General features: G+C 57.6%; 61 protein-coding genes (2 of these 61 running past the window's edge). 34 read left to right on the forward strand and 27 right to left on the reverse strand.

The features are described 5' to 3' along the window. The 3 genes from AC2TAD_RS12595 to AC2TAD_RS12605 all read right to left on the reverse strand — a co-directional run. Positions 1–582 carry the 5' portion of a quaternary amine ABC transporter ATP-binding protein gene (locus AC2TAD_RS12595; protein ID WP_170356140.1) on the reverse strand. 456 nt of this gene lie to the left of the window's left edge, so only the first 582 of its 1,038 coding nucleotides appear in the window; the start codon lies at positions 580–582; its stop codon lies beyond the left edge, outside the window. Positions 583–666: 84 nt separating this feature from the next. Next, the gene (locus tag AC2TAD_RS12600; RefSeq protein ID WP_170356139.1) at positions 667–1,617 is read right to left on the reverse strand and encodes an ABC transporter substrate-binding protein; all 951 of its coding nucleotides are present in this window, start codon (positions 1,615–1,617) and stop codon (positions 667–669) included. Positions 1,618–1,849: 232 nt separating this feature from the next. Continuing rightward, positions 1,850–2,227, reverse strand: coding sequence for a winged helix-turn-helix transcriptional regulator (locus AC2TAD_RS12605; RefSeq protein ID WP_170356138.1), 378 nt, complete (start codon positions 2,225–2,227; stop codon positions 1,850–1,852). A gap of 113 nt (positions 2,228–2,340) precedes the next feature. Here AC2TAD_RS12605 and AC2TAD_RS12610 point away from each other — a divergent pair, with 113 nt between their 5' ends. Together AC2TAD_RS12610 and AC2TAD_RS12615 are read left to right on the forward strand one after the other, a co-directional pair. Then, positions 2,341–2,949 carry an NAD(P)H-dependent oxidoreductase gene (locus AC2TAD_RS12610; RefSeq protein ID WP_170755048.1) on the forward strand — a complete coding sequence of 203 codons (609 nt, stop codon included), beginning with the start codon at positions 2,341–2,343 and terminating at the stop codon, positions 2,947–2,949. Continuing rightward, positions 2,936–3,652: a glutathione S-transferase family protein gene (locus tag AC2TAD_RS12615; protein WP_480868040.1), complete on the forward strand. Its 717-nt coding sequence runs from the start codon at positions 2,936–2,938 to the stop codon at positions 3,650–3,652. The genes AC2TAD_RS12610 and AC2TAD_RS12615 overlap by 14 nt, the downstream gene beginning before the upstream one ends. Positions 3,653–3,657: 5 nt before the next feature. Here the strand turns inward: AC2TAD_RS12615 and AC2TAD_RS12620 are convergent, their stop codons facing one another. Further along, on the reverse strand, positions 3,658–4,527 hold the full coding sequence (locus AC2TAD_RS12620; RefSeq protein WP_480868042.1) for a LysR family transcriptional regulator: 870 nt from the start codon (positions 4,525–4,527) through the stop codon (positions 3,658–3,660). A 100-nt stretch (positions 4,528–4,627) separates the two neighbouring features. Between AC2TAD_RS12620 and AC2TAD_RS12625 the strand changes: the two genes are divergently transcribed. Genes AC2TAD_RS12625 through AC2TAD_RS12645 form a run of 5 tightly spaced genes read left to right on the forward strand, consistent with a single transcriptional unit; the run spans position 4,628 to position 10,341 of the window. Beyond that, positions 4,628–6,073, forward strand: coding sequence for an aldehyde dehydrogenase family protein (locus AC2TAD_RS12625; protein WP_480868044.1), 1,446 nt, complete (start codon positions 4,628–4,630; stop codon positions 6,071–6,073). Beyond that, positions 6,073–7,047, forward strand: a complete 975-nt coding sequence (locus AC2TAD_RS12630) for a membrane dipeptidase (protein ID WP_480868045.1) — start codon at positions 6,073–6,075, stop codon at positions 7,045–7,047. Before AC2TAD_RS12625 ends, AC2TAD_RS12630 begins: the two co-directional genes overlap by 1 nt. Beyond that, positions 7,044–8,729, forward strand: a complete 1,686-nt coding sequence (locus AC2TAD_RS12635; protein WP_480868046.1) for a hypothetical protein — start codon at positions 7,044–7,046, stop codon at positions 8,727–8,729. The genes AC2TAD_RS12630 and AC2TAD_RS12635 overlap by 4 nt, the downstream gene beginning before the upstream one ends. Further along, positions 8,726–9,316 carry a DUF3726 domain-containing protein gene (locus AC2TAD_RS12640; protein ID WP_480868048.1) on the forward strand — a complete coding sequence of 197 codons (591 nt, stop codon included), beginning with the start codon at positions 8,726–8,728 and terminating at the stop codon, positions 9,314–9,316. Before AC2TAD_RS12635 ends, AC2TAD_RS12640 begins: the two co-directional genes overlap by 4 nt. Positions 9,317–9,327: 11 nt before the next feature. Then, complete coding sequence (locus tag AC2TAD_RS12645; protein ID WP_480868049.1) at positions 9,328–10,341, forward strand: Ldh family oxidoreductase; 1,014 nt, start codon at positions 9,328–9,330, stop codon at positions 10,339–10,341. 19 nt (positions 10,342–10,360) lie between these two features. Here AC2TAD_RS12645 and AC2TAD_RS12650 read toward each other — a convergent pair whose 3' ends face one another. Together AC2TAD_RS12650 and AC2TAD_RS12655 are read right to left on the reverse strand one after the other, a co-directional pair. Further along, the gene (locus AC2TAD_RS12650; RefSeq protein ID WP_480868051.1) at positions 10,361–12,250 is read right to left on the reverse strand and encodes a hypothetical protein; all 1,890 of its coding nucleotides are present in this window, start codon (positions 12,248–12,250) and stop codon (positions 10,361–10,363) included. 104 nt (positions 12,251–12,354) lie between these two features. Then, positions 12,355–13,425: a glycosyltransferase gene (locus AC2TAD_RS12655; RefSeq protein WP_480868052.1), complete on the reverse strand. Its 1,071-nt coding sequence runs from the start codon at positions 13,423–13,425 to the stop codon at positions 12,355–12,357. 165 nt (positions 13,426–13,590) lie between these two features. Between AC2TAD_RS12655 and AC2TAD_RS12660 the strand changes: the two genes are divergently transcribed. After that, the gene (locus AC2TAD_RS12660; protein ID WP_353391630.1) at positions 13,591–14,289 is read left to right on the forward strand and encodes a class I SAM-dependent methyltransferase; all 699 of its coding nucleotides are present in this window, start codon (positions 13,591–13,593) and stop codon (positions 14,287–14,289) included. Positions 14,290–14,630: 341 nt separating this feature from the next. On the opposite strand, the gene AC2TAD_RS12665 is transcribed toward AC2TAD_RS12660, so the two are convergent. From AC2TAD_RS12665 to AC2TAD_RS12680, 4 genes are all read right to left on the reverse strand, one after another. Then, a complete protein-coding gene (locus tag AC2TAD_RS12665) occupies positions 14,631–14,981 on the reverse strand; it encodes a hypothetical protein (protein WP_170755031.1) in 351 nt (116 codons plus the stop codon). 54 nt (positions 14,982–15,035) lie between these two features. Next, entirely contained in the window at positions 15,036–18,491 is a 3,456-nt protein-coding gene (locus AC2TAD_RS12670) for a chromosome segregation SMC family protein (protein WP_480868055.1), read from the reverse strand. Positions 18,492–18,631: 140 nt separating this feature from the next. Then, on the reverse strand, positions 18,632–19,039 hold the full coding sequence (locus AC2TAD_RS12675; protein ID WP_480868057.1) for a hypothetical protein: 408 nt from the start codon (positions 19,037–19,039) through the stop codon (positions 18,632–18,634). Positions 19,040–19,080: 41 nt separating this feature from the next. After that, positions 19,081–20,274 carry an aminotransferase-like domain-containing protein gene (locus tag AC2TAD_RS12680; protein ID WP_480868058.1) on the reverse strand — a complete coding sequence of 398 codons (1,194 nt, stop codon included), beginning with the start codon at positions 20,272–20,274 and terminating at the stop codon, positions 19,081–19,083. A 146-nt stretch (positions 20,275–20,420) separates the two neighbouring features. Between AC2TAD_RS12680 and AC2TAD_RS12685 the strand changes: the two genes are divergently transcribed. Further along, entirely contained in the window at positions 20,421–21,185 is a 765-nt protein-coding gene (locus tag AC2TAD_RS12685) for an FCD domain-containing protein (RefSeq protein WP_480868060.1), read from the forward strand. A gap of 35 nt (positions 21,186–21,220) precedes the next feature. On the opposite strand, the gene AC2TAD_RS12690 is transcribed toward AC2TAD_RS12685, so the two are convergent. The 7 genes from AC2TAD_RS12690 to AC2TAD_RS12720 form a co-directional block, all read right to left on the reverse strand. Then, a complete protein-coding gene (locus AC2TAD_RS12690; RefSeq protein ID WP_480868061.1) occupies positions 21,221–22,081 on the reverse strand; it encodes a glycosyltransferase family 2 protein in 861 nt (286 codons plus the stop codon). Between the two features lie 82 nt (positions 22,082–22,163). Further along, the gene (locus tag AC2TAD_RS12695; protein WP_480868062.1) at positions 22,164–22,979 is read right to left on the reverse strand and encodes a hypothetical protein; all 816 of its coding nucleotides are present in this window, start codon (positions 22,977–22,979) and stop codon (positions 22,164–22,166) included. A 91-nt stretch (positions 22,980–23,070) separates the two neighbouring features. Next, positions 23,071–23,631 (reverse strand): F0F1 ATP synthase subunit B, encoded by a 561-nt coding sequence (locus AC2TAD_RS12700; protein ID WP_480868064.1) that lies wholly within the window; start codon positions 23,629–23,631, stop codon positions 23,071–23,073. A gap of 5 nt (positions 23,632–23,636) precedes the next feature. Beyond that, positions 23,637–24,188, reverse strand: coding sequence for a F0F1 ATP synthase subunit B' (locus AC2TAD_RS12705; RefSeq protein ID WP_480868066.1), 552 nt, complete (start codon positions 24,186–24,188; stop codon positions 23,637–23,639). Between the two features lie 86 nt (positions 24,189–24,274). Next, entirely contained in the window at positions 24,275–24,499 is a 225-nt protein-coding gene (locus AC2TAD_RS12710) for a F0F1 ATP synthase subunit C (RefSeq protein ID WP_005981269.1), read from the reverse strand. A gap of 69 nt (positions 24,500–24,568) precedes the next feature. Continuing rightward, a complete protein-coding gene (locus AC2TAD_RS12715) occupies positions 24,569–25,327 on the reverse strand; it encodes a F0F1 ATP synthase subunit A (protein WP_170356118.1) in 759 nt (252 codons plus the stop codon). Positions 25,328–25,329: 2 nt separating this feature from the next. Next, positions 25,330–25,662: an AtpZ/AtpI family protein gene (locus AC2TAD_RS12720; RefSeq protein WP_480868068.1), complete on the reverse strand. Its 333-nt coding sequence runs from the start codon at positions 25,660–25,662 to the stop codon at positions 25,330–25,332. A 231-nt stretch (positions 25,663–25,893) separates the two neighbouring features. On the opposite strand from AC2TAD_RS12720, the gene AC2TAD_RS12725 reads away from it, so the two are divergent. Then, positions 25,894–26,229: an ArsR/SmtB family transcription factor gene (locus AC2TAD_RS12725; protein WP_170755014.1), complete on the forward strand. Its 336-nt coding sequence runs from the start codon at positions 25,894–25,896 to the stop codon at positions 26,227–26,229. A gap of 136 nt (positions 26,230–26,365) precedes the next feature. Here AC2TAD_RS12725 and AC2TAD_RS12730 read toward each other — a convergent pair whose 3' ends face one another. Together AC2TAD_RS12730 and AC2TAD_RS12735 are read right to left on the reverse strand one after the other, a co-directional pair. Then, complete coding sequence (locus AC2TAD_RS12730) at positions 26,366–27,286, reverse strand: DMT family transporter (RefSeq protein ID WP_480868070.1); 921 nt, start codon at positions 27,284–27,286, stop codon at positions 26,366–26,368. Further along, on the reverse strand, positions 27,283–28,161 hold the full coding sequence (locus tag AC2TAD_RS12735) for a LysR family transcriptional regulator (protein ID WP_480868072.1): 879 nt from the start codon (positions 28,159–28,161) through the stop codon (positions 27,283–27,285). The genes AC2TAD_RS12730 and AC2TAD_RS12735 overlap by 4 nt, the downstream gene beginning before the upstream one ends. A 118-nt stretch (positions 28,162–28,279) precedes the next feature. Between AC2TAD_RS12735 and AC2TAD_RS12740 the strand changes: the two genes are divergently transcribed. Both AC2TAD_RS12740 and AC2TAD_RS12745 read left to right on the forward strand, forming a co-directional pair. Next, entirely contained in the window at positions 28,280–28,861 is a 582-nt protein-coding gene (locus tag AC2TAD_RS12740) for an FMN-dependent NADH-azoreductase (protein WP_170755007.1), read from the forward strand. Positions 28,862–28,927: 66 nt separating this feature from the next. Continuing rightward, a complete protein-coding gene (locus AC2TAD_RS12745) occupies positions 28,928–29,668 on the forward strand; it encodes an aspartate/glutamate racemase family protein (RefSeq protein WP_480868074.1) in 741 nt (246 codons plus the stop codon). Here AC2TAD_RS12745 and AC2TAD_RS12750 read toward each other — a convergent pair whose 3' ends face one another. Then, entirely contained in the window at positions 29,669–30,199 is a 531-nt protein-coding gene (locus AC2TAD_RS12750) for a prolyl-tRNA synthetase associated domain-containing protein (RefSeq protein WP_170755003.1), read from the reverse strand. It abuts the gene before it with no gap. 87 nt (positions 30,200–30,286) lie between these two features. On the opposite strand from AC2TAD_RS12750, the gene AC2TAD_RS12755 reads away from it, so the two are divergent. The 10 genes from AC2TAD_RS12755 (at position 30,287) to trmD (ending at position 36,732) form a co-directional block, all read left to right on the forward strand. Further along, complete coding sequence (locus tag AC2TAD_RS12755) at positions 30,287–30,805, forward strand: hypothetical protein (RefSeq protein WP_480868078.1); 519 nt, start codon at positions 30,287–30,289, stop codon at positions 30,803–30,805. Between the two features lie 208 nt (positions 30,806–31,013). Beyond that, a complete protein-coding gene (gene ffh / locus AC2TAD_RS12760; protein ID WP_170754999.1) occupies positions 31,014–32,522 on the forward strand; it encodes a signal recognition particle protein in 1,509 nt (502 codons plus the stop codon). Further along, entirely contained in the window at positions 32,519–33,073 is a 555-nt protein-coding gene (locus AC2TAD_RS12765) for a GNAT family N-acetyltransferase (protein ID WP_480868079.1), read from the forward strand. The genes ffh and AC2TAD_RS12765 overlap by 4 nt, the downstream gene beginning before the upstream one ends. After that, complete coding sequence (locus tag AC2TAD_RS12770; RefSeq protein ID WP_170356107.1) at positions 33,070–33,366, forward strand: chorismate mutase; 297 nt, start codon at positions 33,070–33,072, stop codon at positions 33,364–33,366. Before AC2TAD_RS12765 ends, AC2TAD_RS12770 begins: the two co-directional genes overlap by 4 nt. Positions 33,367–33,432: 66 nt before the next feature. Then, positions 33,433–33,822, forward strand: a complete 390-nt coding sequence (rpsP, locus tag AC2TAD_RS12775; protein ID WP_170356106.1) for a 30S ribosomal protein S16 — start codon at positions 33,433–33,435, stop codon at positions 33,820–33,822. Positions 33,823–33,834: 12 nt separating this feature from the next. Beyond that, positions 33,835–34,470, forward strand: coding sequence for a 5,6-dimethylbenzimidazole synthase (bluB, locus tag AC2TAD_RS12780; RefSeq protein ID WP_480868081.1), 636 nt, complete (start codon positions 33,835–33,837; stop codon positions 34,468–34,470). Between the two features lie 4 nt (positions 34,471–34,474). Then, positions 34,475–34,621, forward strand: a complete 147-nt coding sequence (locus AC2TAD_RS12785; RefSeq protein WP_480868083.1) for a hypothetical protein — start codon at positions 34,475–34,477, stop codon at positions 34,619–34,621. Then, a complete protein-coding gene (gene rimM / locus AC2TAD_RS12790) occupies positions 34,614–35,117 on the forward strand; it encodes a ribosome maturation factor RimM (protein WP_170754989.1) in 504 nt (167 codons plus the stop codon). Before AC2TAD_RS12785 ends, rimM begins: the two co-directional genes overlap by 8 nt. Beyond that, positions 35,117–35,932, forward strand: coding sequence for a hypothetical protein (locus tag AC2TAD_RS12795; RefSeq protein ID WP_480868085.1), 816 nt, complete (start codon positions 35,117–35,119; stop codon positions 35,930–35,932). Before rimM ends, AC2TAD_RS12795 begins: the two co-directional genes overlap by 1 nt. Then, the gene (gene trmD, locus AC2TAD_RS12800) at positions 35,929–36,732 is read left to right on the forward strand and encodes a tRNA (guanosine(37)-N1)-methyltransferase TrmD (protein ID WP_170754985.1); all 804 of its coding nucleotides are present in this window, start codon (positions 35,929–35,931) and stop codon (positions 36,730–36,732) included. Before AC2TAD_RS12795 ends, trmD begins: the two co-directional genes overlap by 4 nt. On the opposite strand, the gene AC2TAD_RS12805 is transcribed toward trmD, so the two are convergent. Beyond that, positions 36,729–37,526 carry a glycoside hydrolase family 25 protein gene (locus AC2TAD_RS12805; RefSeq protein WP_170356100.1) on the reverse strand — a complete coding sequence of 266 codons (798 nt, stop codon included), beginning with the start codon at positions 37,524–37,526 and terminating at the stop codon, positions 36,729–36,731. The two genes, trmD and AC2TAD_RS12805, sit on opposite strands and share 4 nt — an antisense overlap. Positions 37,527–37,893: 367 nt before the next feature. Here AC2TAD_RS12805 and rplS point away from each other — a divergent pair, with 367 nt between their 5' ends. Together rplS and rpmE are read left to right on the forward strand one after the other, a co-directional pair. After that, complete coding sequence (gene rplS / locus AC2TAD_RS12810) at positions 37,894–38,277, forward strand: 50S ribosomal protein L19 (protein WP_170328369.1); 384 nt, start codon at positions 37,894–37,896, stop codon at positions 38,275–38,277. An 11-nt stretch (positions 38,278–38,288) separates the two neighbouring features. Next, positions 38,289–38,510: a 50S ribosomal protein L31 gene (gene rpmE / locus AC2TAD_RS12815; RefSeq protein ID WP_170356099.1), complete on the forward strand. Its 222-nt coding sequence runs from the start codon at positions 38,289–38,291 to the stop codon at positions 38,508–38,510. 79 nt (positions 38,511–38,589) lie between these two features. Here the strand turns inward: rpmE and AC2TAD_RS12820 are convergent, their stop codons facing one another. The 3 genes from AC2TAD_RS12820 to AC2TAD_RS12830 all read right to left on the reverse strand — a co-directional run bounded on the left by AC2TAD_RS12820 (position 38,590) and on the right by AC2TAD_RS12830 (position 41,639). Further along, positions 38,590–39,021: a hypothetical protein gene (locus AC2TAD_RS12820; RefSeq protein WP_480868087.1), complete on the reverse strand. Its 432-nt coding sequence runs from the start codon at positions 39,019–39,021 to the stop codon at positions 38,590–38,592. A 77-nt stretch (positions 39,022–39,098) separates the two neighbouring features. Next, entirely contained in the window at positions 39,099–40,676 is a 1,578-nt protein-coding gene (locus tag AC2TAD_RS12825; RefSeq protein ID WP_170756529.1) for an MFS transporter, read from the reverse strand. A 75-nt stretch (positions 40,677–40,751) separates the two neighbouring features. After that, a complete protein-coding gene (locus AC2TAD_RS12830; protein ID WP_480868089.1) occupies positions 40,752–41,639 on the reverse strand; it encodes an AEC family transporter in 888 nt (295 codons plus the stop codon). A 201-nt stretch (positions 41,640–41,840) separates the two neighbouring features. Here AC2TAD_RS12830 and AC2TAD_RS12835 point away from each other — a divergent pair, with 201 nt between their 5' ends. Beyond that, positions 41,841–42,650, forward strand: a complete 810-nt coding sequence (locus tag AC2TAD_RS12835; protein WP_480868091.1) for a division plane positioning ATPase MipZ — start codon at positions 41,841–41,843, stop codon at positions 42,648–42,650. 294 nt (positions 42,651–42,944) lie between these two features. Further along, the gene (locus tag AC2TAD_RS12840; protein WP_480868093.1) at positions 42,945–43,727 is read left to right on the forward strand and encodes a lysophospholipid acyltransferase family protein; all 783 of its coding nucleotides are present in this window, start codon (positions 42,945–42,947) and stop codon (positions 43,725–43,727) included. A 127-nt stretch (positions 43,728–43,854) separates the two neighbouring features. On the opposite strand, the gene AC2TAD_RS12845 is transcribed toward AC2TAD_RS12840, so the two are convergent. Both AC2TAD_RS12845 and AC2TAD_RS12850 read right to left on the reverse strand, forming a co-directional pair. Next, the gene (locus AC2TAD_RS12845) at positions 43,855–45,090 is read right to left on the reverse strand and encodes an adenylate/guanylate cyclase domain-containing protein (protein WP_480868094.1); all 1,236 of its coding nucleotides are present in this window, start codon (positions 45,088–45,090) and stop codon (positions 43,855–43,857) included. Between the two features lie 63 nt (positions 45,091–45,153). Next, positions 45,154–45,606 carry a MarR family winged helix-turn-helix transcriptional regulator gene (locus AC2TAD_RS12850; protein WP_480868096.1) on the reverse strand — a complete coding sequence of 151 codons (453 nt, stop codon included), beginning with the start codon at positions 45,604–45,606 and terminating at the stop codon, positions 45,154–45,156. Positions 45,607–45,664: 58 nt separating this feature from the next. On the opposite strand from AC2TAD_RS12850, the gene hmgA reads away from it, so the two are divergent. The 7 genes from hmgA to AC2TAD_RS12885 all read left to right on the forward strand — a co-directional run bounded on the left by hmgA (position 45,665) and on the right by AC2TAD_RS12885 (position 52,489). Further along, positions 45,665–47,020 (forward strand): homogentisate 1,2-dioxygenase, encoded by a 1,356-nt coding sequence (gene hmgA, locus AC2TAD_RS12855; RefSeq protein ID WP_480868097.1) that lies wholly within the window; start codon positions 45,665–45,667, stop codon positions 47,018–47,020. 233 nt (positions 47,021–47,253) lie between these two features. Then, on the forward strand, positions 47,254–48,510 hold the full coding sequence (gene fahA, locus AC2TAD_RS12860; protein ID WP_480868098.1) for a fumarylacetoacetase: 1,257 nt from the start codon (positions 47,254–47,256) through the stop codon (positions 48,508–48,510). A 10-nt stretch (positions 48,511–48,520) separates the two neighbouring features. Then, positions 48,521–49,471: an MBL fold metallo-hydrolase gene (locus tag AC2TAD_RS12865; protein ID WP_480868100.1), complete on the forward strand. Its 951-nt coding sequence runs from the start codon at positions 48,521–48,523 to the stop codon at positions 49,469–49,471. Positions 49,472–49,597: 126 nt separating this feature from the next. Continuing rightward, a complete protein-coding gene (locus tag AC2TAD_RS12870; protein WP_480868102.1) occupies positions 49,598–51,208 on the forward strand; it encodes an FAD-dependent oxidoreductase in 1,611 nt (536 codons plus the stop codon). Between the two features lie 5 nt (positions 51,209–51,213). Then, entirely contained in the window at positions 51,214–51,417 is a 204-nt protein-coding gene (locus AC2TAD_RS12875) for a DUF2783 domain-containing protein (protein ID WP_480868104.1), read from the forward strand. A 12-nt stretch (positions 51,418–51,429) separates the two neighbouring features. Continuing rightward, complete coding sequence (maiA, locus tag AC2TAD_RS12880) at positions 51,430–52,065, forward strand: maleylacetoacetate isomerase (RefSeq protein ID WP_480868106.1); 636 nt, start codon at positions 51,430–51,432, stop codon at positions 52,063–52,065. 82 nt (positions 52,066–52,147) lie between these two features. Continuing rightward, entirely contained in the window at positions 52,148–52,489 is a 342-nt protein-coding gene (locus AC2TAD_RS12885) for a DOPA 4,5-dioxygenase family protein (protein WP_480868108.1), read from the forward strand. Here AC2TAD_RS12885 and AC2TAD_RS12890 read toward each other — a convergent pair. After that, positions 52,486–54,114: an acyl-CoA synthetase gene (locus tag AC2TAD_RS12890; protein WP_170724724.1), complete on the reverse strand. Its 1,629-nt coding sequence runs from the start codon at positions 54,112–54,114 to the stop codon at positions 52,486–52,488. The two genes, AC2TAD_RS12885 and AC2TAD_RS12890, sit on opposite strands and share 4 nt — an antisense overlap. 217 nt (positions 54,115–54,331) lie before the next feature. Here AC2TAD_RS12890 and AC2TAD_RS12895 point away from each other — a divergent pair, with 217 nt between their 5' ends. Beyond that, positions 54,332–54,627, forward strand: the 5' end (the start) of a protein-coding gene (locus tag AC2TAD_RS12895) for an aminotransferase family protein (protein WP_480868111.1). It continues 1,096 nt past the right edge of the window; 296 of the gene's 1,392 nt are visible here — the first part of the coding sequence; the start codon lies at positions 54,332–54,334; its stop codon lies off the right edge, out of view.

The raw sequence follows: 54,627 nt of genomic DNA on the forward strand, positions 1-54,627 counted from the left end.
GAACGGCTCATCCATCAACAGAATCTCGGGGTCTGAAGCCAGCGCGCGGGCGATGCCAACACGTTGCTGCATCCCGCCCGACAGTTCTTTGGGCAAGCGATCCTCATAGCCTGTCAGGTCTACCAGACCCAGCGCGTGGTCGGACACCGCCCAACGCTTGGATTTCGACACCTTCCGAATCTCTAGCGGGTAAGCCACGTTATCGCGGACCGAGCGGTGCGGCATCAGCGCCATATGCTGAAACACCATCCCGATCTGCTGGGCGCGAATGCGACGCAATTCGGATTCCGAGATTTTTGAGACATCCTGCCCCATGATCTCGATCTTACCCGCAGTCGGTTCGATCAGCCGGTTCACATGTCGAACCAGAGTGGATTTGCCGGACCCTGACAGGCCCATGATGCAGAAAATTTCGCCACGCGGCACCTCGAAGGTTGCGCCCTGCACACCTACGACACAGTTAAAGCGTTCAAGCACCTCGGGTTTTCCAATACCCTCGCTGCGCACAGCCGCCATGGCCTCTTCAGCGCGCGCGCCAAAGATTTTCCAGACATTTTCAAGTTTTACGACAGGTTCGTCCATTTGCCCCTCATATGCGGGGTTTTCCCCAATCTATATGCAAAGGGCCGCCGCGAACTGGTCGCGACGACCCCCTGGGAATGCGTCTTAGTTGGTCAGCCAGTTCAGAACGGTATCCTCGTTGTTGGCCACCCATTCGCGGGCAAAGTCTGCTGCTTCCACATTGTCCACAGCCAGGGCCTTGCCCATCGCGCTCAGGTCGTCACCCTGCATTTGGTAGTTGCGGAACAGAGCGGCCACCTCGGGGTAGGCGTCTTCCAGCTCCTTGGCGTAGTGAAGGTGCAGCGTGGCGCCGTTCCAGGCCGAGGATGCCTCGGATTTATCCAGCCAGTCGGGATCATCTGTGGGCTGCACGATGGTCCAGGTCGCCGGATCATGAGCGGGCTCTTCCAGAACGGTCAGGTCCTGTGTCACAAAGATGTAGTGCGGGCTGTAGCAGAAGCCGATCCACGGATCGCCGGCCTTGGCGGCGTTGGCCAGATTCGCATAGGCGATGGTTTCTTCGTACTCGGTCAGATCGAAAATCTGATCATAGCCATAGGACTTGGCCCGGATTTTTTCGACCACGGTAGAGGCCCAGCCCGGCGCACCGATCCAAACCTCGGGCGTTCCGTTGCCGTCAGTGTCAAAGATTGCCATCTTGTCCGGATCACTCAGATCGTCGATGGACTTGATGTCATATTTTTCAGCTGTCGCCGTGGGCACACACATGCCCTGCTCGGCCTGAACTGGGTTTTCGTTCATAACCACGGTGCCGTTATCTTTGACATAGGTGTCGTGCAGGTTCTGCTGGTTCGGCATCCAAACCTCGGGGTGGACATGCATCGCGCCAGAATCCATCGCCTCGAACACGATCGGGTTGGTGCCGTTCTGAAGCTCTACGTCCAAGCCCAGGTTTTCTTCGATCACAACTTCAAGGATATGCGCCGTGGCGTTCACCGATGCCCAGTTTGGCACACCGATCACGATATCTGCGGCAAGCGCGGGACCTGCGGCAAGAGCTGCTGCACTTCCCATAAGTGTGGTGAGTTTCTTCATCTGATATCTCCATGTTGGGCGTTCGCGATGCTGTTCTGTCGGCAAATGCCGGTCCCGCACCTTACAAACAGTCTCGGGAAGCTCTAACTCCCCGGATTTTTTGGCCAGCGGCTCGACGCGCCGGATTGGCCAGAAAAGTGAAGCATGGTGACACAACACCCATCAAGCCCTACGGAGGACAAATACATGTATTTGATATCATCGTATATTAGTTTCGAAAATTTCCGAACTATTAACCGATGTCTGAAACGACGGCCGCAGGCAAAGTCTCGCTCCACTTGCTCAAATCGTCCAGAATGCCCAGCGCGCTGCGGCCAAGCTCGGTGACAGAGTATTCGACCGAAACGGGAGATGTCTGTAGCACGTGTCGCTTCACTAAACCTTGTGCCTCAAGCTGACGCAAACGCTCGGTGATCATCTTTTTGCTGGCACCTGCAATCATGCGGGACAAGTCATTGAATCGCACGGGCCCGTCTTTCAGGTGCCATAGGATCGAACCCGTCCACTTACCGCCGATGATCCGCATCCCGCGCTCGACCGAGCAAGGCTCGAGGCAGGCTTCTGCCACTTGTTTTCGCCCCCGATTATCCTGACTGACCTTTGCACGCATGGCATATCCCTTATGAAAAAGAAGGTTACTAAAAGTATACTGGTTGCTTTTTATCTCCGCCACCCCCAACTGCTTCGACACGACATTCCCAAGATTGGAAAAAGGGCATAGACATGAGCAATATCCTGATCCTCAACGGCACACAGCCTTATGAAGCGGCCCCCGGTGCTCTGAACGCCAGCCTGACCGAACAAGCCAGCACCCAGTTGCGCACGCTGGGCCATGATGTCCGGGTGACTACGGTCGCCGAAGGCTATGATGTCGATACAGAAGTCGCGAACCACTTGTGGGCGGACACTGTCATCATGCAATTCCCGGTGAACTGGATGGGCGTGCCGTGGGTCTTCAAGAAATACATGGACGAGGTCTATACCTCGGCCATGGATGGACGGTTTGCGCATGGCGATGGGCGCACCAGTGACGCCCCTAAGTCCAACTACGGTATGGGCGGCGTTTTGCACGACAAAAGCTATATGCTGTCAGTCACGTTCAACGCCCCGGTCGAAGCGTTCGACAACCCGACCGAGCCCTTCTTTGCCGGCGATACCGTAGATGACCTGCTGAAACCGCTGCACCTAACGGCGAAATTCATGGCGATGAAGCCTCTGCCAACTTTTGCCGCGTTTGATGTTATGAAGAACCCGACGATCGAGGCAGATTTTGCCCGATTCCAGACGCATCTGATTTCTACATTCGCCGAGGCAGACGATGTCGCAGCCTGATATTCACCTGTACACCGCAGGAACGATGAACGGTTATAAACCGGTCATTTTTCTGGAAGAGGCCGGAATTCCTTACAACCTCACCCATATCAACTTTTCCAAACAAGAACAAAAAGCGCCAGATTATCTGGCGCTGAATCCCAACGGTAAAATACCGACGATTTATGACCGGTCCGAGGGGCGCGCCATATTCGAAAGCGGCGCGATCCTGTGGCACCTGGCCGAAAAATACGGAAAGTTCCTGCCGGAAGACCCGATCAAACGATCCGAAGTCATGCAATGGGTTTTCTTTCAGGTCGGTCATATCGGGCCCATGATGGGACAGGCGATGTATTTCCAACATATCGCCGCCCCCAATGGGCACGACGAACCGTTCTCCATCCGCCGTTATGTTGATGAAAGCCGCCGCCTGCTAGAGGTTATGGACACACGGCTTGAAGGGCGCGACTGGATCGCCGCAGATGAATACACCATTGCCGATATGATGCTTTACCCGTGGGCGCGGGCCTATGTCTGGGCACGGGTCAAGGTGGACGATCTACCTCATCTGAACGCCTGGTTCGAACGCATCGACGCCCGGCCCGCCGTTCAGAAAGCGTTGACCATTCCCAAGGCAAACCCCCAATTCTGGGACTCAAGCGCCGATGCGTCGGCCTTTGCCAAAGAAAACGCCGCGCGGTTTGCGGGCGACGTCAAAAAATAGAAGCCCTAAGCATCATATGCGAGAATGAGGTGCTCTGCGGCCTCGGTCAGTTCGGGAAAGCGTGACCGTTCTTTGACGTACAAAAAGACCTGCCTTTGATCCGGCAGGTCTTTTATCTCGCGAAAGGCGGTGGCTTCGGGAATGAACTCTGCCACCGTTTGAGGCAAGACCGTCGCCCAATTGCCCGTCCTGACCATCGTAATCAAAGAATGTGTGTTGCGGATCGTGATGTCAGCCTGATCAATCGCTTGGTGAAACTGCGGTGACGTGATCAGGTCGCACAGGCTGTTTCGAATGAACGGCACGGTCACCAGATCGGCAATACACGGGGGTTCAACCTGCCGGATCAGCGGGTGATCGGCAGCACAGACCAGCCCGAACCGGTCTTGTAACAAGGGCTTGGTATGAAAACCGTTCAGCGCGTGATGCCCCGAGGCAATTCCGATATCCGCCTTCCCTTCGACCAATGCATCCAGGACCTGCTGCGTGTCAGTGTCCCGCAGATCAACCTTCGCCCCAGGAAAGCGTTGTATCAGGTGCCTCAGAACACGCGGAAACACCAGCGCGGCGACTGATGGCACCGATGCGATTCGCAGCAACCCCTGCTCGGCCGAAGCTACGGCTTCAATGTCACCTACGGCTTGATCGAACTGACGCACCTGCCTCAACGCAAGCTCAAAAACTTGCTCTCCCAAAGGGGAAAGACGATTCTTGCGTTCGCCTTCGAACAGTTTGCGACCCAAATGGCCTTCAAGTTGCTTAAGTGTCATGGAAACGGCTGACTGAGTTCGCCCCAATCGGTCCGCAGCCTCGGTCAAGTTTCCGGATTGAACCACGGTACAAAAACATCGCAGGGTTTCGATCTTAATCGCCATACTTCAAATTCCCTGAAGCTTTCTTCACCTGTTTGAATTTGACTGATGGTAAACGAAAAAGCCATGCTTTGTGTAACTCTTGTTATCTCTGAGGCGTGGTGTGACCAAACTGAACTTGATCGCTGGCGAATGGCTGGTGGGTGAATCCGAAATTGAGAACCGCAACCCGTCGGATCTGACCGATCTTGTCGACATGTTCGCCCAAGCCAGCGTGGACCAGTTAGACGCAACGCTAGCGCACGCGCGCATTGCGCAGGCAGAGTGGGCAACGTATCTGCCTGAACGCAAGCAAGCTGTTCTGAACGCCATCGGCAACGAGCTGATGGCCCGCGCCGAGGAGTTGGGCACGCTGCTGTCGCGTGAGGAAGGCAAACCGCTGGCCGAAGGTAAAGGCGAGGTCTATCGCGCGGGACAGTTCTTTACCTATTACGCAGCCGAGTGTCTGCGTCAGATCGGTGAGAATGCCGACTCTGTCCGCCCCGGCGTTGAGATTGACGTACGGCGCGAACCCGTGGGCGTCGTCGCCATCATCAGCCCATGGAACTTTCCCACCGCGACCGCCTCATGGAAAATCGCACCGGCGCTGTGCTACGGCAACGCGGTGGTGTGGAAACCTGCGAACATCACCCCTGCATCGGCTGTAGCTTTAACCGAGATCATTGAACGGCAGGATATCCCCAAGGGCCTGTTCAGTTTGGTGATGGGATCGGGGCGCAGCATCGGTCAGCGTTTGGTGGAAAGCCCCAAGGTGAACGCGATTTCATTCACCGGATCGGTGCCGGTGGGCAAAGGGATTGCGGCAGCGGCCATCCAGAACCTGACCAAGGTACAGATGGAGATGGGGTCCAAGAACGCGCTGGCCGTCATGGACGACGCCGATCTTGATCTGGCGGTGACGCTGGCGCTGGGTGGCGCGTTTGGAGGCACCGGGCAGAAATGCACTGCCTCGTCGCGGCTGGTTGTTCATGCGGGCGTCCATGATGCGTTCGTCGAGAAACTGGTCGCCGGTGCGCAAGCGATGAAAGTCGGTCACGCGCTGGAGGATGGCACCCAGATGGGGCCGGTCGTCAGCGAGCAGCAGTTGCAGGAAAACCTCGCCTATGTCGATCTGGGCAAGTCTGAGGGCGCCGAATTGGCCTGTGGCGGCGCGCGGCTGGAGATGCCTCATGACGGATTCTACATGTCGCCTGGGGTGTTCCTGAACACCACCAACGACATGCGCATCAACCGCGAAGAAATGTTCGCGCCGCTGACCAGCGTAATCAAGGTTGGCAGCTATGATGAGGCGCTGAGCGTCGTCAACGACACCAATTTCGGCCTGACTTCGGGAATCGTGACCCAAAGCCTCGCCCGCGCCACGCATTTCCGCCGAAATGCTCGCACTGGCGTGGTCACCGTGAACTTGCCGACAGCGGGCACCGACTATCACGTGCCCTTCGGCGGACGCGGCGACAGCTCTTACGGCCCGCGCGAGCAGGGTAAGGCGGCAGCTGAGTTCTACACCACCGTCAAAACCGCCTATATCAGCGCCGGCACGCCGGTCTGATGCGCATCGACGGGCTGCAATATGCCAACTGGTCGGAAAAGATTTTCCGGCAACTGCGCGAAGGTGGCGTGGACGCGATCCACGTCACCATCTCTTATCATGAGAACTTCCGCGAAACCGTCTTGAACTTTGAAAAGTGGAACCGCTGGTTCGAGCAATTCCCCGACCTGATCATTAAAGGCCGTTGGGCCAGCGATATTGACCGGGCGCGCGAAACCGGGCGGACGGCGGTGTTTTTCGGCTTTCAGAACCCCTCGCCCATCGAAGACGATATCGGTCTTGTCGAAATCCTGCACGATCTGGGCGCCCGGTTCATGCAGTTGACCTATAATAACCAATCCTTGCTGGCCACCGGCTGCTATGAGGCCGAAGATACCGGCGTCACCCGCATGGGCAAGCAGGTGATCAAGGAGATGAACCGCGTCGGCCTTGTCGTGGATATGAGTCACTCGGCTGACCGGTCCACAATCGAGGCCGCCGAACTGTCCGAGCGTCCCATCGCCATCACTCACGCCAATCCGCACGACTGGTCGCCTGCGCTGCGCAACAAGCGCGATGCGGTGATCCGCGCGGTGACGGACCATGGCGGGATGCTCGGCTTTTCGGTCTATCCGCATCATCTGAAAGACAAATCAGCCTGCACGCTGGATAGCTTCTGCGAGATGATCGCCTGCGCCGCCGACAAATACGGCGTCCAACATCTGGGGATCGGCACTGACCTGTGTCAGGACCAACCCGACAGCGTGGTCGAGTGGATGCGCGTCGGGCGCTGGACGAAAGAAATCGACTATGGCGAAGGCTCGGCCTCGGCCCCCGGATTTCCACCCATGCCCAGCTGGTTTCAGGACAACCGCGATTTTGGGAATATCGAATCCGGACTACGTTCTGTGGGTATGAACGAAGATGAGGTTTCAGGTATCATGGGCGGCAACTGGTATCGTTTCTTTGCTGAAAACTTCGGACCACGCGCATGACCAATCTGCAGCGCGATATTGCACGCCGAGACCCCGCGCAGGTCATGCGACTTTCGCGATTGGGGTCACTGCACCAATGTCGCCTTAGCTTCATGCGGCAATTGACCCGGCGGATGGCCCGCGAGAACTGGCGTTTTACCCGGCCCGTTTTTGACATCGACACGAACGGGGTGGGTCATGCTGTCTATACCGCGCATGGCCCTGACCGCGCTTATTCGCTGGTGGCTTTCGCTCACGATCTGCCACCCGAGCAACGCTCCGACCGCGTGATAGCCGAGGCTTGGGACGCCACATTTACCCTGTTCGATGGCATCCCTACGACCGAAGACATCGAACGTCTTTCCCAAAACGTCCCCCTGCAAGAGGCCGGTCGGATCAGCGAAAACGAGTTGTCTCTGTCTCGCGCCAACCGTTCGGTCCGGCTTTGGGCGCATGTGGTCGACGCTCTGTCAGCAGGCAAACAGCCGGACCCCGAGCAGATCTATAAGGTGGGCTACCTGATGCGCACCACGGCCGTATATGGCTCGGGCAAGTTCGGGGCGGCTGATCGTGAGACAACCGCCGACCGCCCGGAACTAAGCGCGCCTTTCCAGACCGAGATGCTTTCGGTCTATCTGACTCGCACCTTCGTGCGCGATCTGGTGCAGCACATGGCGCAGGCCAAAGGGGGCGATGAAACAGCCAGTCTGGATCCGGCGATTGCGCAGTGGCTGGGCATCGGCAATTCGACCGGTCTGGGAATGGCGCCGTTCATCATTAATCACCCCGTTCTGTTCAACAACTGGATCATGGTTCGCGAAGAAGCCATCGCGCGGGTGCGGTCCGTGCCACACGCCACACCGGACCGCATGGCGCAGTTCCGCGCGATTTTCGAACGCAGCAAGCTTTCGGTGTCGTGGTGGCGCTCGGATCATCCGGTTCAAATCGACAAACTGGCCGCGCTCAGAACTGATCTCGACATGCTAACCGCCGAGCTGGCCAAGCGCGACCTGACCGAACACCACCCATGGGACGCCCTGATCCGCTGGTCCGAGGATCATCTGAGTGAAGAGGGGCAAGAATTGCTGGCCTCGCTAATTCTGGAACCTTACGGCGATTTGGTCGACGGTCTAGTGGATTGCATGGCCGACAGCAACGCAGGCGCGCAGATGATCGACGGCAGTATGAGCGTCGCACAGGTGCGCGCGCTGATCCGGCAGAGTTTTGACTGGGCGCTTGATCTTGATTGGCAGGCACAAGCCAACTGCGCCCGCGCGTGGTACGTGTCCGAAGAAAAGCTGGAACCCCGCCTTGGCGAACGTTTCGAAGAACCAATCGCGGAGTACGAACAACCTCTGGCCCCTGCACGGGACGCGGCCGCTGCTTATCGCGCCCTTGAGGATTGGGCGGACACAGACAAGATTGCCGCGTTTCTCCTGCACCATCCGGAACATCGCCACACCATAAGACGCGCGCAGATCGGTCGCGTCGCCCCGTATGGAGAAATCCGCGACAACACAATCAGTGCAAACGTGTTGCCCATCGACATGCTAAGGGCAAAACTATCATTCTTTGGAGCAACACAGTTCGACCCGCGCTCGGACCGGTGGGTTCGCATCTGCATGTATTCGGGCGCGCCCTACCCGGACGAACTGAACACAGAAAACGCAGATCTTTGGGTTTACCCCGAGGCGCTACAATGAACCTGTCACTGAACGAGGTCGAAGCCACTGCCAAACGGGCAATGCGCGGTGTCGGACATAGCTGGGGTCCCGCGGAAGAGGCCGCCAAGGCTACTCGCTGGCTTTGTGCTCAGGGCATGGACGGGATCGGGGCGTTAGCAAAACTGGCGAAACTACAAAGCGCGCAACCAAGTTTGCCCGTAGCTGAGTGCCCAATTGCCGCAGGAGCACACCTTTCGGACCAAGCTGCTGAGTTGCGCAAAGAAGACATCACGTTGCAGGACATTGTCTTCCCGGTTTTACTTTTGCCTTTCGCAGCCAACGTGGCGCGGTTTTTGGATACCCCCGTTTCCGTGACAATGGATAAGACACAGTTTGTGACCGATGGGTTTGCCCTCACCACGGCCTTTTCGGTCCCCGAACAGGCAAGCCAGATCACAATAAAGCGGGGCGGGATAATGATCCAAACCCATCCTCAGTGCACACGTGCCACGCCCGACCCTGCAGACTGGTCCGAGCTGAATCGCCTTGCCCACTTCACCTATGCCCCCGCAACCGAGGACTCCCGCCTGCGCGGGGCCGGAGCGGGTCTGTCTGACAACGATTGATGAGACCCAAAATGACCGAGACCCGCACCCTGACATTGACCCAGATCGAAGATCTGGCTTTTCGCGCCCTCGTTGCCGCTGGTACGACCGAAGCAAATGCGCGCCCCTTGGCGGTTGCAACTGCTGCAACCGAAGCAGACGGCGTCTCTAGCCACGGGCTTGCCTACATCCCGATCTACTGCGAGCATGTTCAATGCGGGAAAGTCGACGGTGCCGCCCAACCGGTGCTGTCACGCCCACGTTCGGGTGTTGTGAACGTGGACGCCGCGACGGGATTTGCGCATCCCGCAATTGATTTGGGGTTCGAGGCGCTGCTGCCTGCCGCCCGCGAACAGGGAATAGCGGCGCTCGCCATTCGCAACAGCTACAATTGCGGTGTTCTGGGATATCACACCTTCCGGATTGCACAGGCTGGTCTGGTCGGGTTGGGCTTCACCAACGCGCCGGCCTCGATCGCTCCGTCCGGGGGATCAAAACCTGTGGTCGGGACTAATCCGTTCTCGATCGCGGCTCCGGGCGCGAACGGGCAACCTTCGCTGGTGATCGACCAAAGCGCCAGCACCATTGCGAAAAGCGAAGTCATGAAACACGCCCGAGAAGACAAACCGATCCCGGTAGGCTGGGCGCTGGACGCAGACGGCAATCCAACAACAGACCCGGCAGTTGGATTGAAAGGGTCGATGGCACCGTCCGGAGGTTATAAGGGTGTCGGCGTCGCCCTATTGACCGAGGTTTTGGCTGCCGCGCTTACGGGTGCCACTCTTGGCCTTAACGCATCTCCGTTTTCAGGTACTGTTGGCGGACCACCCAAAACCGGGCAGTTTTTCATTGCCATTGATCCAGCGGCTACGTCGCAAGGCGCATTTGCCTCTGGTCTTGGCGAATTGGTTGACGCGATCCGATCCCAGGACGGCGCTCACCTTCCAGGAGACGGCCGAGCCGCCAACCGCGCCACGGCGCAGGCAAATGGCGTAGCTGTCAGCACAGCAACTTTGGACAAGGTCGAAGCGGTTCTAGGAGTTTGAAAATGGCCACCGGGCAGTGCTAGCGCACGCCATAGACAGTCATCGTAGAAGATTCCGGCGTTCGGATCAGTTCCAGAAAGTCTGGGACACTTCCCGATTTTAAATCCAGGCTGAATCCCGAATACCCAATTCGAGACAACCCTAACAATACCGAGTCATGGCCACATGTCACAACGTAGGTCACGCCATGTTCTTCAATTATTTCTTTCGCCGTTTCGGCATCCTTGGCAATCGAAAGTCGGGTTTGTGCCAGTATTCCCGAACCGTTTCGATGATATGGCGCCGCCAAAACTCTATGGGGGGTGTTGACCAGAACGTTGGTTCCAAAGTCCCAACTGACCGCGACCGTACCTTTCGGCAATCCGGCTAGCGCAGCGACCGATTCCTGCGTCCAGCATTCGCCCAAAGCAACGTTCCCACCGTATTCAGGTACTGATGCATAGTCAGTGGTCGGAAAAAGTCGGACATAAACCGAAAAACCGTACCCCCAAACCCCCGGCAAGATCGCAAGCAAAGGAATCCATATCAATACAAGAGAAAACTCGCCAAAACGGCGTCGTAAGACACAACGCGCTTGGGTAACACATTTCACCAACGGGAACACCGAAAGTACCAACAGGCCAAGAGAACCACGAATCTGATACACAGTAATCGCCAAGGCTACGCCGAGCAGGATAGAAAATGATATCCACTCTGTGCGCCTAGCCCGATCCGCCCTGATTTGGAATAAACTGGCGAGCAGACCAAAGAACCCTGCGACGTAATACACGATATAGACATCGTTATACCCAGCGACACCGTTGATAATATCGAGCAGGCCGCCTGTTTCTGAGACATGGTCCAGCCAAAATATTTTTAGGTCTGGGTCAAGCCCATCCAACGGGTTTTGTGTGCACGCCGGAAAAAACGCGATTGACACTAAACCAACAGCTGCGAAGGCAAAAGCAAGACGCAACACCCTTTGCCATGCACGTTCGGGTGTTTTTAAGGCAAGAATGAAGAGAGTACCGCTGCTTAGAATGACAGGGGCTGCAAGGTCGCGCGACAACGCATCACAAAACCCGCCCGCATAAGCCGCGGCAGGAGCTGACAGCAGGAAAATCACGCACATGCCCAAGCCAATTCCCGCACATATGTACATGACCTGCCTTTGTCGGGATTTACCGTGGTAGACCCAAGCACCGGCAATGCAAAAACATATCACGGCTAGCAGAGGAAGGTTTTCGATACCAATGGCTAGGCTGACCGAAATCGCAATGCCGCCAGCAATCAAACGCCTGATACTTCCAAATGGCGAAACCATCGCCAGAAGGGCAGTCAGCAATAGAACCATCTGGACGTTGTGGTGGTCGATACTTCCCGGCTGGAACCTGCCATCGAAGCCGATGATGATACTGAACAAAACGGCAGTATAAAAAAGCGCGGAACCACCAGCCAAAGCAAACATGATCTTTGCGGATACCAACATAGCCGCCGCAAGTGTGACAAGTGGCCAGATGAGCAAAGCGAGGTACTCAGCATAGGCGCGATCAAAAAAAACTTCGAAAAGTAAAATCAATCCGGCAATTGGCAAGTCGACCAAGCGCGACCAATGCATAAGCGTACCGCCATCAACCCCAAGACGGTATTGCACCAAATCAAACCATCCCTGCCCTGCCAAAAAATCGCGCACTATGACAAGACGCATGGCGGCATCGTTGTCTAGATCCAGCAACAACTCTGTAGCTTCGGGCGCACGCAATATCTGCCGCACCGCAACGAGTGAAAAAAACACTACAAATGCGATTACACCTGAGGCGTCAGTTGCTTTTTGTTTTTCGTGCATATCCTCACCTGTTCGGATCATCGAACAAGGATAGGCGGTATTTGACGCGCTATCACCTAGGTCAATGTCATTTGGTCTTGCCATCAGTTTTTCCGCTTACAGGATGACGGCTCAACAAATTGATACTAAACTATTATCTCCAGAATTCCCCCTGACACCTGCCGCCATTTCAGCATTGGCGTTCAATTTCATTGCCCCGCGTTTGATCTTGTTTCGGTAACGTCCGACCACGTCGAGGCAGAAGAATTCCAAGGTGGCGGATAGCTAAGGTAAGCAATGCGTCGCGCTTCCCTCCTCCCCCGCGCAACAGTGTCAAGAAGCACAGCGCAAACAAAGGATAAAACTGCGATCACGAAACCTGAAAGCGCCGTAAACAGTGACGGGATTCGTTCAACAAGGCCAGTCTCCAGAAACTCCCGGAAGACCGAGGCAAAAACCACCAGAGACGGCAGAAATGCACACGCTGCGATCACTGAAAAGAACTGCATAGGCTTTTCTTCCTTCAGCATCAGCCCGATCATTCGCAGGATCCTAAAACCGTCGGCAACAGAGGATAGTTTGGAGTTCGAACCCTCCATGCGAGCCCGATAGGGAGTGTCCATCTCATCAATCGGAAGCCTGAGTTGCAACGCAAAAACCGTTAATTCGGTTTCGATGTCGAAACCACGGGAATGAGCAGGAAAAGTCTTTGCAAAGCGGCGACTGAACACGCGGTATCCTGAAAGCAAATCTCCGACCTTACATTTGAATAACCATTCAACCAAACCTGTTAAAACTCGATTTCCGAACCGATGTCCTGGACGGTAGGCCGCTTGCTCTGTACTGCTCCGATTTCCGGTGATCATGTCAAAATTCCCGGACACGAGCCGCTCTATCAGGGCCGGTGCGCTGGCCGCGTCATAGGTGGCATCGCCATCAGCCATGACATAAACGTCCGCGTCAATGTCGGCCAACATCCGGCGGACAACGCTACCTTTCCCCGGGCTGGCCTCAAACCCTACAACAGCGCCTGCTTCTCTGGCCACCTGCGCTGTGTTGTCAGTAGAATTATTGTCAAAGACATAAATGGTAGCATCTGGCAAAGCATCCTGAAATGCTGTCACTGTCGGACCGATCGCCACACTTTCATTGTAACTTGGCAATATCACCGCCACTCGCAAGCTGGCAGTTAGAGTCCTTTCCGGTTCTACAGTTTTCAAAACAACAAGTCCCGTGTCCAAATGCGGTTGCAGGTTGGGCCTGGCAATGCTGTTCAGCAAGACGTTTGCCGCTAGCAGGCTCCCGTCGCGGAAGAATGTTGCCTAATCGCAGCAAATGCATTCGATCGCTTCCTCTTCTGTCAATGAAGATCGCCAGCCTCTGGACCCACTTCGGATCGGACGTATAACGGATGTGGTAATTGACCAAACCCAAGCCGAAACCCAATGCGACGAGAAACAACCAACAAACTGCGCTTCGTTCTCGAGGACATCCTTCCCGCGTTTGTTCGAGACTCCGCTTTGTTCCGCATTTTGGCCGAGTTAGCCTGGGGAAAGCACATATCGCGGCTTGCCGATTTCCGTAGTCGCGCCCCTTTTCTGACCAATGATGAGTACGAAGCACTCTACCGCGAACATCCAAGGGTTCATGACGAGACTGACTGCTCTGACAAGTGTATCAACAAGATTGCACAAGAACTGGTCGAAGGATCAATCTGCGATGTCGGATGTGGCACCGGTGCGCTACTGACCAGACTGGCTGAGCGTCGCCCCGGCCTGACCCGTAAGGTTGGCGTAGATTTCGTTGTAGATGATGCCGCCGCATTGGAAGGTATCGAAGGCATTTCAGCTCGCATCGAGGAATTGCCTTTTGAGGACGGTGAATTCGACAACGTGGTTTGCACGCATGTGATCGAACATATTCTGGATTACCGCGCAGCAATTGCCGAACTACGTCGCATCACTCGTAAGAGACTGATTATCATCGTTCCGCGCGAACGAGAATACCTGTATACTTTCAATCCACACTTCAATTTCTTCGCTTACCCACATTCGTTTCTACGCGCGATGATCCCGGTTCCGGATGACTTTGTTTGTATTGATATCGGACGCGACATTTACTACCGCGAAGATATAACCAGTTAAGAAAAACGGTTAGTTCTCGCAAAGCCTGTTGAGTAGAACAACGCGGGAAATGCCAATTCAACACACAGCGCGCATCATATCCACACCTGAAACCCACCCAAATATGCTGAAAAGCATAACGCTCAGCTGAAAGCGTGGTTTGGAGCTGCAATGCGCGGAAACCTGAGCCTCAGACAGCGGTTCGTTCAACAAGCACTAACGACTTGGAAAAAAGTCCCTGCGCTTCGGGTCAACCGATACCTATGATGGGATTTCCTTCAGACCGAGTATCCGCCAAGGGCGTCTTGTTCGTTTTTTTTCGTGGCCGAAAGGCATGTGTACAGGGATACACCCGATCCGGTTCATTCCGGCCGGACCGGATATCGATCCCCTTTTTCGTCAATCAGGATCAGCCGGTCGCCGCTGCGCACGTACAGATCGCAACGACCGAACCCATTGCGGTAAGCGATGCAGACGCTGCCGTCCTCGGCGATGGAATAGGTGCCAAAGGCGGCGTCTCCGCTGGCGTAGGTGTAGGAATATGCGCCTCCAGCCGAAAATTTGGCCTGCCCGTCATCAAAGAAGGTCAGCGTGCGTCCAGCCAAGGCATCCAGTTCTTCGGGCGACAGGGGGACGTCTCCGGGTTTGGTGGGCCATTCGGCGGCAAGGGCGGGGCCAGCACTAAGCAAGGCGAGGATCAAAAAGCGCGTCATAAAGTCAGTCTAGACCGAACTGCTCTGCAACAGGCATAACGTTGCAGTGACAGATCAGGCGACCATCTGTTCGGCCTTTTTCAGGTCGACCGAAACCAGCTGGCTAACGCCCTGTTCCTGCATGGTCACACCGAAAAGCCGGTCCATCCGTGCCATCGTCACCGCGTGGTGGGTGATGATCAGGAACCGCGTGTCGGTCTGGCGGCACATCTCATCCAGCAGGTCGCAGAAACGCGTCACGTTAGCATCGTCCAGAGGCGCATCGACCTCGTCCAGCACACAGATCGGTGCAGGGTTGGCAAGGAACACACCAAAGATCAGCGCGGTTGCAGTAAGAGTCTGTTCACCGCCCGAGAGCAGGCTGAGCGTCGAGAGTTTCTTGCCCGGTGGCTGGCACATAATCTCAAGCCCCGCATCCAGCGGATCGTCGCTTTCAACCATGACCAGATTGGCCTCACCGCCGCCGAACAGGTGTTTGAACAGCATGGCAAAGTTCGAGTTTACCTGTTCAAACGCGGTCAGTAGACGCTCGCGACCTTCACGGTTGAGACTGGCGATGCCGCTGCGCAGGGCTTTGATCGCCTCTTCCAGATCGGCCTTTTCGCTGTTCAGCGTGTCGAATTCTTCCTGGACTTCTTTGCTGTCCTCTTCGGCCCGCAGGTTCACTGCCCCCATCGCGTCGCGCTGGCGTTTGTGGCGGTTAACCTCGGCCTCCAGCGCGTCGGCGGCGGGCATCTGGTCGGGGTTCACGTCCAGCTGATTCAACAACTGGTTTGGCGTCAGCTGCTGATCCTCGGCGATGCGTTCCGCAGCGGCGGTCACGCTTTCCTTGGCGGCGTCACAGCGCGCCTCGGCGGCGGCCCGGCTTTCGCGCGCTTCCGAGGCCAGACGTTCCGCATCACGTTCGGCCATCACCCATTCGCGCTGCTGAGCCTCGGCTTGAGCCAGCTTGTCAGCAGCCTCTGCCCGGCGCGCTTCGGCAGCTTCGATCAATTCGTTCAGTTCCTCGCGCGCCTCAGCGATTTCGCCGGGGGCGGCCATCGCGTCGGTCAGCTCCTCCTCAGAGCTTTCCTTGCGCTCAGCCAGTTCCGAGATGCGTTTTTCCGCCGTCTCCAACCGGTGCTTCCAACCGCTGAGGTCTTTCTTGACCTCCTGGCTGCGACGGGTCCGTGCTTCGCCCTCGCGGCGCAATTCGTCATGGGTCGAGCGGTGGGTCAGCATGGTGATCCGCGCGGCCTCGACCGTTTGTTTGATGTCTTCGACCTGCGCACGGGCGCTGTCCAGATCGCCCAATCCGGCCAGCGCGCCCTCGGCCTCGCGCAGTTGGGCGCGTGCGGACATGGCGTCTTCCTTGTGGCGATCCACGGCCAGCGTCAGGGTTTCCAGCTTGCCCTGCGCCAGATTGCGATCCGCCTCAGCCCGGCTGAGTTGCCGTGCGGTTTCCGCCATGCGCTGGTCGGCGGCACGGCGTGCCTCACGCGCGCGGCGGTCAGCTTCAGTCACGTCGGCCAGTTGCTGTGACAGCGCCTCATGCGCCGCCCGCGCGCCATCGGCCTGCGCCTCGGTCCGGGCCAGTTCCTGTTTCAGCGCTTCCAGCTTGTTCAGCTGTTCCAACCGCAGCGCGGCTGCACTCGGCGCGTCCTCGGCCCAGGCGCGGAACCCGTCCCAGCGCCACAGATCGCCCGAGCGCGACACCAGCCGCTGACCGGGTTTCAACGCCGCCTGCAGCCGTGCGCCTTGGTCCCCGTCAACCAATCCGATCTGCGCGATCCGACGGCTGAGGCGATCTGGGCCCGACACATGCAGCGCCAAAGGTTCAGCTCCTTCAGGCAAGGGCTGATCCGCGTCGTACTCCGCGACCTCCACCCAGCCCGACGGCCCGTCACCGTCGACCAAAGGCGCGCGCAGATCATCCGCCAGCGCGGCACCCAGCGCCTTTTCATAGCCCGGAGCAACGCGCAGCAGGTCCATCACCTGCCCCCCCTCAGCGGTGTCACGTTCAACCAGCTTGGCCAAAGCGGTGGTCTCAGCCCGAATGGCCCCCAACTCACCCTCTGCCTCGGACCGTTGCGCGCGGGCTTCAGCCTCACGCGCTTGCGTCTCGCCACGCAGCTCATCGACTGCGGCCAGCGCTTCTTCCGCGGCCTCGGCGGCCTCGCGGGCTTCTTCTTCATCCTCTTGCGCGGCCTCGAACGCCTCGGCCGCGCGAGTCAACGCCTCACGCGCCTCATTCACGGCACCGCGCGCCTTTTCTTCTTCGCCCTCGGACCGGGCCAGCGTTTTGCGGCTGTCCTCGACCAAACGTTGCGCCGATTGGTGACGGGCGACAAGACGGGCCATATCCTCGGTCTGTTGCGAGAGGTGATCCTCGCGGTCCTGCAGCACCGAGGCCGCCTCGCGCGCGATTTCCGCCGCCTCGGCCACCTTGTCATCGTGACCTTCAGCCGCCTTGGCCAGCTCGCGGGCTTCCCATTCCAGACGTTCGATCATCTGGCCCGCGTCACGGTTCAAACCGCTTTCACGCTCGATATCATTGCCAAGTTGTTGAATACGGTTGGTCAGGGTTTCAATCGTCTGACGCGCGCGGGTTTCCTGATCTGAAAGCTGGTCGCGCTGCACTTGCTGACGTTGCAACACGGCCGCAGCGATGGCCTCTTCCTCGCGCAGGGGCGGCAGGGTTTCTTCGATCTCGGTGCGTTTGGCAGCGGCGGCGCGCGCCTCGGCCTCGGCGCGCGAGGCCTCAGTAATCCGGTCGCGCAGCTTTTCCTCGGCCTGTTGACGGGCCATGTCGGCCTCTTTCCAGCGTCGGTACAGCAGCATCCCTTCGGCTTGCCGCAGCTGTTCACCAATCTCGCGATAGCGCGCAGCCTGACGGGCCTGACGCGCCAATTGCGCCAGCTGCGTGCCCAACTGTTCCAACACGTCATCAACGCGAGTCAGGTTGGATTCCGTGCCCTTCAGCTTCAGCTCGGCTTCATGCCGACGTTGATAGAGACCCGAGATCCCGGCGGCCTCTTCCAGAATACGCCGCCGCGCTCGGGGTTTGGCGTTGATCAGCTCGGCGATCCGGTTCTGCCCTACCAGCGCGGGCGAATGCGCCCCCGTTGAGGCATCCGCGAACAGCATCTGAACATCGCGCGCCCGCACATCCTTGCCGTTGGTCTTGTAGGCGCTGCCCACATCGCGGGTGATCCGGCGGATGATCTCCAACTGATCGGTGTCATTGAACCCCGAAGGCGCCAGCCGTTCCGAGTTGTCCATGGTCAGGACCACCTCGGCAAAGTTGCGCGCGGGTCGCGTGGCCGCCCCCGCGAAAATCACATCCTCCATCGCGCCGCCGCGCATGGATTTGGGGCGGTTCTCCCCCATCACCCAGCGCAGCGCCTCTAACAGGTTGGACTTGCCGCAACCATTCGGTCCCACCACACCGGTCAGTCCGTCCGCGATAATCAGATCGGTCGGATCGACAAAGCTTTTGAAGCCGGTGAGTTTGAGTTTGCTAAAACGCAAAGGCAATGAGTCCCGTGATTCCTATACGCTGGAAGTCTGCGCAACGGATTGGGGTCGAGTCAACGAACTTGCGCAGGATATGGGATATCAGCCCGAGTTATCCACAATATCTTGGCGAAATACGCAGGAATTCGCGTATGTCAGTAGGCAGTACACTCGAACACCTGATAACCGTAGCCATCGCCGATGTGATCGAAAATACCTGTGTCCACGCATTCGTAGTTCGGGATGGCCACCGCAGTCTGCAGCAAGCGCTCACCCGCCTCTCGGTCGCAACCCAACACCCCAATCGTCACAGCGGCATCGCCTAGCACATCCAGAATTGGGCACCCCGACACCTGTGCCATCGCCTGAGCAGCGCGACCACGGATCGGCCCGAGCCGCGGGGCGTATTGAATGTTCACCCGCACTGCTTCGGCCAGATCATCACGCACGCGCACATCAAAGACGCTACCATTCACCGCCACACGCGTCGCGGGCACATCGCGGAAATGAGGCGTGCCCGCCGAACATGCAGCCAGGACCAGCAGGGCGAAGTATCGGATCATGTTCTCTATGGTGAGGTGGAATGGTTAACAAACCCTTTCCACTAGTGGCGCAGAACCTGACCCAGACGTTTAATACCCTCTCGTATCGTGGCCTCGTCCGAATTGGAAAAACTCAACCGGATTGTATTCCGACCCGAGCCATCAGGAAAAAATGCGCGCCCAGGTACAAAAGCCAGCTGTACCGTTTCCAACGACCGTGACAAAAGATCGGCTCCGTCATGTGCTTGAGGCAAGGTCAACCAGACGAACATTCCGCCTTCGGGCTTGGTCCATTGCACCCCTTCGGGCATTTCCTGCCGCAAAGTGTCCAGCATCGCATCGCGCCGCCGGCGATACGTTGCCCGCACACGCAAGATGTGCGTGTCGAAACAAGCACGTGCTACTTCGTTGATCGACATCTGATTGATCGTTGGCGAATGCAGATCAGCCGCCTGTTTGACCAAAACCAACTGCGAAATGACCTCTCGCGAAGCAACAACCCAACCCACGCGCAAACCGGGCGACAGTGTCTTCGAAAAACTGCCGCAATAGACTGTCCGGCACGCCTCGATCGTTCCCTTTCGGGCAAGCTCCAAGGCAAGAATCGGCGGAATGTCTTCGCCGTCATAGCGCAAGGCCTGATACGCGCCATCCTCGATCACTGCGATATTCAGGTCCTCAGCAAGATCAAGCAGTGACTCACGTGTAGCGCGGTCAACAGTTTCACCCGTCGGGTTTGCGAAATCCGGGGACAAATAAGCGAATTTGATCTTTCCATCACCGGACGCAGCTGCATATTCAGCCGCCCGGCGGTTCGCCTTCAAGTCCAACCGATCAAAACAGGGCTCATATGCGTCGAATGCGTTGATTGCGCCCAAATAGGTCGGCCAGCCAACCAAAGCTGTATCTCCGGGGGACAGGTAAAGTTTTCCTAAAAAATCCAGCGCTTGCTGCGAACCCGAGGTGATCAGCATGTTTTCCGCGGAACATTCGATTCCGATCTGCTGCATATGTCCGACAAGCCATTCACGAAGGGGAAGATATCCTTCGCTGACCGAATATTGGAGCGCATGAGGCCCATCTCCAAGGCACGATTGGAACGCATTGGCAAAGGCATCTGCAGGAAACAAAGCCGGGTCGGGAATACCCCCGGCAAACGAGATAATCCCTGGCTGATCCAGCAGCTTCAGCAATTCACGAATCTCTGAGGCTTTCATCCGTGAGGCCCTGGTCGCAAACAAATCTGGCGTTGACATAAGGCTCCTCCGCTTAGAGGCAGCGTAATAGATAATGAATTAATGTCAATATTGCTGACCTAGTAATGTTATGTCCTTTCTAGGCATTCTTGAACCGGGCCTGAATCCGTGGTCATATGATTTGACCAATCTGGAAAAGTGTCCCGATGCCCTTTCAAAAAATTCAGACCGAAAAGCTATCGATCGCGGTGGTTCGACAGATCGAACTGCTAATCCTTCGGGGCATCCTGCGTCCGGGTGAACGACTTCCTGCCGAGCGTGAAATGGCCGAGCGACTGGGCGTGTCGCGGCCGTCGCTGCGGGATGCGATTTCGGAACTGCAAGAACAAGGGTTGCTGACGGCCAAAGCAGGCTCGGGCATATACGTCGCCGAGGTCTTGGGCTCGGCGTTTTCCCCTGCTCTGATCCGACTGTTCGGCAGCCATGAAGAGGCTGTTTTCGATTATCTCTCATTCCGACGGGATATGGAGGGCTTGGCAGCTGAGCGCGCAGCGAGAATGGGTTCTGAAAGCGACTTGAAAGTCGTCCAGACGATCTTTGAAAAGATGGAGGCCGCCCATGCCCGCAATGCGCCGGAAGATGAAGCTAATCTGGACGCCCAATTCCACATGGCCATCATCGAGGCCAGCCACAACGTCGTGATGCTGCATATGATGCGGTCGATGTTCGATCTGTTGCGACAGGGCGTCTTTTACAACCGCCAAATGATGTTCAATCAGCGCACAACCCGAGAAGCCATCTTGGACCAGCATCGAGCGATCAATACCGCGCTACAGGCGCGTGACCCAGAAGGTGTCCGCAAAGCCGTCCAGAGACACTTGAATTTCGTTCAGCAATGCACACAGGATCACCAAAAAGCCCTACGAAACGAAGAAATCGCAAGGCAACGGCTGGATCACGAAACACGCTGACCTGGTACGCGGCACCGCCTGAGTTTCAGCAATGGTCACAGCTTGCGAATAACTCGTGCAAACCTGTGCTTCCAAAGACTCAAGCTCTTTATCGGTTTTGGATCGCAATTGATCAGTCCCGGGAAACTGCTATCAGCTTCGGACCAACTCCGCAGCTTGGTAGGCGCGGCCAGAACGGATTTCGTAACGGCGTCAGGGCTATCTGCACTCTGCTTTTCGTTGGCTATTACAGCCAGCATTTCTGCATGATAGGCGTCTATTGCTTCTGAACGTTGGCCTGTGCGGAACCGAAACGCACCGATCTTGTCGTGAACGGGGATCAGTTCAGCGTAGCGTGAGAACCGCAGCCAAAGTTCGCCATCCACAGCCAAGGACAGGCGCTCGTCAAGTTGTCCTCCGGCTTTGTCCCAAAGGCTGCGTCGCCAAAATGTCGACTCCTGCTGCACCCACTGATAGTCGCCCGCAAGAAACCGTTGATACGAAATTGGTCTTGGGCGTCGAGAGGCCAAGATACGCCCTGCCTCGTCTATCGTCGTGAGCTTGCCCGTCACCCAGTCCAACTTTGACTTTAGCGCAAAAAGAGACCCAACAAGTCCGAGACCTCCCTGCATTAGGACATCATCGGAATTGATCCACCCCATGACCTCGCCAGTGGCGAGAGCAAACCCCTTGTTGACCGCGTTGGCTTGCCCGGTATCTGGCTCGGATATGATATGTGTGAATGCGCCGCGATATCTTTCGACAATATCAAGCGACCCGTCTGTGCTTCCCCCATCCGACAAGATCAGCTCAAGATTGGGGTAAGACTGGCTGACAATTGACGTAATGGTCTGCTCGAGAAATTCGGCGCAGTTCAGGTTTGGAACGACCAGACTTATCTTGGGCATATTCGTCATGCGTAATCCTACCACCCAAGACCAAGCTGCATTGGTGCAGCAAAAGGGTTTCTGTGCGACTGCATCATTTCTGACAAGCCGATCATTGCAACAGCTTCTTTGGAATGCGCTTTCCGCTGCCGGGGCCCATATGCTCGGTTTGTGCCAAAGTTAAAAGACCGGGGTCAATAAAAAGACGTTTTCCCGCGCTGCGCATCGATTGATGCAGAGTCGTATGCTCGCAGGTGATTTGACCGGTCTCATCCCGTGGCTGGTACGTCGCACCGCGCAAAGCTTCGGTCTTATACAAGCCCAACCCACCGAAAGCACTCTCCACCTCAATCAGAGGCGCGTCGGTTGGTATTGAGTATTGACGATTATAGATGATTTTCCGCTGCATCCGTCGCCACCAGACACTGCGAAACATCCGTGGTCGCGTTAGCGCCGTAAGCTCTCGCCACGGGTCTTGGTCGCTCCAGCCCGCACATCGCAATGCGTAAAGGTCATAATATGCAGGCAATGAGTTGGCAAACACGGCGTCCCATTGTGGCACCCGACGCGCTGCCGCGTTCAACACCTGATTTGGTTCCATTTGCGTATTGGGTCCGTCCATATCAAGAACCAGTGTCAAAGGATGGACCGGATTGGTGGCAAGAAGATGTTCAAGAACTGCATTTCTGGCGACGGCAATACGCTCGACGCGTTCATCGAACAGGTTCGACATACTGTCCAGAATGAGCACATCTACTCCCGCGTTCTGAGCCGCGTAGTCTTGTAGGATGTCGTCGGTATTGTCTTTATTATCGTTGGTCGCGATGATCACGCGACTGCTCTCAAGGTGCGCCCGCAGCTGTTCGATGCGCAAGAGCGTTGCGGTCAGGGAATCTCCACCATTTCGAACAATGCCGAGAATGTTCATCAAAATTCCAGCAATTCAGGCGAGGGGTCTTTCAAAGCGCCTTGACCCGAAAGCGGGCTTTCGGGTCAAGGTTTCGAATTATGTTAAACGGTCAGTGCAGCTTTTCGCCTACATCCGCGATGGCCGCGTCGATCAGCTTGTTGGCCTGCGTAGCCGTCATCTGCTTTGCCAGAACCGCGTTGGCTGCGGAAACAGCAACGGTGATGGCCTGATCGCGCACCTCTTTCACGGCAGAAGCCTCCGCCGATGCGATCTGGTCCTGTGCTGCCACCAAACGACGAGCAATGGACTTCTCCAGATCGACCTTGGCTTGTTCAGCTGCCAGTACAGCATCGTCCTTGGCTGCTGCCACGATGGCATCCGCCTGAGACTGCACTTCGCGCTGCTTGCGCTCATACGAGGCCAGCAAGCTGCGCGCTTCTTCGTGCAGCGCGCGGGCTTCGTCCAGTTCGGACTTGATGCCTTCGGCCCGCTTGTCCAGCGCGCCACCGATCATGCCGGGCACCTTGAAGTAGAACAGAACCGCGATGAACACGATGAAGCCCAGCAGGACCACAAAGTCGGTGTTGCCAAGCGAGAAGAACGGGCCACTTGCGGCCAGCGCAGGGCTAGCAGCGCCGAAAGTCAGGATAAGGGCAAGAGTATTCCGCATGTCACTTATCCTTTCATCTGCGCGTCTACGGCACCGTCGATGGCTTTGGCATCCGCCTCGCCACCCAGTGCTGTGACCAGTTCAGCTGCCGTATCCTTGGCAACCACTTGAATGCTTTCCAGCGCACCGGCACGGATGTCGGCAATTGCCTTTTCCGATTCAGCCGCCTTTGCAGCGATTTCCGCATCCGCTTTGGCAATCGCGTCATCCAGACCAGACTGGATTTCGGCGCGGGCTTCCGCTGCGATACGCTGTGCCTCAGAACGGGCATCGGCCAGCGCCTTGTTATAGGCCTCTTCAGCCTCGACCGCCTTGGCCTTCAGATCTTCGGCCGCAGCCAGGTCATTTGTAATGGTCCCCTGACGCTCAGCCAGGATTGCCGCGATGCGGGGCAGAGCCACGCGGGACAGGACCAGAAAGATGACGACCAGCGTGATGACCAGCCAGAAAATCTGGTTGGGGAACCAATCAAAGCAGAGCTGCGGCATCCCGATGGCCGACCCATACGAGTCAACACAGGTGCCTGCTACTTCTTTGGCTAGGGGTTCAGTCGCCATGATGTCCTCCGTCGGAACGTTGTCTTTACAACAGGTGGGCCGCTATGGCTTGGACCCACCTGCGCGTAAGGATCAGGTTCCGCAGATTAGACGGCGAACATCAGCAGCAGCGAGACCAGGAATGCGAAGATCCCCAGGGCTTCTGCGAATGCGATACCGATGAACAGGGTTGCGGTCTGCGAAGCAGCCGCCGAAGGGTTGCGCAGGGCGCCGGCCAGGAAGTTGCCTGCAACGTTGCCCACCCCGATTGCGGCTGCGCCGGAACCGATTGCTGCCAGGCCTGCGCCGATGTGTGCGAGATCGCCTTCCATGATGTTTCTCCTTACGAATTGGAAGTTTCGATGTTGGGTTATCGTTCCTGTGCTGGGTGCAAGACCCAATCAGTGATGCGGATGCAGAGCGTCCTTGAGGTAAACACAGGTCAGAATGGTGAATACGTAGGCCTGAATGAAGGCCACCAGGACCTCGAGACCGTACATAGCGGTGATCGCCAGAACCGACACGGGCGAGATCACGGCAATCGCGGCAAAGCCTGCGAACACCTTGATCACCGCGTGGCCCGCCATGACGTTACCGGCCAGACGAATGGAGTGGCTGACCGGGCGCACAAAGTACGAGATCAGCTCGATGATCGCCAGGATCGGACGCAGCGCCATCGGCGCGCTGGAGACCCAGAACAGGCTCAGGAAGCCCGCGCCGTTCTTTACAAAGCCCAGGATGGTGACGGTCAGGAAGACAGCCAGCGCCAGCGGGATGGTCACGGCGAAATGCGATGTGGTGGTGAACGAGGTCGGGATCAGGCCCAGGAAGTTCGCGGTCACAATGAACATGAACAGGGTCATGACATAGGGGAAGAACTTGACGCCTTCCTTGCCGCAGATGTCTTCCAGCATCTTGTAGATGAAGCCGTAGGCCAGCTCGGCCACCGACTGCATCCGGGTCGGAACAATCGCGCGCTTCGAGGTCGGCACGATCAGCAGCAGAACAATCGCAACGATCGCAAAGAACAGCCACAGCGTCACGTTGGTAATGGTGAACATGCCCACCGCACCGTCGCCGAACAACGGTTTGACGATGAACTGGTCCATCGGGTGGAATACCAGGCTGCTGCCTTCTGCTGCGGTGGTCTCAGTTGCCACGTTCAGTCCCTCTCGTCCTTCTCGACAGCCGTCGCCGCCGTTTGTTTCTCTTGGACCTCTTTCGCGCTGCGGAGCATAACCTTCACGCCCGCGACAAGGCCCAGCAATGTAAACAGCACCAGAAAGATCGGGATCGTCCCGAACAGGCTGTCCAGCCCGTATCCGATGCCAAATCCGATCCCCAGACCGGATACCATTTCGATGACCATCCTCCAGGCAAGCTCGCCCCCGGATACGTCACTGTCTGCGCGTTTGGGGGGCTGCTTGGCCTTTTTCACCGCGTCGATCTTGGCCTCCAGCTGCGCCATACGCTGCTTTTGGTCATCATCAGTCACGGGCGTTTCCCTCGCACAGTCTTGGGTAGGGTGCTAAGGCGATGCGGGCATAGAGTCAACGGTGTATAGGTCGCACCCGAATTGTATTTAATCCTTTGATTTTAAATATTAAAATATTCCACTGCCTCGCCGCAGGCGCACCCGTTGATCCTGCGTGGGCATAAATGGACCGGATCTTCCATATTCAACCAAATGGTTGACCAAAGCAGACCGCTGTGATTGAGCGGAAGCATGTCCAGTGATCTCGATACCGTTTTCGCGGCCCTTGCCGACCCCACACGCCGCGCCATCCTTGCAATGCTGTTGGAGGATGACATGGCCGTCACCGATGTTGCTGAACCGTTCGAGATGTCACTGGCCGCGATCTCAAAACATCTGATGATCCTGACCAAGGCTGGACTGATCAGCCAGGAAAAACGCGGCCGGGTGAAATGGTGCAAGCTGGAACCCGACGCGCTACGGTCGGCCTCGGTCTGGATGCAGGGGTTCGGACAATTCGAGCCGGTCAATCTGGATGCATTCGAACGGTTTCTGGAAAGCCAATTGCCTTTGGCAGACGACACCTGACCGATTGACAATGGCAGGCGCATGTTTCGTGGTATGCTGCCAAAACCAAATCTATCTCTTCTGCGGATGACGCAAACGGTTCATGCCGCACAGGTCGAGACGTTTTGCGGCCTCGGCCTGTTGAGCACCCTTCAGTTCAGTTTCGATCGGCCTTAAAAACACGTTCCGCCCCTGTGGGTCCTTCGGGCCTGAGGAGCATCAACAAAGCAACGCATGTCAGAGCGACGCCGACCAAAACCAGTGCCACGGGGGCGCCGTTGCCCAGCGCAATCTCCCATAGAATGACCCAACTGGGGACAAGATAAGTATAGGCCATAACCTTGGCCGACGGCAGACGCAGGGCCGAAAACTGAACCAGAACAAAACTGGCGGCGGTCGCGAAGATCGACAGATACAGCAACCCGACCCACACGATCATGGGCAGGTTGGCCCAGTCGGTGTCGCGAATGTCGGACCACGCATAGATAGTCAAAAGCAGGCAACCTGCTACCATGGTTCCGAAACTGAACACCACGGCGGGTTCGCCGCGGTTCAGTTTACGCACCATCGGCGTATAAACAGCATGAGCTATACACCCCCAGAAATAAATGACCTCACCCTTGTTGATTTGAAAAGCCATGAACGCTTGCCAATCCGCCCGGAAGATCACCCAAAGCGCCCCAACGGCACCAATGCTTAGCGCCAGTGCCATCCTTGGCGTGGTGACCTGACGCAACAGAAACCATCCGGCGATCGCTGACAAAACCGGAGTCAGGGTAAAAACCGCAGCCGCGCTGACCGGAGGGGCGGTTTTCAACCCGTGAAACATAAGAACAAAATAGGTCGCAAAAAGCCCGCCCAGCACCAGGTAACGCCAAGGAGCTTGCGCAGCGCTGCGCGGCAAGCCTGTGGTCATCAACGCTGTTGCCCCGATCACGATGGCCGCAATTGCAAACCTCACGGCAGTGACCGCCTCGGGCGAGATCTGGTTGGCAATCATTGAGCCTAGTGAGAAACTGCCCGCGACCAAGGCAGAAAAGACCAGCATGGCCAAATGGCCACGCGCCGGAGGGGTCATGGCTGCCAGCCTTTGGATTGCTCTTTCAAATAGGAAAGGAACGACTGCACCTTGGTCGTGCGGTGCAAATCCACATGCGTCACCAGCCAAAGGTTGCCGAACCACTCGGACAGCGGCGGGATCACCTCGATCAGATTGGGGTCACGGGCAGCCTCCCACCGCGCCATGAAACCAATGCCTGCTCCAGAAAGAACGGCCTCGCGGATGCAGAAATTGTTGGTGCAGCGAAAAGTGATGCGATCAGCAGGGACCGTTTCGCGCAACCAACGCGAAAACGGCGCGCGGCTGGTTTCGTCATCGGTACTGACAAAGAAATGGCTGGCAAAATCCTCGACCCCGGCTGGTTTGCCGTGAAGTTCGATGTATGCCGTGCTCGCATATAAGCCGACCTCTTGTTTCATGAATGGCTGCACAACATTGTCGGGCTGACCCGGCGCCGACCCGGCGCGGATCGCCACATGTGCCTCACCATATTCCAGCCGGAATAGACGGTCACCAGTCAGATAGCGGACGATCAGATCAGGATGCAGGCGCTGGAATGTGCTCAGCACCGGCACAACCAACGGCGCCAACGAGGACAGAGAAGTCACCACCAGCTCTCCGGATACGTCATCTCCGCGGCCTTTCATGCGCCCAACCAACTGGTTGAATTGATCTTCGGTCGCTTGCGCTACGCGCAGAAGGTCGTCGCCCGCCTCGGTCGGCGTGTATCCACGGGCGTGGCGCTGGAACAATTTGACCCCCAGCCGCGCCTCGATCGCGTCGATATGGCGGATAACGGTGGCGTGGTGAACGCCCAACACTTCGGCGGCACCGCTGACCGTCCCCATGCGCGCCACCTGATACGCGGTTCTCACTTCATCCCAATTGTCCATTGCATCTTGTCCATTGTGCAAATTTTAACACTTACTGTTGGGATATCAGAGTTTTGTTCATCAACGCAACATTCATATTGGGACCAGACACAGAATTCACCGCCTGAAGGAGGCCATCATGACCAAGACAGTTCTGCACATTGACGCCTCGGCCCGCCGAACAGGGTCAACGACCCGTGACCTTTCTGACCGTATCGTCAAGCACCTCGGTGCCAGCCGTATCATCCGCCGCGACCTAGCGACTCCGCTACCGCTACTGACCGAAGCGTGGATCAATGCCAATTTCACTCCCGCTGATCAGCGCGACGCGGTCCAGCGTGACCTTCTATCCCTTTCCGACGCTCTGGTGTCGGAACTGCAAGAGGCCGATACGGTCGTGATCGGCCTGCCCATCTATAATTTCTCGGTGCCTGCGGCGTTCAAGGCGTGGATCGACCTTGTCGCCCGCGCCGGACTGACCTTTTCCTACAGTGAAAACGGCCCAAAGGGACTGTTGGATGGCAAACGGGCAGTTCTGGCCATCGCTTCTGGCGGCACCGCAGTCGGGTCCGAGATCGACTTTGCCACCGACTATGCCAAGCATGTTCTGGGCTTCATCGGCATTCATAATGTCGACGTCATCGCAGCCGATAAAATGGCATTGGACGCTGAAACGACCCTTAGTAACGCGCAAAAGGCTGTTTCGGAATTGGCGGCCTGATTGACCGTTACGCCCTAAAACGTCCAGTCTGCACCTGAACAGACAATTGCAGACTGGACACCGGGCATGAAAAAAATCGGAATTCTGGGCGGTGTGGGCTGGGCCTCGACCGTGGACTACTACCGCGCCATTGCCGAGGGCGCGAGCCGCCATTTCGCTGAACGGGGTCATACATCTCCGCTGCCCATCCCTCCGATGACCATCGAATCCGTCACGCAGGCCAAAACGCGCGCTTTGCGCGGTATCGCCGGGGACGAGGAGAGTTGGTCGGCCTTCGACGCAGTCTTTCGCGAGGCACTGCTGACGTTGGAGCGGGCCGGATGTGATTTCGGCATCATCGCGTCCAACACCCCCCACGCTCGACTTCATTCGATACGACAAGGCGTGGCGATGCCGATTTTCAGTATTTTCGACGCCACTGCAGAGGTGACGGCGCGCACCAAAGCCTCTGAAGCGCTGGTTCTGGGAACAACCGTCACGATGGAAGCGACCAACTATGCCGAAAAGCTGGCCGAACATGGCGTTGTCGCCAACAAGCGGCTGCCCGACGCCGAGATCGCCGAGATGCAAGCGATGATCGACAGCGACTTTTACGGTGGGGCGTCCGACGAAGCGCATGCCCGTTTGCTTGCGTTCTGCAACAAACATGCGCGCACTGGCACCGCGATCCTGCTGGCCTGCACCGAACTGCCGTTAGCCTTCCCCAACCATCTGGACGATCCGGTGTTTGAGGCAGATGGGCATCTTTTCATCAACCCTTCCGCCGCACATGTTTCGGCCGCCTTGGCCCAAGCGCTAGGGGACTGATCAAGGCAACCAGTTAATCTCGACCCCGATACGATCACAAAACGCCAGCAGATCGTCCCGTGGCATTGCAACGGTGCGGTCATTGACCAGCGGGTGCATATAGATGACATCCGCCTGCTTGGCTGCGCCGTCCATGAAGAACCGTACCTCGTTCTGCACCCCGTTGATCATCGCCAAAGGGCTCACCGCGCCGGGACGGATACCAAGGTTCTGCAGCAAACGATCCGCCGACCCAAAGGACAGGTTACCGACACCCAGTTCAGCCCCCAACGCCTTAAGGTCGATCTCGGCGTTCTGCTCCAGCGTTACAAGATAGTTCCGCTTTTTCTTGTCGCGCAGATACAGGTTTTTGACCCGCAACGCGTTTTCGCCGGGCACCATGAACTGATCCTCGACCGCCTTTGAATCCTCAACCGTGCGCAGCGGCACATGGGTGTGCAGCGTATAAGTCAGGCCCCAATCGTCCAGTTGCGCCAGCAGCGCGTCGGAACTCAGCGGTAATGTGTCCTGAAAAGCAGATGATGCGTCCATGGGTATCTCCTGTTTGGCGTGCTCATCGCGCAACGTGCGGACAAATTCAAGCCAGACAGCGTCGGAATTCAGTGCTAGCGTGCCGCCATGAAAGTCACGCGCAATACTCCGAACCAATTGATCCTTTCTAATACGCCCTGGTTCATTGGCATCTCACTGATCCTCTTCATCCTTGCCTTTGTCGGCGCTGGTCTGTTCATGGCAACCGAAGGCGGCGAGGGCATTCTGTTCGGTCTGTTCTTTGCTGTGTTTGGCGGCGGGATGGGCATCGGCGCTTTCTGCGTCTTTGTGCGGCGCGTACAGGTGATTTTGGATCGACCCAGCAACAGCGTTTTGATCCGCCGCCAATCCGTCTATGGCTATGACACCGTAGAACATGAGCTGTCGAACCTGTCCCATGCCGAGGTGGAAACCACCACATCGACCCGCGACAGAACCACGTCCAAGATGCACCGACCCGTTCTGATCCTGGAAAAGGGCATGAGTGCAGGCCGACACCCGATTGTCGAAGCCTATGTAAGCGGGCACGGGGCGCAGCGGCTGGTGGATGCGGTCAATGACTGGCTTCCGGCGCGAGCGGTTGACTCTGACAGCCAATCGGCCTAAAGCCCCCTTCAAACATCCGGAAGCGTCTGATCTTCCGGTCCCTTGAGTCGATCAGGGATCGCCCCCCACCAGCGAGTTTCGCCCGTGGGGGCAATGCCATTTGGCATGACCCCCACGTCAAATTCAGTGGGAGGGGGCGTTTGTGCATTTAACCGACGCATCCTATCTAGGAGGCGCCACCAGATAACCGGCTAAGGAGGCCGAAGGCATGTTTGAAAATCTATCCGAACGCCTTTCTGGCGTCTTTGACCGGCTGACCAAACAGGGCGCTCTGTCTGAGGAAGACGTCAAAACCGCCCTGCGCGAAGTTCGCGTTGCCCTGCTTGAGGCCGACGTCTCGCTGCCGGTGGCCCGTGCCTTCGTCAAGAAAGTGCAGGAACAGGCGACCGGTCAGGCCGTCACCAAGTCGATCACCCCCGGCCAGCAGGTCGTCAAGATCGTCCATGACGCGCTGGTCGATACCCTGCGTGGCGAAGAAGACCCCGGCAAGCTGAAGATCGACAACCCGCCTGCCCCGATCCTGATGGTCGGTCTGCAGGGCTCGGGCAAGACGACCACGACCGGTAAGCTGGCGAAACGCCTCAAAGAGAAAGAGGGCAAGAAGGTTCTGATGGCCTCGCTCGACGTCTATCGCCCGGCGGCGATGGATCAGCTGGCCGTTCTGGGGACGCAGGTCGGCGTTGATACGCTGCCGATCGTACCTGGTCAAAAGCCGGTGGATATCGCCAAGCGCGCCAAGCAGCAGGCCACTTTGGGCGGCTATGACGTCTATATGCTCGACACCGCAGGCCGTCTGCATATCGACGAAGTTCTGATGGACGAGGTCGAGCAGGTCCGCAATGTCGTCGACCCACGCGAAACCCTGCTGGTGGTCGACGGCCTGACTGGTCAGGTCGCTGTTGAAGTGGCCGAAGAGTTCGACGCCAAGGTCGGCATTTCCGGCGTGGTCCTGACACGGATGGATGGTGACGGTCGCGGTGGTGCGGCGCTGTCGATGCGCGCAGTCACCGGCAAGCCCATCCGCTTTGTCGGGCTGGGCGAGAAGATGGACGCGCTTGAGACCTTCGAGCCGGACCGGATCGCTGGTCGTATTCTGGGCATGGGCGACATTGTTGCCCTGGTCGAAAAAGCCCAGGAAACGATGGAGATCGAACAGACCGAGCGCATGATGAAGCGCATGGTCAAAGGTCAGTTCAACATGAACGACCTGAAAATGCAGCTGGAACAGATGATCCAGATGGGCGGCATGCAGGGCATGATGGGCATGATGCCCGGCATGGGCAAAATGGCCAAGCAGATGGATCAGGCCGGTCTGGACGACAAGATTCTGCGCCAGCAGATCGCCATGATCCAGTCGATGACCAAACGCGAACGCGCCAACCCTCAACTGTTGCAGGCCAGCCGCAAGAAACGGATTGCGGCGGGTTCGGGGATGGAGGTCAGCGACCTCAACAAGCTGCTAAAGATGCACCGGCAGATGTCGGACATGATGAAAAAGATGGGTAAGATGGGCAAAGGTAAGATGCTGAAACAGGCCATGAAAGGCATGTTCGGCAAAGGCGGCCCGTCGCCCGAGGACATGGCCGCAGGCATGGACCCCAAGGCGCTTGAGGCTGCAGCCAAGGCGATGGGTGGCAAGATGCCCGGTGGCATGCCCGGAATGGGCGGCGGCATGGCCCTGCCTCCGGGCCTTAGCGGGTTCGGGAAGAAAAAGTGAACACCCTCACCCCTCATATCCCCCGGCTTGAGACCGAGCGCCTGATCCTGCGCGCGCCCTCCGAGGCTGATCTGGACGCGGATACCGCGTTCTTCGCCAGCGAGGCGTCGCAGTTCGTTGGCGGCCCGTTGCGGCGGGATGAGACATGGCGGCTTGTCGCCAGCATCCTCGGCCATTGGGCAATCCGAGGTTATGGGTTCTGGAGCGTTGAGGAAAAAGAAACCGGCATCTATGTGGGCCGCGTCGGCCTGTGGTTCCCCGAGGGCTGGCCCGAGCCGGAAATCGGCTGGACCCTGATGAACCACGCCACCGGCAAGGGCTACGCGACCGAGGCCGCAACGGCCGCGCGCACCCACGCTTATGACGTGCTGGGCTGGGACACGGCGATTTCGCTCATCGCCCCGGACAATCACGCCAGCAAGGCCGTGGCCAACCGTCTGGGGGCCACCTTCGACTATCACTATGAACATCCGAAATTCGGCGCATCCGAAATCTGGCGGCACCCCGCCCCCGCCGATCTGGTGAATGGCGGCATGGAGGCTTACGCATGACCGACCCCGTAGCACAAGCTGCCGCGCTGCTGAAAGAGCATCGCGAAAGCATCGACCGGCTGGACGCGATCCTTGTCTATACGCTGGGCGAGCGGTTCAAGCACACGCAGGCCGTTGGCAAGCTCAAGGCCGAACACGACCTTCCCCCGTCTGATCCTACGCGCGAAGCCGCGCAGATCGCTCGGCTTGAAGACCTGGCGAAAGAGGCCGATCTGGACCCCGACTTCGCCAAGGCTTTCCTGAATTTCATCATTCAGGAAGTCATCCGACACCACCGGAAACATCAGGAATGACCCGTCGTTTCCACCCATAGAATACCCGGTCCGTGACCGGTCACGCCATCTTAAGGAGATACCACCATGGCAATGAAAATTCGTCTCGCCCGCGGCGGCTCGAAAAAACGTCCCTTCTATCGCATCGTTGCGGCTGACAGCCGTATGCCTCGCGATGGCCGTTTCATCGAGAAACTTGGCACCTACAACCCGCTGCTGCCCAAAGACAGCGAAGAGCGCGTGAAAATGAACCTGGAGCGCATCCAGTACTGGCTGGACCAGGGCGCCCAGCCCACCGACCGGATCGCACGTATGCTGGAAGCAGCTGGCGCACGCGACAAAGCCGAGCGCAACAACCCCAACAAGGGTACCCCGGGCAAGAAAGCTCAGGAACGCGCCGAAGAGAAAGCGGCCAAGGCTGCTGAGGCGGCAGAAGCTGCCGCTGCACCGGCTGAAGAAGCGGCTGCAGAAGAATAAGCAGGCAGGCGCGTGCGGGATCAGACTTTCACTGACGATTTTCGCGCGCAGTTTGACCTGTTGCTGCGGCTCCGGCGCGATGTGCGTCGGTTCCGCACCGACGCGATTGACGAGGCAGTGCTGACGCGCTGCCTCGACGCGTTTCGGCTGGCCCCTTCGGTGGGGCTGAGCGAACCCTGGCGCGTGATCCGCGTCGAAAACCAGCCCGCGCGCGACGCGGCGCTGCGAAATTTTCAAACTGCCAATGCGCAGGCATTGGAAGGGTATTCCGGCGAAAAGGCGCAACTCTACAGCCGCCTGAAACTGTCGGGGATGCAAGAGGCCCCGGTGCAACTGGCCGTGTTCTGCGACGATGCCACGGACAAGGGGCAAGGTCTGGGCGCAGACACGATGCCCGAGATGCGGCGCTATTCGGTGGTTTCGGCCATCACCCTGTTCTGGCTGGCCTTGCGGGCCGAAGGTCTGGGGTTGGGTTGGGTATCCATTCTGGACCCGGACCAGATGGCGCGTGATTTGGACGTACCCGAGGATTGGCGCCTGATCGGTTATTTCTGTGTTGGCCTGCCAGAAACGCAATCGGACACGCCCGAGCTGGAACAGGTCGGTTGGGAATGCCGCGACGACAGCCTGCCCATCGAGGTGCGATAGGCGCATGTTCGGGTTATTACGCCTTCCCATCCTGTTGATGACCGCCTTTATTGTCGGCGTGTTCTTCGAACGCTCGAACCAACGCGAGGCGTGCGAAGGGATAGGACAATGGGATGATGGGTTTTGTGTTACGGATGGGGCAAATGAGTGATCTGATCTGCGTCGGCAGCATTGCGGGATCGTATGGCGTACGCGGTGAAGTGCGGCTAAAGAGCTATTGCGCCATCCCCGAGGATATCGAAGCTTATTCCCCCCTGACGGACGAGGCCGGTGGCGAACGCTATCCGCTGGTCCTGACCCGGTCGATCAAGAATGGCTTTGCGGCGCGTCTGGGCGGAGTTGAAACCAAGGAACAAGCCGATGCGCTGAAAGGTCTGCGTCTGTTTGCGCGGCGTGATCAACTGCCCTCGTTGCCCGATGATGAATTCTATCACACCGACCTGATCGGGCTTGAGGTCTATGACACCGGCGGCACCCTGCTGGGCCGGGTAAAATCGGTGCAAAACCACGGCGCTGCCGACCTGCTGGAACTGCACGGGCCGGGGCTGAAGGCGACCGTTCTGCTGCCCTTCACGCTTGAGGCCGTCCCCACGGTCGATCTGGATCAAGGCCGCATCATCGCCGACCCGCCCGAAGGGCTGATCTGATGCGCCGCGTCCTGCTGCATCTGGGCCTGCACAAGACCGGCACCACTGCGGCACAGTCTTTCCTTTATGAAAATCGCGAGTTGATCTGGCCGCATTTCGCGTTGGTCCTGCCCTATCGGACGCGCAATTCGGGCCTGTCGCGGGCAGCGACCAACCATTCCGTTTATGGCACCGTCGGCACCTTGTCCGAGTTCGGCAGCCAGATGCGCGACTTCCTCGACTCGCTGGATTTCGGGGAAAAGCGCGGTTTGATCCTCAGCGAGGAAAACTTCGCGGGCCTCCGCCCCAGTCGCAATCTGGAACAGGGCTACGCGGCAGCCCCCGATCTGGCCGCCTGTCTTGTGGATTCGATCCACCAGAGGTTTTCCGGGCAAGAGGTCGAGATCACGCTTTACCTGTCTTTGCGTCAGCGGGGCAGTTGGTTGCGCAGCCTTTGGGCCCATGATTTGCAGCGAATGCGACAAGTGCAGGATTTCGATACATTCCGCGACAGCATCGACCATTTGCCCTCGTTGCAAGAAACCGTAAACCAGATTCGTGACAAGCTGCCCACCGTCACCGTGAACACGGAATGGCTGGAGGAGCTGCAATTGCGTCAATTCGGGCCGGGTGCGCCTTTTGCCGAGTATCTGGACTTGCCTCATGACAAGGCGCAGCAGCTGGTTCCGCCCTCCAAATCGAACACTCGACTGCCCGAGGACGTTTTGGCCGAATTACTGGACCTGAACAGATCACGTCTGGACGAAGCCGCCTTGGTCGCGCAAAAGGTCGCGGTAGTTGAACGGGCGCAGCAGGCGCTGATGGGTGCGACATGACCGAAAAACCATCGAAATCTCATGGGCGCAAGGCGATCCGCCCGACCCTGAAACCGCGTGAGCTGCTGACCCCAACGCCCGACCTGCATGGGGTGTGGAAGGCTAAGATCATCACTCTGTTCCCTTCAGCTTTTCCCGGTGTGTTGGGCGAAAGCCTGACCGGCAAGGCGCTGCAAGAGGGTCTGTGGCAGTTGGAAACCGTCGATCTGCGCCAGTTCGGCGTCGGTAAGCACCGCAATGTGGATGACACGCCCGCCGGCGGCGGCGCGGGCATGGTGTTGCGCGCCGATGTACTGGGCGAGGCGATTGAACACACGATGGCGGGGGCGCGGGGTAACTGGCCGCTGATCTACCTCAGCCCGCGTGGCCGCCGGATGGATCAGCGCATGATGCAGAATCTGGCGCGCTGTGACGGCATGACCCTGCTGTGTGGCCGGTTCGAAGGCGTCGATGAGCGCGTTCTGGAGCATTACGGCGTGCAAGAGGTCTCCTTAGGCGATTTCGTCATGACCGGCGGTGAGATTGCCGCGCAGGCTTTGATCGACGCCACCGTAAGGCTGATCCCCGGCGTTTTGGGCAATCAGGCTTCGGCTGAGGAGGAGAGCTTTTCCTCGGGCCTGCTGGAACACCCGCAATACACACGCCCCGCCGAATGGAAGGGCCGCCTGATCCCGGACATTCTGATGTCGGGCCATCACGGGCGCATTGCCAATTGGCGGCATGAGATGTCCGAGCGGATCACACAGGAACGCCGCCCCGACTTGTGGGACGCCTACTCCAAAGCCAAGTCCGAAGACTAGCCGTTCTTCCACCGCGCCCAAATCTCGGGCGGGCCGTTGAAGGTGTTGATGTCCACTGGTCCCTGCACACCGGGCACAAGCCCCGTGCCCGTGTATTGCCAGAACCGCCAAATCGCATTGGGATAAACGTTCCTTGGATGCCCGGCGACGGACCTCAGCCAGAACTCTGTCTTGGGCAGGCGCCCGATGTCTGTGTCAGCATAAAAGTCCACAGTCGTGTAGACAATCGGACGCCGCCCATAATGACGTTCGAGAATATCGAGAAACCGTTGAGCTTCGGCGCGAACGGTCGCACCGTCTGGGCGCAGAGTGCAGGTCTTGGAATGGGGCGTCCACTCCATATCCAGAACATGCGGAAGGTCCGATCCTTTGGGAACATTCTGGATGAACCACCGCGCCTGCTCGCGCGCTGGGCGGCAGAAATAGTAATAGTGATAGGCCCCCCAAGGCACTCCGGCGGCCTTTGCTCCGCTGCTGTGACTTGCAAACATCGGATCAGCTACATCACCACCCTCAGTCGCCTTGATGAACACAAAGCTAACACCCGATGCCTTGGCCTTTTGCCAGTCAATCGGCCCTTGCCAGCGCGACACGTCCAGCCCGTGCACGGGATAGTGGCCTGGATGGCGCCCCTCCCACGGGTGCGGATCAGCATCGCCGAAAGCCGGGAAAATCACCGCAGGTGAGGTCGTGTCCAGAAACGCGTTGGCCTCGACCTGTTGCGGCGGCGGACTGCTGCGACCGCAGGACAGGATGGCAAAAGCCGCGACAGCAAGCATCAATGCAGTGCGCATGATCAGTTCCTGTTTGAAATGACTGCTCTTGTAATTGCCCTCAGAATGCCTGATCGACAGATCAAAGCAACGATGCTGTTTTGAGGCGGCGGAATCCCACCGTTTCACAGCATTTTGGGCTTGATCCCTGCACATAATGCCCTTAAACGACCGCAATCCGGTGCCGCGTCATGCGACTCCGGTGTTTTGGTTTGGTCCATGTCGTGACGCCCGGCTTTCTTCGGCCACGGCGCGGCGGAACAAACTGGACTAAGGAACATTCGATCTGACCTCTGGCGGGCTGCATGCAGGACCCGGTGAAGACCAAGAGCTCTCAGCCCGTGCCCAAACTTCGTGGACCAACCACGAGCAGATAGGAGTGAATGCGATGGACCTGATCGCACAGCTTGAGGCGGAACAGATTGCCGCCCTGGGGAAGGACATCCCCGATTTCAAAGCCGGTGACACCATCCGTGTCGGCTTTAAAGTGACCGAAGGGTCGCGTACCCGTGTGCAGAACTACGAAGGTGTTTGCATCGCGCGCAAAGGTGGCAGCGGCATCGCCGGTTCGTTCACCGTCCGCAAAATCTCGTTCGGCGAAGGCGTGGAGCGTGTGTTCCCGCTGCATTCGACCAACATCGACAGCATCACCGTCGTCCGCCGTGGCCGCGTCCGTCGCGCCAAACTGTACTATCTGCGCTCGCGCCGTGGTAAATCCGCGCGTATCGCCGAAGTCACCAACTACAAGCCCAAGGCAGGCGCCGAGGCGTAAGGAGCGGAAAGATGAAAAAAGACATCCATCCCGACTACCACTTCATCGACGTCAAACTGACCGATGGCACAGTGATCAAGATGAAATCCACCTGGGGTGCCGAAGGCGACCAGCTGGCCCTGGAAATCGACCCCTCCGTGCACCCCGCATGGACCGGTGGCGGCGCCCGCCTGATGGACGCCGGCGGCCGCGTGTCGAAATTCAAGAAGAAATACGAAGGTCTGGGCTTCTAAGCCAGATCCATTTCAGATGCGAAAGGCCGTCCCAAGGGGCGGCCTTTTTGTTTATCTTCTCAGCGGCATGTGGCGCTGGCTACGGTTGGAATCGATCCGCCTGGTTCGATGCGAGCAGCTCCATCAAAGCCGCATCAGGAGCTGTGGCTTCATGTGTTCGGTCAATCAGTTCAACTTGCTTGAAGACGACTTCAATCGTTTCATCGTTGAAGGAGATCGTCCAAAAGCGGGGTTTCAAAGCCTTCCAGCGTTCGGTTTTTTCTGATCCCGTGACCTCTTGAAAGTCCCATGGTTTGACAGGGAACTCGGCGGCCCGCAAACCTTCGACATTCATTGGATCTATCCGAAATTCGATAACATCATCAAATTTCAGTATCGCGACCCCGCCGCCCGACACCGGTGCAATTTCGTAAGACAAAAATACAGTTCGCCCGTCATAGAAAACAGCGGGGCTTTCTACAGTCCCAATTTCGGGAAAACTAACAGCAGGGGAAATGCCTTCAACAGCCAATGCTCACATCCTAATTTGATCCCTATTTTCCAAGTGACCATCCCACTTGGGTGCTCCTCGACGCTAGTGGCTCTAGTCTAATTGGCTGTCAAATCGGCAGCGCTGTGCAGTGGTGGAATTGGTCCACGCAGCAATAGCAGCGCCAACGCCATCCCCAACAAGGCTGCCATCGCTGTAAAGACCATGGCGCTGTCAAAGGCATTGTCCTGAAGATCCCGAAGGGCCTTGGCCAGCGCGCTTCCGGCATTTGGCTTCAGATCCGCCAGAATCTGCTGAATCTGACTGGGTGAACCATGGGTGAGCGCATGCGCCAGATCCTCGCGCGGGGCCGATCCGACAGGCAAGGCGTTGATTACTTCTGACAGTCCCTTACGGGTTGTGAGGGCCTCGGCCAGGCCACAAACGACGGCACCAAGCGTAGCGCCGAAATACAAACACGCATTGATCACACCGGAACCTTGCCCCACGTGCCTTTCGGGTAGCAGGCGCAACCCAAGGCGTGGCAGCAATGAAAAACAGATACCTAGACCAATGCCGACAATCATAAGTTTCCACCAAATCTCGGCGTATTGTGTTGTGTTCGTAGTTGCGGTCAGCGAAAGGAACCCAACCGCCATCAACCCCAACCCTATCGCAACAGGCCATTGGAAACTGTAGGGCGCGAGGAAACGCGGCGCGGTGACCGAGATGACAAACATGCTTAGACTAAGCGGCATGATCGCCAACCCGGCCTCGACCGACGTATATCCGAAGGCGTCGGGTGACTGTACGAACGTGTTGAAATAGACAAAAAATCCGAACAGGGTAAACCCGGTCAAAAACATGCCAGCCGCAGCCATGAAGTAACGCGGGTGGCGAAAGTATCGCAGTTCGATCAGAGGGTCTTGGCTGCGGCGCGAAGCGATGACAATACAAACCATTGCGAATGCGGAGACCGCCAGCGGCACCAATGTCGAAGGCGTATCCCATCCAGCGCTTTCGCCATTGCTGAGTGCAAAAGACAACGGCCCAAGAAACAATAGAACAGCGCTTGCGCCAACGTAGTCAAATCTTGCGCCCGCAAGCCGCGTGTCGGGTACATAGCCCCGCCTGCTGACCGTTAGACCTATGGCAAAAGCGCCGGCCAGCAAGATCAGGTCGGTGGCAAAAACGGCTCTCCAGCTGATGTAATGAGCAAATGCCCCACCCAAGATAGGGCCCACGCCAATCGCCAACCCTACAATTGCGCCCCAGGCCCCGGTGACGCTTGCCCTCTGATCTTCGGGCGTTGCAGCCGTCAGCAAGGAAAGAGACGTTCCGAACAAAGCCGCTGCCCCTGCACCTTGCGCGGCGCGTCCACTCAGTAGCATTGCTCCGTCATGCGCAAACAGTACAGTCGCTGAACCAAGGGCAAACACTATCATTCCAAAGAAGAACACGCCCATTTTGCCCGTTATATCGCCCAGTCGGCTAACAATTGTAACAAGCGAAGCACTAGCGACGGTATAGGTCGCCATCACCCATTGAAGCTCTGCGGGAGTAAGGTCAAACTCGGCCTTGAGGTTGGGCAGGATCGTGGCAACAGCCGTCGTATTGAAACCAACCACCATCATACAAATCGCCGTCATTGCCAAAACAACACGCGCTTTGTGCTGAGGTGATTTCGCATCCGACATCGCCAAGCCCTCGTATCCGCTGGGTATTTACCCGCCACATCAGAATCTTAGCAGAGTTCATCCTTCGACATAAGGTCAGATCCAGTAAGACAACGCCAACGGTAAAACGAGAATGGTTACCAATGTCGAAACCAGAATGAACCCCGCAACGTCCGGTCCGTATTCGGGCATGTGCTGATCAACGAACAGATAAGTTGCGACCGATGACGGCATCAGACAACACAGGATGACCGCCCCACGTTCAGCCCCTGTGAACCCGAAGGTCCAAACCAACACTGAGGCAATCAGTACCGCCATCCCAAGGTGCAACATGGTCAGCACCACTGACCGGCCCAAGCTTTGAACGCGTAGGCCAGCCAGTGTGTGGCCCAGCGTCAAAAGCATAAGTGGGATCGAAAGGCCGCCCAGGATGTCGAACGATTTGGCCACGGGTGCAGGCAAGCTGTACCCAGTCGCCATCAGGCCCAGCGAAATGGCGACAGCATAGATAATAGGCGAGGTTACCAGCTTTTTGGCCGAGAACGCTCCGGCCGGTATCCACATGCCTACGGTAAAGATACTGATCAACACGACGACCACGAACGCCATCGTGTAGGCCATCCCGGCATCGCCCAGCGCCAGCAGAGTAATCGGCAGACCGATATTCCCGACATTCCCATGCATCAACGGAGTCAGAAATGCCCGCACCGGCAACTGAATTGCCCTAAGCGCGACCAATCCCAAAATGCCGAAGCCCGCAATCGCCAGAGCCGCGGCAGCCATGACGTCGACAAATGTGCCAACGGCAATATTCGTTGTCGACAGATGCGAGATAATCAGCGTCGGATACCCGACCCGAGAAACGATCCCGCCAACAACTGTGTTGTCGAAAGGCGCCCGAGTGATGGCCAAAACGTAACCGATCCCCGCGCAGATAAGTACAGGCAGCACCACATTGAGCACATTCAGGAATATCTGTTCCATCTCAAGCCCTTCCCGCTGCCGCCTCAGGCCCACAGTGAGACAAGGGTGCCAAACTGGCAAGCAGCACGTCCATTCTTGGGTCTATGAATTCGCAACAGGCTTTCAGAATGGCGTTTCGGGTTCTTCCCTTCCACGTTTCCACAACATATAGTGGTGTTCAACAACGTGTGGTCAAACACGGCGGGACTTGGGAATACAGGCATGGCACACATTATCGTAGTGGGGAACGAGAAGGGCGGCGCGGGCAAATCGACCGTCTCGATGCATGTGGCCACTGCGCTGGCGCGGCTGGGTCACAAGATCAGCACTCTGGATCTGGATTTGCGCCAACGCAGCCTTGGCCGGTACTTCGAAAACCGTGCCAATTTCCTGAAAAACTCGGACCTGTCTCTTCCCAGCCCCCGCCATCATGACCTGCCCGAGATTGACGCGACCAAGCTGAAACCGGGCGAGAACATTTATGACCACCGCCTTTCAGCCGCCGTGGCAGAACTGGAAAGCGACAGTGACTTCATCCTGATCGACTGCCCAGGCTCGCACACCCGTCTCAGCCAGGTTGCACATTCGCTGGCCGATACGCTGATCACACCGCTGAACGACAGTTTCATCGACTTTGACTTGCTGGCCCGCATTGACTCGAAAGGCGAGAAAATCCTTGGTCCTTCGGTCTATTCCGAGATGGTATGGAACGCGCGCCAGTTGCGGGCACAGGCCGGATTGAAGCCCATTGACTGGGTCGTCGTAAGAAACCGTGTCGGAACCCAGCGCATGGTCAACAAGGAAAAAATGCAGCGCGCGATCGAGATGCTGTCGCAACGCATCGGCTTCCGCGTCGCCTCGGGCTTTTCCGAGCGGGTCGTCTTTCGCGAACTTTTCCCACGCGGCCTGACTTTGCTGGACCTCAAGGATATCGGGGTCAAACAGCTCAACATCTCGAACATCGCGGCCCGTCAGGAACTGCGAGACATGATGAAAGAGCTGAACCTGCCGGGCGTCGAAATCGACTTTTAGGTACCTCTCGCAAGTCAAATTTACGGATTTTTCTGCCGCCCAAGCCCTCGGGTCGAACTGTCACAAACTGTACTACCGGACATTCGCGCCCGGCGAAGTATCCACTTTTGAAGTCCGAACTAATCATTGAAGTCTAGTCTGTGCGCGACTTTTTGTTGATGTGTCTTCGCCATTGCCCCATAGAGGCAGTGCGCTGGGTGTTTGTCAGGCCACGCGCCCAGAGGGCAGGCAGCGAAAGCCAGACGAAGGACCCTTGTGGCCATCCCCAGGACAGCAACACTTGCAACGGAATCCATGTCACTGCAACGTCCGGAAGAACGAGCCGCACCTGCGGCAATAGACTCAACCGGCGTGCGCATCATCAAGCGCATGACGCTGTTCCTGCTGGGCCCGGTATATTTCCTTTTCGTTGCGTTTGTGCCCTTACTCTGCAGTAAACGGCGGGGCTTTCGCGGCTGGTACTGGCGACTGGTCAAACGTGCTTGTTCGCGGCTTTTATGGTTGCTGAGCATCCGGACCGAGATGACACAGGCAGAAGTGGCAATGTTATCCGCCGACACCGGCAGCATCATTGTGATCAACCACCGCAGCCATCTGGATGGCTTCGCCCTGATGGATGCTCTGCCAGAGGCCAAGTGGATCACCTTTGCCGCCAAGAAAGAACTCTGCGACGCGGCCCTTTTACGCCGTGGGTTCAAGGGCGCCGGGCTTGTTGAGGTTGACCGCAAGAGCGGCAGTGTAGCGCTTGAAACACTTACCGCTGCTATCCAAGCAATGCCCGCACGCTGCTCTGTCGTGCTGTTCCCTGAGGGCACACGCACCCGGTCCGAAAGTCTTGGCACCTTCAAGGCGGGAGCTGTATTGGCCGCGCGCAATACGGACCGGACAATCCGACCCATCGTCATCCACGATTCTGATCGCTTGTTGCCACGCGGCAAACACCTCCCAAAAAGTGGAACGATCCGGGTCGAGGTTCTGCCGCCATTCGAATGCGACCCATCCGCTTCAGTAGACGAAGACGTGTCTCGATTGAGAAATTCGATGATGGCCGTTTTCAATAATCGAATGCGTCGCTAATCATCCAAGAGACGTTCACTGTTATGCCAGCAGATCGACTGGATCGACGCCTTCATTGACAACCTTTCGTCAGTAGCAGTTTTCTGATGTTAAGCGGAACCGGCTGCGGTACGCTCGCAGCCGACGCCTAATCTCCTGGCCGGTAGACCGTAAACAGCTCTTTCGGTTCGGGCACGCCACGCAGCATGTAGCGCCCGACCGAGATCAATTCCTTGCCGCAAGGCTGAGCAGCCCGAGCCACGTCATCCGAGATCAAAATGCGCTGACCCAAAGACCGATGCATCCCGGCAATACGCGCAGTCTGGTTCACCGCCGGGCCAATGACAGTGAAATCCAACCGGCTTTCCGACCCGATATTGCCATAGAGAATTTCGCCGGAATGCAGGGCCAGCGTGTAATTGGCCACCGGCAAACCATCTGCTTCGCGCGCGGCATTCAACTCTTCGATCCGGGATTGCAGCATCGGCACAGCCTTCAGCGCAGCCCGCGCGTCCGCATCAATATCGCCAACATCAAACATGGCCATCAACCCGTCGCCCATGAACTTCAGGATATTTCCGTCGTTGTCATGCACCACGCCCACCGCAACCGCGAGGTAATCATTAAGCATGTCGATGATCTCGTTTCCCGGCAGCTCTTCGGACAGGCTGGTGAACCCTTCAAGGTCGAAATTCCAAATCACAGCATCGATTTGCTGCAATGACCCGCGTCGAATCTCGCCGGACAGCACGCGGCGACCGGCATCGCGGCCCAGATACACGCGCATAAGATCTTTGGAGACTCGCGCATTCGAAGCCGATTTCAGCGCCAACCCAAGATGAGGCAACGCGGTGTGGATCAGTTCCAGATCGCTGTCTCGAAATCCTTCCGGCGCGTTCGACGTCCAGGACAAAAGCACCCCGTCCACCGTCTTTTTGGCATCGGGCGGCATGTTGTGCGTTGGCACGTCAAAAGCCACGCTGGTGGCATAGTAATCAGTTGCACCAACCTCTCGAAGCTCATTGATCAGAGGGTATTTACTGGGTTCGTTCTGATCGACGATGCGTTCATGCACATAGTCGATGTCGTCATTGAGGATCGCGAACAAAGGACTGTTCTGCCAATCCTCGCTGACATCTTCGGAATACTTGAATTTTTGATAATCTCCACCTCGTCCCTGATACCAGCTATAGCCAGTACCGCCATAGACAGGGTGCAGGGCCGATTGGGCCGCGTGAAACCGCATCAATGGCACGCCAAGTTCGACTAGACGGGTACAATACCCATCCAGCAATTCTTCCTTGTCCGCGCCCTCAAGGCCGCGTGTCACTATCCAGTTGATCAAATCGGTTGATTTCGCCGCGTTGGGGTCCGGGGCTGCCATTTATTGTTATCCTATGTCCGCTCTGCACGTCATCTGGGGGCAATGGACGACAATTACCAGAGGTCACCCCATATCCGCCAGTTTTCTCAACATCCCGCGGAGCTGAGAGGCGTCATCCAGCCCAATCATGTTGGCCAATCTGGCGTCGTATCGCTTGGCGACCTCGCGCAGGTCCCGGTAAACCGACTGCCCCGCCGAGGTCAGCGTCAGATGCTCGACCCGGCGGTCATTCTGGCTGGGTGTACGCGTTAAGTATCGCCGTTGCTCAAGCTTGCTGACGGCGCGACTGATCTTGGTTTTGTGAATGCGAGCCCGCTCACCAATTTCTTTGGCCGTCATCTCGCCGTAATTACCCAAATGAAACAACACCCGCCATTCGGTGCGAAGCATCCCGTACCGTTCTTTGTAGACCCGTTGAAACTCCAACGAGCACTCCTCGGCCGCTCTATTCAGCAGATAAGGAAGGAAATCCTGCAGATCAAAGGCATCATTTTTTTCGGGGTCAGTGTCTGTCATGCTTGTTAGTTACAAAATCAACTATTATTTCACAAGCAACAAAGAGGAGGAGTACAGGATGAACCGTCCGACTGATCCACACCAGATGACCCAAGCCAGCAGCACCGTTGGCACACACGCAGGCTATATGCCCGGCTTCGGGAACGACTTTGAAACCGAGGCCCTGCCCGGCGCGTTGCCACAAGGCATGAACAGCCCACAACGCTGCAACTACGGCCTCTATGGCGAACAGCTGAGCGGAACGGCCTTTACTGCAAACCCGCCCGAACGGACGTGGTGCTATCGCATCCGGCCCTCGGTCAAGCATTCACACAGGTATGAGAAAGTCGATCTGCCACTGTGGAAATCTGCCCCTTGCGTTGATCCCGATGTGATCAGCCTGGGGCAGTATCGCTGGGATGCAGTACCGCATTCCGACGAGGGCCTGACATGGCTGTCAGGTATGCGCACCATGACCACGGCGGGCGACGTAAACACGCAAGTGGGCATGGCCAGCCACATCTATCTGGTCACAGATTCCATGGTGGACGAATATTTCTTCTCGGCCGATTCCGAGCTGCTGGTGGTGCCACAGGAAGGCCGCCTACGTTTCGCAACTGAGCTGGGGATCATTGATTTGGAACCCAAAGAGATCGCTATTCTACCGCGCGGACTTGTGTATCGCGTAGAAGTTCTGGACGGTCCTGCTCGCGGCTTTGTATGTGAAAACTACGGGCAGAAATTCGAACTTCCGGGACGTGGCCCGATCGGCGCCAACTGCATGGCCAACCCGCGTGACTTCAAGGCCCCGGTCGCGGCGTTTGAAGACCGAGAAGTGCCCTCGACCGTCACCGTCAAATGGTGCGGGCAGTTCCATAAAACGCAAATCGACCAAAGCCCGTTGGACGTGGTCGCATGGCATGGCAATTACGCGCCCTACAAATACGACCTGCGCACCTATTGCCCGGTCGGCGCGATCCTGTTTGATCATCCCGACCCGTCGATCTTTACCGTTCTGACGGCCCCATCAGGTCAGCCGGGGACGGCCAATATCGACTTTGTCCTGTTCCGGGAACGCTGGATGGTGGCCGAGGACACCTTCCGCCCGCCCTGGTATCACAAGAACATCATGTCCGAGCTAATGGGCAATATCTACGGCCAATATGACGCCAAACCGCGGGGCTTTGTTCCCGGCGGGATGAGCCTGCACAACATGATGCTGCCACACGGGCCGGACCGCGAAGCCTTTGACAAAGCGTCGAATGCAAACCTCGGGCCGGACAAGTTGGACAATACCATGTCCTTCATGTTCGAAACCCGCTTTCCGCAGCACCTGACCCCGTTTGCCGCAAACGAAGCGCCCCTGCAGGACGACTACATTGACTGTTGGACCTCTCTTGAGAAAAAGTTCGACGGAACGGCAGGGAAAAAGTGATGGATGCTGGTTACATAGTAATTGCTGTTTTCCTAGGCTTCGCATGCTTGTTTCTTTGGAGTCGGCGTGCGCGCTGGAACGGCAAGCGGGACCACTACAACCACAATCCAATGCCCGGCCACCGGCAGGACGGCTCATCCGGCGGAACCGACTTGAACGACTGATCAACAGAAACAGGCACAAACGGCGCGCCCCTTATCGAGTCGCACCGAAAAAGACGACAAGGAACGCCAATGACCCTTTTGAAATCCTGGATCGCCTCGGCCAATAACGCGACCCATCCCTTTCCGCTGAACAACTTACCTTATGGTATTTTCGCGACAGAAGGTGCCGAGCCGCGCTGTGGCGTTGCAATCGGGGACTTGATTTTCGACATCACCAGCGCCGAGGCCGAAGGTCTGATTAACCTGATTGACGAACCCCTGTTCGACCTGCCCTTCTGGAACCCGTTGATGGAGCAAGGCCCCGCCGTCTGGGCCGCCCTTCGCGCGCGCCTGACCAGCCTTTTGGCCGAGGGATCAGAAGAGCAAGACAGGGTTGAGCCTCTGCTTGTGGCGCAGAGCGACGCCGTATTGCATATGCCCTTCGCGGTCAGTGAGTACACAGACTTCTATGCAGGTCGTCACCACGCGCAAAATGTCGGCACCATGTTCCGCGGGTCAGAGAATGCCCTGCCCCCCAATTGGCTGCACATTCCGATCGGCTATAATGGCCGCGCCTCTTCTGTCGTTGTGTCGGGGACAGATATTCGCCGTCCCTGGGGCCAGCTGAAATCGCCCGATCATGACCGTCCCGCCTTTCTGCCCAGCCGCCGTTTTGACATTGAGCTTGAGATGGGCGCCATCGTAGGCACACCATCGGACGGTCCGATCTCGGTCCAAGAGGCGGACGACAACATCTTTGGTTATGTGCTGCTAAACGATTGGTCCGCGCGCGATATCCAGGCGTGGGAATACCAGCCGCTCGGACCGTTTCAGGCCAAAGCTACAGCCACGTCAATCAGCCCGTGGATCGTGACCAAGGCAGCGCTTGAGCCCTTCCGCTGTGAAACACCCGCGCGCGAGCATGAGCTGTTGGATCACCTCAAGGATTGCGGCCCAATGTTGTACGACGTCGACCTTTCCATCACGATGGCTCCGTCCGGAAAACCAGCAAGCACCATCGCCCGCACCAACTACCGTGAGATGTATTACTCTGCCGCGCAGCAACTGGCGCACCACACGACATCGGGCTGCCCAATGAACACGGGCGACCTGCTGGGCTCAGGCACCATCTCGGGGCCAACAAAACCTGAACGCGGCTCGCTATTGGAACTCAGCTGGGGCGGGAAGGAACCGCTGACGCTGGACACGGGCGAGACCCGCCACTTTATCGAAGACGGCGACACCATGACCCTGACCGGCGCGGCAAAAGGCGACGGTTATTCGATCGGCTTTGGCGATTGCGTGGGAACAGTATTGCCCGCACTAGAAAACCCATTCGCACGATAAGGAACCCAACATGGCCAAAGCATTCGCGTCCCAGGGGGACATGTCCGAGAAGAAGACCTCATTTACCGAAATCGGTGACGGGCTCTATGCGTTCACCGCCGAAGGCGACCCGAATTCCGGCGTGATTATTGGCGATGACAGCGTCATGATTGTCGAGGCCCAAGCGACACCACGTTTGGCACAAAAAGTCATCGACTGCGTCCGCTCGGTCACTGACAAGCTAATCACCCACGTGGCGCTAACCCACTATCACGCTGTGCGTGTGCTGGGCGCCAGCGCGTATGGAGCACAGCAGATCCTGATGTCGGACATGGCCCGTGCGATGGTCGTGGAACGCGGGCAGGAGGATTGGGATAGCGAATTCCAACGCTTCCCTCGCCTGTTTGAAGGGCACGAGAGCATTCCCGGCCTCACATGGCCCACCACCACCTTCAGCGACACAATGACGGTCTATCTGGGCAATCGCCGGGTTGACCTAATGCATCTGGGCCGCGCTCATACGGCGGGTGATATCGTCATTCATGTACCCGATCAGAACGTCATGTTCACCGGCGACATCGTCGAATACCAATCGGCTTGCTATTGCGGCGATGGGCATTTCGGCGACTGGGGTGATACCTTGGATGCAATCAGCCTGTTCGACGTCGACGCCATCGCTCCGGGACGCGGAGACGCCCTGATCGGGAAAGAGATGGTGAATGCAGCTATTGAAAGCACCCGTGATTTCGTCGACAGCACATATCGCCCTGCAGCAAAGATCGCGGCACGTGGTGGTTCTTTGAAAGAAGCATGGGACGCCGTGCGCGCTGAATGTGACCCGAAATTCGCGGATTACGCGATCTATGAACACTGCCTGCCCTTCAACGTAGCCCGCGCCTATGACGAGGCGCGCGGTATTGACACGCCACGCATCTGGACCGCCCAACGCGATCTGGACATGTGGGAGGCCCTGCAAGGTTAAGGACAAACCGTCGCATTTGATCCAGATCGTTTTTCGTCGGCGTATTCGATGGAACCATTCCCATAGGGCTCTGGCTTGGCCTCGCCAGAGGCAAGCAGTTGCGTCAACGCATCGGGGAGAGAAACCATGAACAAGATCTTCGAAACACCGCTTTATGCTTATGAGCGCAGCCCGGATCAGGACACTGCGACACCTGTACGCCACAAAGTGATCGTTGTTGGCGCCGGTCCGGTCGGCCTGACCGCAGCCATCGACCTGGCCCAGCAAGGTGTTGGGGTCGTCGTACTGGACGACAACGACAAGGTCAGCTTTGGCAGCCGGGCGATCTGTTTTTCGCAACGCACATTGGATATCGCCGACCGGTTGGGGTGCGGCAATCCGATGGCCGAAACCGGGGTGCAATGGGAGGCGGGCAAGGTCTTTTTCGACGACCGCAAAGTCTACGAGTTCGACTTGCTGCCCGAAAAAGGCTTTTCCAACCCCGCCTTCGTGAACCTGCAACAATATCATCTTGAGAAAATTCTGGTCGACCGTGTCCGCGCTTTGCAGGCCGAAGGTGCACCGATCGAAATTCGCGGCCGCAACAAGGTCGAGGCGATCGGCACCCATGACGACCACGTCAAGCTTGAGGTCGAGACGCCAGAAGGCCCCTATAACGTCGAAGCCGACTGGCTGATTGCGTGCGATGGCGCGCATTCTCCGACCCGCCGGATGCTGGGGCTGGATTTCGACGGGCGGATATTCGAAGACAACTTCCTGATCGCCGATGTGGTGATGGAGGCCGATTTCCCGTCCGAGCGCTGGTTCTGGTTCGACCCGCCCTTCAACAGGGGCCAGTCCGCCCTATTGCACAAACAGCCTGACAGTGTCTGGCGCATTGACCTGCAACTGGGATGGGACATCGACAAAGAGCGCGAGAAACGCCCCGAAAACGTCATCCCTCGCCTTAAGGCGATGCTGGGCGAGGATGTGGAGTTCGAACTCGAATGGGTCTCGATCTACACATTCCAGTGCCGCCGGATGGAGAAGTTCCGCCATGGACGTGTCCTCTTTGCCGGGGACAGCGCCCATCAGGTCAGCCCGTTCGGCGCGCGCGGGGCAAATTCGGGCATTCAGGACACCGACAACCTGTGCTGGAAGCTGAAACTGGTGATCGACGGGCAAGCACCTGAACTGCTACTGGATAGTTATAGCCGCGAGCGCGTTCAGGCAGCAGATGAGAACATCACCATGTCGACCCGCTCGACCGATTTTATCACGCCCAAATCCGAAATGTCCCGTTTACTGCGCGACGCGGTACTGGACCTGAGCGAGAAATACGAATTCGCACGCCCTCTGGTAAATTCCGGACGTCTTAGCGCGCCCTGCACGTACAAGGGATCATCGATCAGTTCGGCGGACGCATTGAATGGCCCGGATATCACATGCCCGGGCTCGGCCTGTCCGGACGCGCCTTTGGGCGACGAATTCCTGCTGCCTAAACTGGCCGGAAAATTTACGCTGCTGACGATAGACGCCGAAGCGCCTGAGCGCCTTGAAGAAGGCGGCATCCAAGCCACGCGCTTGGCATTGTCCGTGAAGGATGACCTGACGCTGGAGTTAAAGCGTCGCTATCTGGGGGATGCGGACAGCGCCGTCTATTTGATCCGCCCCGACCAGCACGTGGCCGCCCGGCGGGACACTTTCGAAGAAAACGCATTTCGGCAGGCGATGCGCCGTGCAACCGGAAAGGAGTAAGTGGGATGGCTGACTTGATCCTCACACCGAATTTCGACAATGCGGACGACTTTTATGCCAACCTGCTGGCCCTGCATGACGGGCTGGACAAGACAGACAGCGACGCGCTCAACGCACGGCTGGTTTTGGTGCTGGCCAACCATATCGGTGACGCCGGCGTCTTGTCTCAGGCTTTGAAAACGGCAGAATTACCTGACGACCAAAACTGACAGGAGGTAAGGATGAGCGTCATACTGTATGACTTCTGGCGCTCTTCAGCCAGTTACCGCGTGCGCATCGCGCTGAATTTGGCTGGGGTCGCCTATCGCGCGGTTTCTGTCGATCTGGCCAGTGGTGACCAAAAGTCTGACACGCATCTGGCACGTAATCCGCAAGGGTTGGTTCCCGTGCTTGAGATTGACGGCCTGCGGCTGACTCAATCGCTGGCGATCATAGATTATCTGGACAACACGCGGGGGCTGGGTCTGTTGCCCGCTGAACCCGCAGCCCGCGCACAGTCATTGGCCTTGGCACAATCCATCGCGGTGGATCTGCACCCGGTCTGCAACCTTTCGGTCGCGCGCCACGCCACCACGCTGACCCGCGATGCAGGCGATATGCCCGGCGACTGGATGCGCCATTTCATCCGCCCCGGCCTTTTGGCGTTCGAAACCCTTTTGGGCGATTTTGAACAATCCCCCTACTGCACAGGCGCACAGCCCGGTTTGGCCGATCTGTGTCTGATCCCTCAGCTATACAACGCACGTCGCTGGCAGGTCGATCTGACCGGACTACCCCGTATCCTGAGTGTCGACGCTGCCTGCGCAGACCTGCCCGCCTTTGCACAGGCGCACCCGGACCGGCACGAGCCTGACTGACTGCACAGGGTCTGTGTGCGCACGTTAGTAGGAAATAGAACCGCCGCGGCATAAAGTATTCTCAGCAAGGATGGAGGCCCCTATGCCCGAGATCACCGGCTATCACGCCCATGTCTATTTCGATGCTGATACTCAAACAATCGCGCAACAGCTTTGCCAAGAAGCAGGTCGCCTGTTCCCTGTTGAGATAGGTCGGATGCACGCCAAAAATGTCGGCCCGCATCCGCGGTGGAGTTGCCAATTGGCCTTTGCCCCGGACGCCTTCGATCAGGTCATTCCATGGCTGATGCTGAACCGGCAAGGATTGACCATCTTTACGCATCCCGAAACCGGCCAACATCTTGAGGACCACCGGGATCGCGCCATCTGGATGGGCGAGATGCTGAAGCTGGACCTGTCGATCTTTGACCGAATGGGTGCTTAGCCCAGCGCTTTAGCCTGATCCCGCAGCTTGAACTTTTGGACCTTGCCGGTCGACGTCTTGGGTAGCGGCCCGAACACCACCGTCTTGGGCGCTTTGAAATGGGCCATGTGATCGCGACAGAATGCAATGATGTCTGCGTCACTCGTCTGCGCGCCGGGCTTGAGTTCGACAAATGCACAGGGCGTCTCGCCCCATTTATCATCGGGCCGGGCGACCACGGCAGCCTCCATCACGGCGGGGTGTTTATACAGGATATCTTCCACTTCGACCGACGAAATGTTCTCGCCCCCCGAGATGATGATGTCTTTGGACCGGTCTTTGAGCGCAATATAGCCATCGGGGTGCATCACCCCCAGATCGCCCGAGGCGAACCATCCGCCGTTGAACGCCTTGTCGGTCGCATCTGGGTTCTTGAGGTATCCCTTCATCACGACATTGCCCTGCATGAATATCTCGCCCATGGTCTCGCCATCGGCAGGCACAGGGGCCAGCGTTTCAGGGTCGGCTACCATCAGCCCGGACAAAGCCGTGTACCGCACACCCTGCCGTACCTTCAACGCAGCGCGTTCGTCTGCATCTCTAGTGTTCCACTCGTCTTTCCAAGCGCAGACAACCGAAGGGCCGTATGTCTCGGTCAGCCCATAGACATGGGTGACCTCGATCCCCATCCCTTCCATATTCGCGATAACTGCCGCAGGTGGCGGAGCACCAGCGGTCATCACTTTGATCTGGTGGTCGAAATCCTTGAGGTGATCCGGCGCGTTCGCCAGCATGTTCAGAACGATCGGCGCGCCGCAGAAATGCGTGACCTTTTCATCGCGGAAAGCAGCATAGATCGGCTCGTCCCGCACAGCGCGCAAGCAAACCGAAACCCCCGCATTCGCCGCCATCGCCCACGGAAAACACCAACCGTTGCAGTGAAACATTGGCAAGGTCCACAGATAGACCGAGTGTTTGGGCATATCCCAATCCAACAGATCAGACTGCGCGTTCAGCATCGCACCCCTGTGATGGTACACAACACCCTTGGGATTGCCCGTTGTACCCGACGTATAGTTCAGGGTGATTGCGTTCCATTCGTCATCTGGCAAAGACCACGCGAACTCTGGGTCGCCTTCAGCAAGCAGCGCGTCATAGGTCAGCGCCCCAAGCTTTTCACCGCCCTCAAAGCTGTCATCTTCTATGTCGATCAGCAGTACGTCGTGATCGACCTGTTTCAACGCCTCTTTGACGACGCCCGAGAATTCTGGGTCAACCAGCAGGGCCTTGGACTCTGCGTGATTCAAGATAAACGCGATGATCGGTGCATCCAGTCGCGTGTTGATGGCGTTCAGCACCGCCCCGGACATTGGGACACCGAAATGCGCCTCGTACATTTCGGGGATGTTGGCGGCGATGATCGAGACGGTGTCGCCCTTGCCGATCCCGCGCGCGGCTAAAGCGCCAGCCATTTGGCGGGACCGGGTATATGTCTCGGCCCATGTGTACCGGCGCGCGCCGTAAACAACGGACGGATAGTCGGGATAAATCTGCGCGGTCCGCTCTATGAAACTTAGCGGCGACAAGGGCGTATAATTTGCCCGGTTCCTATCCAGGTGACGCTCATAGATATTGGCTTCGGTCATCGTTTGCCCCTCCCTTATTGCACGGGACTTGATCACAATCCCGCAGGCAAGACAAATTCGTAGAAATACGCGCACAGTCATGGACTGGCGATACGCGATGATGCAATCTGGCCCTATCTACGGATGGCCATTCGCGGTGATCTGAGCCATCAAGAACACACAGGCCGGGACCCAGTTCCCGCACCTTGCGCACCCATACTTTGTGAAAGGACATGTCATGGACGGCACGTTCAACGAAAACGATCTTTCCCGCGTGGTCGAAGCCGACCGCGCCCATATCTGGCACCACCTGATCCAGCACAAACCCTTTGAAACCAATGATCCGCGCATCATTGTCGAAGGCAAAGGCATGCGCGTTTGGGACCAGAACGGCAAGGAACATCTGGATGCCGTATCCGGCGGGGTCTGGACGGTCAACGTGGGCTATGGCCGCGAATCGATCTGCAAGGCGGTCTACGACCAGCTGATGAAGCTGTGTTACTTCGCCAACTCGGCCGGGTCGATTCCGGGCTC

The sequence above is a fragment of the Ruegeria sp. HKCCD7628 genome, assembly GCF_057221005.1.

What these genes read in the sequence shown, in the direction of transcription:
- ffh (WP_170754999.1), top strand. Translation starts at nt 31,014, where the DNA reads ATGTTTGAAAATCTATCCGAACGCCTTTCTGGCGTCTTTGACCGGCTG.
- AC2TAD_RS12685 (WP_480868060.1), top strand. Translation starts at nt 20,421, where the DNA reads ATGCCCTTTCAAAAAATTCAGACCGAAAAGCTATCGATCGCGGTGGTT.
- AC2TAD_RS12700 (WP_480868064.1), bottom strand. Translation starts at nt 23,631, where the DNA reads ATGCGGAATACTCTTGCCCTTATCCTGACTTTCGGCGCTGCTAGCCCT.
- trmD (WP_170754985.1), top strand. Translation starts at nt 35,929, where the DNA reads ATGACCGAAAAACCATCGAAATCTCATGGGCGCAAGGCGATCCGCCCG.
- AC2TAD_RS12650 (WP_480868051.1), bottom strand. Translation starts at nt 12,250, where the DNA reads ATGGCAAGACCAAATGACATTGACCTAGGTGATAGCGCGTCAAATACC.
- AC2TAD_RS12890 (WP_170724724.1), bottom strand. Translation starts at nt 54,114, where the DNA reads ATGACCGAAGCCAATATCTATGAGCGTCACCTGGATAGGAACCGGGCA.
- rimM (WP_170754989.1), top strand. Translation starts at nt 34,614, where the DNA reads ATGAGTGATCTGATCTGCGTCGGCAGCATTGCGGGATCGTATGGCGTA.
- AC2TAD_RS12755 (WP_480868078.1), top strand. Translation starts at nt 30,287, where the DNA reads ATGAAAGTCACGCGCAATACTCCGAACCAATTGATCCTTTCTAATACG.
- AC2TAD_RS12830 (WP_480868089.1), bottom strand. Translation starts at nt 41,639, where the DNA reads ATGGAACAGATATTCCTGAATGTGCTCAATGTGGTGCTGCCTGTACTT.
- AC2TAD_RS12725 (WP_170755014.1), top strand. Translation starts at nt 25,894, where the DNA reads ATGTCCAGTGATCTCGATACCGTTTTCGCGGCCCTTGCCGACCCCACA.
- hmgA (WP_480868097.1), top strand. Translation starts at nt 45,665, where the DNA reads ATGAACCGTCCGACTGATCCACACCAGATGACCCAAGCCAGCAGCACC.
- rpsP (WP_170356106.1), top strand. Translation starts at nt 33,433, where the DNA reads ATGGCAATGAAAATTCGTCTCGCCCGCGGCGGCTCGAAAAAACGTCCC.
- AC2TAD_RS12630 (WP_480868045.1), top strand. Translation starts at nt 6,073, where the DNA reads ATGCGCATCGACGGGCTGCAATATGCCAACTGGTCGGAAAAGATTTTC.
- rpmE (WP_170356099.1), top strand. Translation starts at nt 38,289, where the DNA reads ATGAAAAAAGACATCCATCCCGACTACCACTTCATCGACGTCAAACTG.
- AC2TAD_RS12835 (WP_480868091.1), top strand. Translation starts at nt 41,841, where the DNA reads ATGGCACACATTATCGTAGTGGGGAACGAGAAGGGCGGCGCGGGCAAA.
- AC2TAD_RS12875 (WP_480868104.1), top strand. Translation starts at nt 51,214, where the DNA reads ATGGCTGACTTGATCCTCACACCGAATTTCGACAATGCGGACGACTTT.
- AC2TAD_RS12865 (WP_480868100.1), top strand. Translation starts at nt 48,521, where the DNA reads ATGGCCAAAGCATTCGCGTCCCAGGGGGACATGTCCGAGAAGAAGACC.
- AC2TAD_RS12795 (WP_480868085.1), top strand. Translation starts at nt 35,117, where the DNA reads ATGCGCCGCGTCCTGCTGCATCTGGGCCTGCACAAGACCGGCACCACT.
- rplS (WP_170328369.1), top strand. Translation starts at nt 37,894, where the DNA reads ATGGACCTGATCGCACAGCTTGAGGCGGAACAGATTGCCGCCCTGGGG.
- AC2TAD_RS12770 (WP_170356107.1), top strand. Translation starts at nt 33,070, where the DNA reads ATGACCGACCCCGTAGCACAAGCTGCCGCGCTGCTGAAAGAGCATCGC.
- AC2TAD_RS12740 (WP_170755007.1), top strand. Translation starts at nt 28,280, where the DNA reads ATGACCAAGACAGTTCTGCACATTGACGCCTCGGCCCGCCGAACAGGG.
- AC2TAD_RS12620 (WP_480868042.1), bottom strand. Translation starts at nt 4,527, where the DNA reads ATGGCGATTAAGATCGAAACCCTGCGATGTTTTTGTACCGTGGTTCAA.
- AC2TAD_RS12645 (WP_480868049.1), top strand. Translation starts at nt 9,328, where the DNA reads ATGACCGAGACCCGCACCCTGACATTGACCCAGATCGAAGATCTGGCT.
- AC2TAD_RS12845 (WP_480868094.1), bottom strand. Translation starts at nt 45,090, where the DNA reads ATGGCAGCCCCGGACCCCAACGCGGCGAAATCAACCGATTTGATCAAC.
- AC2TAD_RS12695 (WP_480868062.1), bottom strand. Translation starts at nt 22,979, where the DNA reads ATGAACATTCTCGGCATTGTTCGAAATGGTGGAGATTCCCTGACCGCA.
- maiA (WP_480868106.1), top strand. Translation starts at nt 51,430, where the DNA reads ATGAGCGTCATACTGTATGACTTCTGGCGCTCTTCAGCCAGTTACCGC.
- AC2TAD_RS12840 (WP_480868093.1), top strand. Translation starts at nt 42,945, where the DNA reads ATGTCACTGCAACGTCCGGAAGAACGAGCCGCACCTGCGGCAATAGAC.
- AC2TAD_RS12710 (WP_005981269.1), bottom strand. Translation starts at nt 24,499, where the DNA reads ATGGAAGGCGATCTCGCACACATCGGCGCAGGCCTGGCAGCAATCGGT.
- AC2TAD_RS12805 (WP_170356100.1), bottom strand. Translation starts at nt 37,526, where the DNA reads ATGCGCACTGCATTGATGCTTGCTGTCGCGGCTTTTGCCATCCTGTCC.
- AC2TAD_RS12640 (WP_480868048.1), top strand. Translation starts at nt 8,726, where the DNA reads ATGAACCTGTCACTGAACGAGGTCGAAGCCACTGCCAAACGGGCAATG.
- AC2TAD_RS12885 (WP_480868108.1), top strand. Translation starts at nt 52,148, where the DNA reads ATGCCCGAGATCACCGGCTATCACGCCCATGTCTATTTCGATGCTGAT.
- fahA (WP_480868098.1), top strand. Translation starts at nt 47,254, where the DNA reads ATGACCCTTTTGAAATCCTGGATCGCCTCGGCCAATAACGCGACCCAT.
- AC2TAD_RS12615 (WP_480868040.1), top strand. Translation starts at nt 2,936, where the DNA reads ATGTCGCAGCCTGATATTCACCTGTACACCGCAGGAACGATGAACGGT.
- AC2TAD_RS12825 (WP_170756529.1), bottom strand. Translation starts at nt 40,676, where the DNA reads ATGTCGGATGCGAAATCACCTCAGCACAAAGCGCGTGTTGTTTTGGCA.
- AC2TAD_RS12610 (WP_170755048.1), top strand. Translation starts at nt 2,341, where the DNA reads ATGAGCAATATCCTGATCCTCAACGGCACACAGCCTTATGAAGCGGCC.
- AC2TAD_RS12870 (WP_480868102.1), top strand. Translation starts at nt 49,598, where the DNA reads ATGAACAAGATCTTCGAAACACCGCTTTATGCTTATGAGCGCAGCCCG.
- AC2TAD_RS12730 (WP_480868070.1), bottom strand. Translation starts at nt 27,286, where the DNA reads ATGACCCCTCCGGCGCGTGGCCATTTGGCCATGCTGGTCTTTTCTGCC.
- AC2TAD_RS12735 (WP_480868072.1), bottom strand. Translation starts at nt 28,161, where the DNA reads ATGGACAATTGGGATGAAGTGAGAACCGCGTATCAGGTGGCGCGCATG.
- AC2TAD_RS12705 (WP_480868066.1), bottom strand. Translation starts at nt 24,188, where the DNA reads ATGGCGACTGAACCCCTAGCCAAAGAAGTAGCAGGCACCTGTGTTGAC.
- AC2TAD_RS12750 (WP_170755003.1), bottom strand. Translation starts at nt 30,199, where the DNA reads ATGGACGCATCATCTGCTTTTCAGGACACATTACCGCTGAGTTCCGAC.
- AC2TAD_RS12665 (WP_170755031.1), bottom strand. Translation starts at nt 14,981, where the DNA reads ATGACGCGCTTTTTGATCCTCGCCTTGCTTAGTGCTGGCCCCGCCCTT.
- AC2TAD_RS12785 (WP_480868083.1), top strand. Translation starts at nt 34,475, where the DNA reads ATGTTCGGGTTATTACGCCTTCCCATCCTGTTGATGACCGCCTTTATT.
- AC2TAD_RS12660 (WP_353391630.1), top strand. Translation starts at nt 13,591, where the DNA reads ATGCGACGAGAAACAACCAACAAACTGCGCTTCGTTCTCGAGGACATC.
- AC2TAD_RS12680 (WP_480868058.1), bottom strand. Translation starts at nt 20,274, where the DNA reads ATGTCAACGCCAGATTTGTTTGCGACCAGGGCCTCACGGATGAAAGCC.
- AC2TAD_RS12600 (WP_170356139.1), bottom strand. Translation starts at nt 1,617, where the DNA reads ATGAAGAAACTCACCACACTTATGGGAAGTGCAGCAGCTCTTGCCGCA.
- AC2TAD_RS12745 (WP_480868074.1), top strand. Translation starts at nt 28,928, where the DNA reads ATGAAAAAAATCGGAATTCTGGGCGGTGTGGGCTGGGCCTCGACCGTG.
- AC2TAD_RS12850 (WP_480868096.1), bottom strand. Translation starts at nt 45,606, where the DNA reads ATGACAGACACTGACCCCGAAAAAAATGATGCCTTTGATCTGCAGGAT.
- AC2TAD_RS12675 (WP_480868057.1), bottom strand. Translation starts at nt 19,039, where the DNA reads ATGATCCGATACTTCGCCCTGCTGGTCCTGGCTGCATGTTCGGCGGGC.
- AC2TAD_RS12605 (WP_170356138.1), bottom strand. Translation starts at nt 2,227, where the DNA reads ATGCGTGCAAAGGTCAGTCAGGATAATCGGGGGCGAAAACAAGTGGCA.
- AC2TAD_RS12690 (WP_480868061.1), bottom strand. Translation starts at nt 22,081, where the DNA reads ATGACGAATATGCCCAAGATAAGTCTGGTCGTTCCAAACCTGAACTGC.
- AC2TAD_RS12635 (WP_480868046.1), top strand. Translation starts at nt 7,044, where the DNA reads ATGACCAATCTGCAGCGCGATATTGCACGCCGAGACCCCGCGCAGGTC.